Annotated in this window: 49 protein-coding genes (2 of these 49 cut by a window edge); 21 read left to right on the top strand and 28 right to left on the bottom strand. The window is 71.6% G+C overall.

The features are described from left to right. The 7 genes from ahcY to DWB77_RS23070 form a co-directional block, all read right to left on the bottom strand. Positions 1-678: the 5' end (the start) of an adenosylhomocysteinase gene (gene ahcY / locus DWB77_RS23100; RefSeq protein WP_120723066.1), read on the bottom strand. 786 nt of this gene lie to the left of the window's left edge; the window shows 678 of its 1,464 coding nt (coding positions 1-678); its start codon is at positions 676-678; its stop codon lies beyond the left edge, outside the window. 832 nt (positions 679-1,510) lie between these two features. Beyond that, positions 1,511-2,470, bottom strand: a complete 960-nt coding sequence (locus DWB77_RS23095) for a cation diffusion facilitator family transporter (RefSeq protein WP_120723065.1) — start codon at positions 2,468-2,470, stop codon at positions 1,511-1,513. A gap of 77 nt (positions 2,471-2,547) precedes the next feature. Beyond that, a complete protein-coding gene (gene manA / locus DWB77_RS23090; RefSeq protein ID WP_120723064.1) occupies positions 2,548-3,714 on the bottom strand; it encodes a mannose-6-phosphate isomerase, class I in 1,167 nt (388 codons plus the stop codon). 246 nt (positions 3,715-3,960) lie between these two features. After that, positions 3,961-5,088 carry an SIS domain-containing protein gene (locus tag DWB77_RS23085; protein WP_120723063.1) on the bottom strand — a complete coding sequence of 376 codons (1,128 nt, stop codon included), beginning with the start codon at positions 5,086-5,088 and terminating at the stop codon, positions 3,961-3,963. A gap of 64 nt (positions 5,089-5,152) precedes the next feature. Next, positions 5,153-5,335, bottom strand: a complete 183-nt coding sequence (locus tag DWB77_RS23080) for a Trm112 family protein (RefSeq protein ID WP_120723062.1) — start codon at positions 5,333-5,335, stop codon at positions 5,153-5,155. 688 nt (positions 5,336-6,023) lie between these two features. Further along, complete coding sequence (locus tag DWB77_RS23075) at positions 6,024-7,385, bottom strand: phosphomannomutase/phosphoglucomutase (protein WP_120723061.1); 1,362 nt, start codon at positions 7,383-7,385, stop codon at positions 6,024-6,026. A 180-nt stretch (positions 7,386-7,565) separates the two neighbouring features. After that, positions 7,566-7,985 carry a DUF3499 domain-containing protein gene (locus DWB77_RS23070; RefSeq protein ID WP_120723060.1) on the bottom strand — a complete coding sequence of 140 codons (420 nt, stop codon included), beginning with the start codon at positions 7,983-7,985 and terminating at the stop codon, positions 7,566-7,568. 284 nt (positions 7,986-8,269) lie between these two features. Between DWB77_RS23070 and DWB77_RS23065 the strand changes: the two genes are divergently transcribed. Then, positions 8,270-8,746, top strand: a complete 477-nt coding sequence (locus DWB77_RS23065; protein ID WP_174248723.1) for a metallopeptidase family protein — start codon at positions 8,270-8,272, stop codon at positions 8,744-8,746. A gap of 95 nt (positions 8,747-8,841) precedes the next feature. Here DWB77_RS23065 and DWB77_RS23060 read toward each other — a convergent pair whose 3' ends face one another. From DWB77_RS23060 to DWB77_RS23050, 3 genes are all read right to left on the bottom strand, one after another. Then, the gene (locus tag DWB77_RS23060; protein WP_120723058.1) at positions 8,842-10,410 is read right to left on the bottom strand and encodes a DUF5719 family protein; all 1,569 of its coding nucleotides are present in this window, start codon (positions 10,408-10,410) and stop codon (positions 8,842-8,844) included. After that, positions 10,407-14,213, bottom strand: a complete 3,807-nt coding sequence (locus DWB77_RS23055; protein WP_120723057.1) for a glycosyltransferase family 2 protein — start codon at positions 14,211-14,213, stop codon at positions 10,407-10,409. The genes DWB77_RS23060 and DWB77_RS23055 overlap by 4 nt, the downstream gene beginning before the upstream one ends. Positions 14,214-14,471: 258 nt before the next feature. Next, positions 14,472-14,735 (bottom strand): WhiB family transcriptional regulator, encoded by a 264-nt coding sequence (locus DWB77_RS23050; RefSeq protein WP_053723761.1) that lies wholly within the window; start codon positions 14,733-14,735, stop codon positions 14,472-14,474. 706 nt (positions 14,736-15,441) lie between these two features. Between DWB77_RS23050 and DWB77_RS23040 the strand changes: the two genes are divergently transcribed. From DWB77_RS23040 to DWB77_RS23030, 3 genes are read left to right on the top strand one after another with little or no spacing between them, the layout of a single operon-like run. After that, positions 15,442-15,984: a cysteine dioxygenase gene (locus DWB77_RS23040; protein ID WP_120723056.1), complete on the top strand. Its 543-nt coding sequence runs from the start codon at positions 15,442-15,444 to the stop codon at positions 15,982-15,984. Positions 15,985-16,028: 44 nt separating this feature from the next. Beyond that, a complete protein-coding gene (gene cofD, locus DWB77_RS23035; protein WP_120723055.1) occupies positions 16,029-16,985 on the top strand; it encodes a 2-phospho-L-lactate transferase in 957 nt (318 codons plus the stop codon). After that, the gene (locus DWB77_RS23030; protein WP_120723054.1) at positions 16,982-18,274 is read left to right on the top strand and encodes a coenzyme F420-0:L-glutamate ligase; all 1,293 of its coding nucleotides are present in this window, start codon (positions 16,982-16,984) and stop codon (positions 18,272-18,274) included. The genes cofD and DWB77_RS23030 overlap by 4 nt, the downstream gene beginning before the upstream one ends. A gap of 23 nt (positions 18,275-18,297) precedes the next feature. Here DWB77_RS23030 and DWB77_RS23025 read toward each other — a convergent pair whose 3' ends face one another. From DWB77_RS23025 to DWB77_RS23015, 3 genes are all read right to left on the bottom strand, one after another. Beyond that, positions 18,298-19,269, bottom strand: a complete 972-nt coding sequence (locus DWB77_RS23025) for a DNA-3-methyladenine glycosylase family protein (protein WP_120723053.1) — start codon at positions 19,267-19,269, stop codon at positions 18,298-18,300. A 475-nt stretch (positions 19,270-19,744) separates the two neighbouring features. Next, positions 19,745-20,827, bottom strand: coding sequence for a nucleotidyltransferase family protein (locus DWB77_RS23020; protein WP_120723052.1), 1,083 nt, complete (start codon positions 20,825-20,827; stop codon positions 19,745-19,747). Positions 20,828-20,936: 109 nt separating this feature from the next. Continuing rightward, a complete protein-coding gene (locus DWB77_RS23015; RefSeq protein ID WP_120728130.1) occupies positions 20,937-22,286 on the bottom strand; it encodes a peptidoglycan recognition protein family protein in 1,350 nt (449 codons plus the stop codon). A gap of 129 nt (positions 22,287-22,415) precedes the next feature. Between DWB77_RS23015 and DWB77_RS23010 the strand changes: the two genes are divergently transcribed. From DWB77_RS23010 to DWB77_RS22995, 4 genes are all read left to right on the top strand, one after another. Next, complete coding sequence (locus DWB77_RS23010; protein WP_120723051.1) at positions 22,416-23,168, top strand: TIGR03089 family protein; 753 nt, start codon at positions 22,416-22,418, stop codon at positions 23,166-23,168. Between the two features lie 196 nt (positions 23,169-23,364). Further along, on the top strand, positions 23,365-24,846 hold the full coding sequence (locus DWB77_RS23005) for an LCP family protein (protein ID WP_120728128.1): 1,482 nt from the start codon (positions 23,365-23,367) through the stop codon (positions 24,844-24,846). Between the two features lie 229 nt (positions 24,847-25,075). Beyond that, positions 25,076-26,812 (top strand): LCP family protein, encoded by a 1,737-nt coding sequence (locus tag DWB77_RS23000; protein ID WP_120723050.1) that lies wholly within the window; start codon positions 25,076-25,078, stop codon positions 26,810-26,812. 57 nt (positions 26,813-26,869) lie between these two features. Then, positions 26,870-28,675 (top strand): LCP family protein, encoded by a 1,806-nt coding sequence (locus DWB77_RS22995; RefSeq protein WP_120723049.1) that lies wholly within the window; start codon positions 26,870-26,872, stop codon positions 28,673-28,675. 133 nt (positions 28,676-28,808) lie between these two features. On the opposite strand, the gene DWB77_RS22990 is transcribed toward DWB77_RS22995, so the two are convergent. Beyond that, positions 28,809-29,840: a glycosyltransferase family 2 protein gene (locus tag DWB77_RS22990; RefSeq protein WP_120723048.1), complete on the bottom strand. Its 1,032-nt coding sequence runs from the start codon at positions 29,838-29,840 to the stop codon at positions 28,809-28,811. A gap of 201 nt (positions 29,841-30,041) precedes the next feature. Here DWB77_RS22990 and DWB77_RS22985 point away from each other — a divergent pair, with 201 nt between their 5' ends. After that, a complete protein-coding gene (locus DWB77_RS22985) occupies positions 30,042-31,448 on the top strand; it encodes an LCP family protein (protein WP_120723047.1) in 1,407 nt (468 codons plus the stop codon). Between the two features lie 29 nt (positions 31,449-31,477). On the opposite strand, the gene DWB77_RS22980 is transcribed toward DWB77_RS22985, so the two are convergent. Next, on the bottom strand, positions 31,478-32,002 hold the full coding sequence (locus DWB77_RS22980) for an acyl-CoA thioesterase (RefSeq protein WP_120723046.1): 525 nt from the start codon (positions 32,000-32,002) through the stop codon (positions 31,478-31,480). Positions 32,003-32,120: 118 nt separating this feature from the next. Between DWB77_RS22980 and DWB77_RS22975 the strand changes: the two genes are divergently transcribed. From DWB77_RS22975 to DWB77_RS22930, 9 genes are all read left to right on the top strand, one after another. Then, complete coding sequence (locus DWB77_RS22975; RefSeq protein WP_120728126.1) at positions 32,121-33,407, top strand: LCP family protein; 1,287 nt, start codon at positions 32,121-32,123, stop codon at positions 33,405-33,407. Between the two features lie 160 nt (positions 33,408-33,567). Continuing rightward, entirely contained in the window at positions 33,568-33,825 is a 258-nt protein-coding gene (locus DWB77_RS22970) for a hypothetical protein (protein WP_120728124.1), read from the top strand. After that, complete coding sequence (locus DWB77_RS22965) at positions 33,800-34,330, top strand: DUF6879 family protein (RefSeq protein WP_120723045.1); 531 nt, start codon at positions 33,800-33,802, stop codon at positions 34,328-34,330. The genes DWB77_RS22970 and DWB77_RS22965 overlap by 26 nt, the downstream gene beginning before the upstream one ends. A gap of 27 nt (positions 34,331-34,357) precedes the next feature. After that, positions 34,358-35,206: a helix-turn-helix domain-containing protein gene (locus tag DWB77_RS22960; RefSeq protein ID WP_120723044.1), complete on the top strand. Its 849-nt coding sequence runs from the start codon at positions 34,358-34,360 to the stop codon at positions 35,204-35,206. A 676-nt stretch (positions 35,207-35,882) separates the two neighbouring features. Further along, positions 35,883-36,113, top strand: coding sequence for a hypothetical protein (locus tag DWB77_RS22950; RefSeq protein WP_120723042.1), 231 nt, complete (start codon positions 35,883-35,885; stop codon positions 36,111-36,113). Beyond that, complete coding sequence (locus tag DWB77_RS22945; RefSeq protein ID WP_120723041.1) at positions 36,094-36,621, top strand: DUF6879 family protein; 528 nt, start codon at positions 36,094-36,096, stop codon at positions 36,619-36,621. The genes DWB77_RS22950 and DWB77_RS22945 overlap by 20 nt, the downstream gene beginning before the upstream one ends. A gap of 18 nt (positions 36,622-36,639) precedes the next feature. Further along, on the top strand, positions 36,640-37,479 hold the full coding sequence (locus DWB77_RS22940) for a DUF5753 domain-containing protein (RefSeq protein ID WP_120723040.1): 840 nt from the start codon (positions 36,640-36,642) through the stop codon (positions 37,477-37,479). A gap of 89 nt (positions 37,480-37,568) precedes the next feature. Continuing rightward, positions 37,569-37,805: a hypothetical protein gene (locus DWB77_RS22935; RefSeq protein ID WP_120723039.1), complete on the top strand. Its 237-nt coding sequence runs from the start codon at positions 37,569-37,571 to the stop codon at positions 37,803-37,805. Positions 37,806-37,929: 124 nt separating this feature from the next. Next, positions 37,930-39,036, top strand: coding sequence for a methyltransferase domain-containing protein (locus DWB77_RS22930; protein ID WP_120723038.1), 1,107 nt, complete (start codon positions 37,930-37,932; stop codon positions 39,034-39,036). A gap of 78 nt (positions 39,037-39,114) precedes the next feature. On the opposite strand, the gene DWB77_RS22925 is transcribed toward DWB77_RS22930, so the two are convergent. Next, a complete protein-coding gene (locus DWB77_RS22925; protein ID WP_267895393.1) occupies positions 39,115-40,290 on the bottom strand; it encodes an acyl-CoA dehydrogenase family protein in 1,176 nt (391 codons plus the stop codon). 207 nt (positions 40,291-40,497) lie between these two features. On the opposite strand from DWB77_RS22925, the gene DWB77_RS22920 reads away from it, so the two are divergent. Then, complete coding sequence (locus DWB77_RS22920; RefSeq protein WP_120723037.1) at positions 40,498-41,823, top strand: UDP-glucose dehydrogenase family protein; 1,326 nt, start codon at positions 40,498-40,500, stop codon at positions 41,821-41,823. Positions 41,824-41,884: 61 nt separating this feature from the next. On the opposite strand, the gene DWB77_RS22915 is transcribed toward DWB77_RS22920, so the two are convergent. The 4 genes from DWB77_RS22915 to DWB77_RS22900 all read right to left on the bottom strand — a co-directional run bounded on the left by DWB77_RS22915 (position 41,885) and on the right by DWB77_RS22900 (position 46,611). After that, positions 41,885-43,039, bottom strand: coding sequence for a dipeptidase (locus DWB77_RS22915; protein WP_120723036.1), 1,155 nt, complete (start codon positions 43,037-43,039; stop codon positions 41,885-41,887). A 721-nt stretch (positions 43,040-43,760) separates the two neighbouring features. Beyond that, positions 43,761-44,939: a dipeptidase gene (locus tag DWB77_RS22910; protein ID WP_120723035.1), complete on the bottom strand. Its 1,179-nt coding sequence runs from the start codon at positions 44,937-44,939 to the stop codon at positions 43,761-43,763. Positions 44,940-44,944: 5 nt separating this feature from the next. Beyond that, positions 44,945-45,484: a 5-(carboxyamino)imidazole ribonucleotide mutase gene (purE, locus tag DWB77_RS22905; RefSeq protein ID WP_120723034.1), complete on the bottom strand. Its 540-nt coding sequence runs from the start codon at positions 45,482-45,484 to the stop codon at positions 44,945-44,947. Beyond that, complete coding sequence (locus tag DWB77_RS22900) at positions 45,481-46,611, bottom strand: 5-(carboxyamino)imidazole ribonucleotide synthase (RefSeq protein WP_120723033.1); 1,131 nt, start codon at positions 46,609-46,611, stop codon at positions 45,481-45,483. The genes purE and DWB77_RS22900 overlap by 4 nt, the downstream gene beginning before the upstream one ends. A 177-nt stretch (positions 46,612-46,788) precedes the next feature. On the opposite strand from DWB77_RS22900, the gene DWB77_RS22895 reads away from it, so the two are divergent. Continuing rightward, the gene (locus tag DWB77_RS22895; protein ID WP_120723032.1) at positions 46,789-47,292 is read left to right on the top strand and encodes a GtrA family protein; all 504 of its coding nucleotides are present in this window, start codon (positions 46,789-46,791) and stop codon (positions 47,290-47,292) included. A 93-nt stretch (positions 47,293-47,385) separates the two neighbouring features. Here the strand turns inward: DWB77_RS22895 and DWB77_RS22890 are convergent, their stop codons facing one another. Then, complete coding sequence (locus DWB77_RS22890; RefSeq protein WP_120723031.1) at positions 47,386-48,657, bottom strand: ATP-binding protein; 1,272 nt, start codon at positions 48,655-48,657, stop codon at positions 47,386-47,388. Positions 48,658-48,670: 13 nt separating this feature from the next. Continuing rightward, a complete protein-coding gene (locus tag DWB77_RS22885; RefSeq protein ID WP_067159845.1) occupies positions 48,671-49,348 on the bottom strand; it encodes a response regulator transcription factor in 678 nt (225 codons plus the stop codon). A 468-nt stretch (positions 49,349-49,816) separates the two neighbouring features. Between DWB77_RS22885 and DWB77_RS22880 the strand changes: the two genes are divergently transcribed. Next, complete coding sequence (locus tag DWB77_RS22880) at positions 49,817-51,316, top strand: peptide MFS transporter (protein ID WP_120723030.1); 1,500 nt, start codon at positions 49,817-49,819, stop codon at positions 51,314-51,316. Between the two features lie 61 nt (positions 51,317-51,377). On the opposite strand, the gene DWB77_RS22875 is transcribed toward DWB77_RS22880, so the two are convergent. The 6 genes from DWB77_RS22875 to DWB77_RS22850 form a co-directional block, all read right to left on the bottom strand. Then, entirely contained in the window at positions 51,378-52,781 is a 1,404-nt protein-coding gene (locus DWB77_RS22875) for a hypothetical protein (RefSeq protein WP_120723029.1), read from the bottom strand. 41 nt (positions 52,782-52,822) lie between these two features. Further along, on the bottom strand, positions 52,823-53,998 hold the full coding sequence (locus DWB77_RS22870; RefSeq protein WP_120723028.1) for a hypothetical protein: 1,176 nt from the start codon (positions 53,996-53,998) through the stop codon (positions 52,823-52,825). Then, positions 53,995-54,951, bottom strand: a complete 957-nt coding sequence (locus DWB77_RS22865; RefSeq protein WP_120723027.1) for a hypothetical protein — start codon at positions 54,949-54,951, stop codon at positions 53,995-53,997. The genes DWB77_RS22870 and DWB77_RS22865 overlap by 4 nt, the downstream gene beginning before the upstream one ends. Before the next feature lie 58 nt (positions 54,952-55,009). Then, positions 55,010-55,708 (bottom strand): peptidase, encoded by a 699-nt coding sequence (locus DWB77_RS22860; protein WP_120723026.1) that lies wholly within the window; start codon positions 55,706-55,708, stop codon positions 55,010-55,012. Between the two features lie 939 nt (positions 55,709-56,647). Continuing rightward, positions 56,648-57,157 (bottom strand): ATP-binding protein, encoded by a 510-nt coding sequence (locus DWB77_RS22855; protein WP_120723025.1) that lies wholly within the window; start codon positions 57,155-57,157, stop codon positions 56,648-56,650. 81 nt (positions 57,158-57,238) lie between these two features. Continuing rightward, positions 57,239-57,316, bottom strand: the end of a protein-coding gene (locus DWB77_RS22850; RefSeq protein WP_120728122.1) for an STAS domain-containing protein. It continues 291 nt past the right edge of the window; 78 of the gene's 369 nt are visible here — the last part of the coding sequence; its start codon lies off the right edge, out of view; the stop codon is at positions 57,239-57,241.

The raw sequence follows: 57,316 nt of genomic DNA, 5'->3' as shown, positions 1-57,316 counted from the left end.
GACGCCGTCGCGCATCATCTCGTAGAGGCGGTGGACACCGGTGGTGGTCTCCTCCGTCACGCCGCGGATCTCGGAGGCGAGCTGGGTCCACTTCTGGGGGTTCTCACCCAGGGTGCGGTTCAGCAGGGTGAGGATGTGGGCGTACTCCTCGGAGTCCGCCGTCGAGGGGTCCGGGGCCGCGCCGGCCTTCTCGAACTCGACGCCCTTGTGCACCAGGAGGGTGGCGTCGCCGCCGTCGTCCAGGATCATGTTCGGGCCGCCGGTGGGGGTGTTCGGCCAGGTCAGCGCCTGCTCCGTGCACCACCAGTACTCCTCGAGGGTCTCGCCCTTCCAGGCGTAGACCGGGACGCCGGCGGGGGCGTCCGGGGTGCCGTTCGGGCCGACCGCGATGGCGGCGGCGGCGTGGTCCTGGGTGGAGAAGATGTTGCAGGAGGCCCAGCGGACCTCGGCGCCGAGGGCGACCAGGGTCTCGATCAGCACGGCGGTCTGCACGGTCATGTGCAGGGAGCCGGTGATGCGGGCGCCGGCCAGCGGCTGCGTGGCGGCGTACTCCTTGCGGATCGACATCAGGCCGGGCATCTCGTGCTCGGCGAGGGTGATCTCCTTGCGGCCGAAGGCGGCGAGGGAGAGGTCGGCGACCTTGAAGTCCTGGCCGGCGCCGGTGGCGACAGTCGTCATGCGGGCTGCTCCTCGTGGGTTGGTGGCGAGGGTGGGTACGGCTGGTCTGCGGGCGCGGCGATGGGCATGGGAGTGCCCGAACGCGCTCGCAGCGCAGTCCGTCGGAGGCCCTCTCTCCCTCGGCCGGGTCCCACGGGGGACCGACCGACCGCCATCAGCAGCGACGTCTGGCTCTGGTCACGAATCTACACCGATCGGCCCAGCGAGCCCCAGCGTGCCTGGCCAGAAGCGGCGGTCGAGGCGAGATGACAGCGGGTCGGGCGGCAGGGCCCGGCGGACGTTCCGGGGGGAAGCGGACCCCGGGCTCTGGTGCCAGCTGGACCCCGGGCTCTCGGGGCGGGCTGCCCGCGGGCCCTAGGGCAGGCGGGCTCCGGACGGTCTGGGGGCAAGCGGACGCCGTGCCCTAGGGCAAGCGGACCCCGGGCTCTCGGGGCGAGCTGGGACCCGGGCTCTGAGGCAAGCGGGCTCCGGACGTTCCGGGGGGCAAGCGGACCCCGGGCTCTCGGGGCGAGCTGGGACCCGGGCTCTGAGGCAAGCGGGCTCCGGACGTTCCGGGGGGCAAGCGGACCCCGGGCTCTCGGGGCGAGCTGCCCCCGGGCCTTGGGGTCAGCTGGAACCAGGGCCCTACGGCAAGCGGACCCCGGACGGTCTGGGGGCAAGCCGGCCCCGGGCCCTCGGGCGAGCCGCACCCGGGCTCTCGGGGCGAGCTGGGACCCGGGCCCTGGGGCAAGCGGACCCCGGACCCTCGGGTGAGCCGGCCCCCGGACCCCGGCGAGCTGGGCCTGGGCCCTTGGACCCCCGGCCCACCGGCGAGATGGCCCCGCGGCCTGGGTCAGCGGCCGCCTGGGGTGGCCAGGGGGTCGGGGCCCGCTGCGGCTTCTTCCGCGCTGTAGATGTCCGGCTCCAGGTAGATGACCCGGGCGATCGGGACCGCTGCGCGCACGCGGGACTCGGCCGCGTTGATCGCCGTGGCGATCTCCTGGGCCGTGTCGTCGTGCTGGACGGCGATCTTGGCGGCCACGAGGAGCTCCTCGGGACCGAGGTGGAGCGTGCGCATGTGGATGACGGAGGTCACCGTGTCACCGTCCACGATGGCGGCCTTGATCTTCTCGACCTCCTCCGTGCCCGCCGACTCGCCCAGGAGCAGCGACTTGGTCTCGGCGGCCAGGACGATGGCGATGAGGATCAGCAGGATGCCGATGCAGAGCGTGCCGATGCCGTCCCAGACTCCGTCGCCGGTGGCCAGCGCGATGCCGACGCCCGCGAGGGCCAGGACCAGGCCGACCAGGGCGCCGAAGTCCTCCAGCAGGACGACCGGCAGCTCGGGCGCCTTGGCCCGGCGGATGAACTCCTTCCAGGACAGGCTGCCCCGGGTGACGTTCGATTCCTTGATCGCGGTACGGAAGGAGTAGCCCTCGGCGATGATGGCGAACACCAGGACCCCGACCGGCCAGTACCAGGCCTCGATCGCGTGCGGGTGCTTGATCTTCTCGTAGCCCTCGTAGACCGCGAACATGCCGCCGACGGAGAACAGCACGATCGAGACGAGGAACGCGTAGACGTAACGTTCGCGGCCGTAGCCGAAGGGGTGTTGCGGGGTCGCCTCGCGCTGGGCCTTCTTGCCGCCGACCAGCAGCAGGCCCTGGTTGCCGGAGTCGGCGAGCGAGTGGACGCTCTCCGCGAGCATCGACGACGAACCGCTGAACAGGAACGCCACGAACTTCGCCACCGCGATGGCGAGGTTGGCGCTCAGTGCCGCCACGATGGCCTTGGTTCCGCCTGACGCACTCATGGAGTTGCCGTCTTCCCTTCGTCGGTTGCCCCGGCGGGGCCGGCCGGTGCCGAACCCCGCGGCGGCACATTGTTACATCAGGCAACGACCGTGGCGCGGAACACGGTTCCCGTACCGGACAGTTCGGCCCGCTCCTCGGCGGGTACGAATACGGCTTCCCCCGGAGTCAGTGTCAATCCCCCGAGCGTGGGGTTGCCCGCGGTGCAGAGCACGATCTGTGGGGTGGCCGCGGTCAGCTCGGTGGGGGACGCGCCCTCGGCCCGTACGTGACGGGAGAGGCGGAACTCGTCGATCGGGGTCTCGTACAGCTCCTCGCCCGACGCCGAGGCCTCCGGGCGCAGCACGCCGGGGTCGTTCGGCTCGAAGCGGACGACGCGCAGCAGTTCGGGGACGTCGACGTGCTTGGGGGTCAGGCCGCAGCGCAGGACGTTGTCGGAGTTGGCCATGATCTCCACGCCGAGGCCGCCGAGGTAGGCGTGCGGCACCCCGGCGCCGAGGAACAGGGCCTCGCCGGGCTGGAGTTGGACGTGGTTGAGCAGCGTCGCCGCGAGGACGCCGGGGTCGCCCGGGAAGTGGTGTGCGAGGGAGGCGTACGCCTCGTACTGCGCGCCGCCGAGGCGGGTGCAGGCGGCGGCCAGTTCGGTCACGGTCGCCGCCATCTCGTGACGGTCGGCGGTCAGTACGGCCGTGAGGACCTCGCGCAGCGCCGCCTCCACGGGGTGGGCGCGCAGCAGGTCCACGTACGGCTTCAGCGAGTCGACCTCCAGGGCGGCCAGCACCCGCGCGCTTTCCTCCGGGTCGCGGAAGCCGCACAGGCCCTCGAACGGCGTGAGTGCGCAGATGAGTTCGGGCTTGTGGTTGGCGTCCCGGTAGTTGCGGTGCGGGGCGTCGATCGGGATTCCGGCCCGCTCCTCGGCCTCGTAACCCTCCTTGGCCTGCGCGAGGTCGGGGTGGACCTGGAGGGAGAGGGGCGCCCCGGCGGCGAGGACCTTGAACAGGAAGGGCAGGCGCGGGCCGAACCTGGCGAGTGCGGCGCGGCCCAGTTCGCCCGCCGGGTCCGCCGCGATCACCTCTGACAACGATGTCGCGCCGGTCCCCCGGTCGAGCCGCGACGGCGCGCCCGGGTGTGCCCCCATCCACATCTCCGCCTGGGGCCGACCGGTCGGGTCGATGCCGAGGAGTTCCGGGATGAGGGTGGTGGAGCCCCAGGCGTAGGGGCGGATGGTGTTGGTGAGACGGTCCATGGGTGGTCCTGTGATCCCTTTCGGTACCGGAGACGTTCCTCGGTTGCCTGCCGGGGCCCGCCGCCCCCTGGCAGCTCCTGGCTCCGGGGCGCGCACGGCGCGGTCCAGGAGCGGCGGGTCTAGGCGATGAGTTTGCGTGGGGCCCGTGATCAGGTCCCGGCTTGGTCGGGTCCCGGCATGGTCAGGCGTGGGCTTGGTCGGGTGTGGCCCTGGTAAGCCGTGGCCCTGGTCGGCGTGCGGGCCTGGTCAGTTCTGGGCGATGGTGAGGTAGACCGTCGCGAAGTCGGTGATGGCGAGGAGTTCGGCGAGGCATTCGAGCTCGTTGCCCTCCTCGGGTTCGAGTTCGCTGATCGGGGTGTCGTGGGTGAGCGCGAGTTCGCGCGCGGCCGGGGCCGCCGAGAGGCCGCCGGTGGGCCGGTCGCGCAGGAGGACGATCCGGGCGTGCAGCCGCGCCGGCTCGTCGACTCGGTCGCGGAAGAAGTCGTCGGGGTCCGCGCCCGCCGCGAGCGAACCCGCCAGGAGAACACCGTGGGCGGGCAGCGCCTCGGGCAGCGCGGCGGCGAGCGCCGGGTGGCCGGACAGCTCGCTGAGCACAGCGGCGAACCGGCGCCCGGCCGGGGCCGCGCCCACGCCCTCGGTCCAGATGAGCGGCAGCGACTGGGCGAGCTCGGCGGCGAGCGTCTTGGCGGGATTGCTGTACGTGGCGATCGCCGGGCCGCAGCGTTCTGCGGTGCGGTCGAGGCGGGCGGCGATCTTCTCGATCGTCTCGGGGGGCGCGCTGAGCAGGCCGACTCGGTCGAGCAGCGCGAGCAGCGGTGTGAACAGCGACCACAGCGCTCCGGGGCTCGCGGCGGACATCTCCGGCTCGTCGGGCTCGAAGGGGCCCGACGCCATCGGGACGAGCAGACCGTGCACCCCGTCCACGGCCTCCGCGAGCGGGGAGCGCTCGGGGGCGACCGCGACGACGTTGCAGCCCCTGCGGTAGGCCTGTTCGGCGAGGAGGGCGAGGCCGGGCTCGGTGCCGTCGGGGGTGGTGATGAGCAGCAGGTCGACGGAGCCCGCCCAGCCCGGCAGGGTCCAGCGGAGCGCGCCGGCCGCGGGTGCGACGCCGGTGGACTCCAGGCGGGTGACCGGCGCGGAGGCGCCCGCGAGCGCGGTGATCAGGTCGGCCACGCCCGCCGCAGCGGTGCCGGGTCCGGCGATCAGTACGGATCGGGGGCGGCCCTCCGGCTTCAGCTCGGCGATACCGGCCTCGGTGGCGTGCCGGGCCGCGGTACGGACGCGGGCGCCCGCCTCCGCGGCGCCGCGCAGCAGCCCACGGCGGTCGGCCCTGGCGAGGGCTTCCGGTGCGTCGAGCAACGACTCGTCGAGCATGGGGGTGGGCCTCCGGCTCTGCTGGGGTGTACCGGGACTGCGCGGGCGGGACCCGCACCCTGCGTCAGGCGGGGCGGCGGGCCTCGTCCACCAGGAGGACCGGGATGCCGTCCCGCACCGGGTAGGCCAGGCCGCAGTCCTTGCCGGTGCAGATCAGCTCGGGCTCGTCCGCCGAGGTCGCGTCGCGGAGCGGGGCGTGGCAGGCCGGGCAGGCGAGGATCTCGAGGAGGCCGGCTTCGAGCGGCATGGGGTTCCCTTCGGCGGTTCTACGTTGCGTGGTTCTGCTGCCGTACGCGTACGGGGTGCGCGCGCGGGGGGTTCGGGCCAGGTCAGCCTACCGCCGGGGGCGGCGGGGTGCGTGGCCGATGAGGGCGGTGGTTCGGGGGCCGGAGGGGGTTCGGGGTGGCTGCCCGGTTTGGCTCCGGGGCCGCCTCCCGGAAACGCGCCCCGCGGGTGGGTCCCCGGGCCCGCCCGACCCCGGGGACCGCGGCGGCCCTTGGCTCTCTCGATCCTGCGGGCCGTGCGTGGCTGAGCGCGCAGTTCCCCGCGCCCCTCAACCCCCTCCACATCTGCGGGCCGCGGGTGGCTGGGCGCGCAGTTCCTCGCGCCCCTGGCAGAACCGGTGCGGGCCCGGACGGAGCAGGTCGCGCAGTTCCCCGCGCCCCCAAAAGCCCCTGTCGACCGCGGACCGTGGTCGCTTCTCGCGCAGTTCCCCGCGCCCCTAAAAGCCCCTCTACACCTGCGGACCGTGCATGGCTGGGCGCGCAGTTCCCCGCGCCCCTAAAAGCCCCTCTACACCTGCGGACCGTGCATGGCTGGGCGCGCAGTTCCCCGCGCCCCTGGCAGAACCGGCGCGGGGCCGGACGGGGCAGGGCGCGTGGTTCCCCGCGCTCCTTGCCCCCCTCCACCCTGCGGACAAACCCGCGCTCGCCGTGTCAGGCGCGGACCAGTGCCAGGACCTCGTCCCTTACCTTGGCCATCGTCGTGGCGTCGCGGGCCTCCACGTTCAGGCGGAGCAACGGCTCCGTGTTGGAGGCGCGCAGGTTGAACCACCAGTCCTGGGCGGTGACGGTCAGGCCGTCGAGTTCGTCGAGGGTGAGGCCGTCCTGGCCCTCGTAGGCGGCGCGGACCGCGGCCGCGCGGGCCTTCTGATCCTCGACCGTGGAGTTGATCTCGCCCGATCCCGCGTAGCGGTCGTACTGGGCGACGAGCGCGGACAGGGTGCCCTCCTGGCCGCCGAGCGCGGCCAGGACGTGCAGCGCGGCGAGCATGCCGGTGTCGGCGTTCCAGAAGTCGGCGAAGTAGTAGTGCGCGGAGTGCTCGCCGCCGAAGATCGCTCCGGTGGCCGCCATCTCCTGCTTGATGAAGGAGTGGCCGACCCGGGTGCGGACGGGGGTGCCGCCGTTCTCGCGGACGACCTCGGGGACGGACCAGGAGGTGATCAGGTTGTGGATCACCGTGCCACCGGGGTGACGGGCGAGTTCGCGCGCCGCGACCAGGGCGGTGATCGCGGAGGGCGAGACGGGCTCGCCCCGCTCGTCCACGACGAAGCAGCGGTCGGCGTCACCGTCGAAGGCGAGGCCCAAGTCGGCGCCTTCGGCGATGACGCGGGCCTGGAGGTCCACGATGTTCGCCGGGTCGAGCGGGTTGGCCTCGTGGTTGGGGAACGTGCCGTCGAGCTCGAAGTACATCGGCACCAGGTCGAGGGGCAGGCCGTCGAACACGGTGGGCACGGTGTGCCCGCCCATGCCGTTGCCCGCGTCGACCACGACCTTGAGGGGGCGGATGGCGGAGAGGTCGACGAGGGACTTGAGATGGGTCGCGTAGTCCGTCAACGTCTCGCGCTCGACGATCGTGCCCGCCTTCGCGGCCACGGTGGGCGCGCCCTGCTCGGACCACCGCTCGACGAGCGCGCGGATCTCGGCGAGGCCGGTGTCCTGGCCGACCGGTGCCGCGCCCTTGCGGCACATCTTGATGCCGTTGTACTGGGCCGGGTTGTGCGAGGCGGTGAACATCGCGCCCGGCAGGTTCAGGGCGCCCGAGGCGTAGTACAGCTGGTCGGTGGAGCACAGGCCGATGAGGGTGACGTCCGCGCCCAGGGCGGCCGCTCCGCGCGCGAAGGCCGCCGAGAGGCCGGGCGACGAGGGGCGCATGTCGTGGCCGACGACGATGGCGTCGGCCTGGGTCACGGTGACGAAGGCCGCGCCGAACAGCTCGGCGAGGGACTCGTCCCATTGATCCGGCACCACTCCGCGGACGTCGTACGCCTTCACGATCTGCGACAGATCAACAGCCACGGCCCAGCCTTCCCTGATGTCCTCGCCGACGCCCTCCCCGGGGTGCCGACCCGCTTCCCAAAGTACCCGGCGCCGCCTGGGAACAGGGCACAGCTTCGGTGGACCGGCCGGCGACCGCGTCAACTCGGCCGCGGCGCCCGGGGGTTCGGGGCAGGAGGCGAGAAAGGTGCGCGGCGGGGGTCAGGATTCGGGCGAGCGCAGGACGCGGAGATGGCCTCGGCGGCCGACCTCGACGGGGTCCGCCGCGCGCGCTCCGCCGGCCTCGGCGGCGCGCTCCTGGGGGCGGGCCGCCTCGCGCACGGCGTTGGCAAGCGCTTCCAGGTCGTCGCCGCTGGGGCGGGACGGAGCGGAGGCATCGGTCAGTCGGACCACCTCCCAGCCGCGGGGCGCGGTCAGCCGCTCGCTGTGCTCGGCGCACAGGTCGTAGCAGTGGGGCTCGGCGTAGGTGGCGAGCGGACCGAGAACTGCGGTCGAGTCCGCGTAGACGTACGTCAGTGTCGCGACGGCAGGGCGGCCGCACGCGGTGCGCGAACAGCGACGTACAGGGCTCACGACGTTGGACGGTACCGCACTCTTGACCGGGCCGCGACGACTCTCCACCAGCTCACTCCCCCGTGTCGCACTGTGAGCTCGGGCACAGGGCTGGTCCGGGCAACTCCGCTGACCTGCACGGGAACAGGGGGCGCCGGGTGGTTACCCGCCTTCTGGCGGGCGCCACTTGGGAATGATTCGGTCACAGCACATCAAATCGGTGCCGGCGGACGGGCTGGTAACCGCTCTCTTTCGCGGCCGAAATGGTCATCCGGCGACAGACCCCCGACTTGCGCCCTCCTGGGCCGTCACCGCGATCGCCACCGGCCCCGGAGGGCTACGCTGCATCAGTGATGGACAGCTCCAGTTCAGCCGAAGGTACTGGCTCCCGTTCGGGGCCCCGGCGCCGCGACCGGCACGGCCGTGGCATGCGCGGGCCCGTGGCACCGCCGCAGGTGCCGCTCTCGGTCAGCAGGGCCGAGACCTTCCGCGATCTCGTGCTCGACTCGGTGGAGCGCCTGGAGCGCCGCTGGCCGCAGCTCGCGGAGGTGGAGTTCCTGATCAGCGACGTGCCGTTCAAGGACGCCCCCCATGCCGACGACGACGGGGAGCCCGAGGCCTGGAGCGACGAGGCGGTGCCTCTCGGGCGCGCGGTCGCGGCCGGCAAGGACCGGCCCGCCCGGATCCTCGTCTACCGCAGGCCGGTGGAGATCCGCACCAAGAACCGGGACGAGCGGGCCCTGCTCGTCCACGAGGTCGTGGTCGAGCAGGTCGCCGAACTCCTGGGCCTGGCCCCGGAGTCGGTCGACCCCCGGTACGGGCAGGAGTGAGCATCGGCTCCCGGTACGGGCAGGAGCGACCCCGGGGCCGCCACTCCTGAGCCGTGACACTCCTGGGTCGCCACTCCTTGCGGACGCCGGGCCCGCTACTTCCCTAGGACGGACAGGTCCTGGGAGGCGGCCGGCACCGCGACCGTGCCCTTGTCGTCGGCCGGGGTCTGCACCGTGAACATCGGCACGCCGTCCTGGGTGACCGCCAGTGTGCGCGCGGCGTAGACGGGGCCGCTGCTCGGGTCGGGCTCGATGGTCAGCGCGTACGAGCCCTTGAGGCCCTGGGGGGCCTGCGGGTCGATGGCAAGGGTGGTGCCGGCCTTCACGGTGTACGTCTTGGACTGCGGCTCGCCCCCCTCGGTGCCGGCGGAGGAGGTGACCTTCACCGTGGCGTCCTTGGCGCCGGGCGCCGTCAGGGCGAGCGTCGAGGCCTTGGCGCGGTTGTCGGTGACCGTCGCGCGCGTGCCCACCGGAGCGGTCGCCGGGATGAAGGCGATCTCCTGCTTGTCGCCGGTGCCCCGGACCACGCGCAGCGCCGCGACAACCGGAGTGCCGCCGTCCGAAACTGGGCTGAGCACCAGGGAACCCGACTCACCCCTCGTGACGTTCTTGAGATCAAAGGACGCCGTCATCCCCGATTTCACATGGACGCTGTCCAGCCCCACCGGTGTGAAGCTGCTCCCCTTGCTCGCCAGCTTCACCTTGAGGTCCGCGTCGTCCGCGCCCTGGGCGTGAACGATGAGGCGTACGTCGGTGGCGTCGCCCGGGATGCCCGGAAGCACCTGGGTGGGGGCCGCGTCCGCCGAGGCGGCCAGCCAGTCCGCGCCCGCCTTCGCGTCGGTGGCCTGCACCGCCGCGCCGACCCGGCCCGCCCGGGTCGTGACATGCACCGTCAGATCGTCGGCCACCGTGCCGGTCAGAGTGGAGAGGAGCACGGGAACGCTCGACTTGGCGGGGATCGTGATGCCCTCGCCGACGTCGGCCTTGAGGGGACCGTCCTTGCCGAAGAGCTCGATGTCGGCGACGGCCGCGGTGTCGTCCGGGTTGGTGAGGTGGACGTAGTCCTGGCGGTCCTTGGCCGTGGACGCGCCGGGGAACCAGAAGTCCGCGTCCGGCGCGGAGCAGCCGAGGCCGAGCAGGGCGCGGCCGACGCCGCCGGTGATCTGGGTGGTCTGCTGGGCCGCCCAGCCCGGGGCCAGCGCTCCGTCGGCCGAGCCGGTGAGGGCGGGCGCGTCGGCGCCGGACACGGTGGCGGCGGTCGGCTTGCCGGGCTCCTTGAGGGAGATGACCGGCTTGTCGGAGGCGGTCTTCGCGGACGCCTTCTTGTCCTTGCCGTCCTTGTCCTTTCCGTCCTTGGCCTTGTCGGTGGAGGGGGTGCCGGAGTCGGCGGGCGGCGGCACCGCCGGGGTCAGCGTCGCCGTGGCCGGCTTGCCCTGCGGTGCGCCCTGCGCCGTGCCCTTGGGGGTGAACGCCGTGTACGTCGTCTGGGCGAGGTCGGAGTTGCTGGGCGCCGGGCACAGCAGGCTGGAGCGCTCGACGGGCAGTCGCGCCGGTGACGTGGCGGAGGTGTCGGCCGAGCCGGCGGGCGCGGTGAGCGAGGCGAAGCCGGTCAATGCGGCCAGCGCGACCGCCGCCGCGGCGAGGGAGAGGGTGGTGCGCTTCACTGCTGGCTCCCGTCGGGGCGGTGCGGCTGCTGCTCGGGCTGCTCGGGCGGGTACCCGTAGCCGTACGGGTCGTACGGGCCCTCCGGGGGCGGCTGTTGGGCGCCCGGCTGCTGGTAGGGGTCATAGCCCTGCGGGCGGCCGCCCTGCCCGTCGCCGTACCGCCCGTCGCCACCCTGTCCGTCGCCGTACTGTCCGTCGCCGTACTGGCTCTCCCCCAACTGCCCCTCCTCGCCCGGGACTTGGGGGTAGGAGCCGTCCGGATAGTGCTGCTCGGGGTAGGACGCCTGGGTGTACTGGCCGTCGGAGTACGGGCCTTCGGGGTACTGGCCCTCGGGGTACGGCTGGTAGCCGGGGTAGTGCTGCTGGTACGGGTCGTAGCCCTGCTGCGCCTGCTGGTCGTGCTCGGCGGTGTCGGCCGGGGAGGTGGTGGCGTACTGCGCCGTGTCCCACTCGCCGTACGCGGGCTGCTGGGGCACCTCGGCGGGACGGGCCGGCTGCTCGGAGGACGGGTCCCCGCTTTCCGGCGCGGCCTCGGCGTCGGCCTGGGCGCGGAGCCTGCGGGCGCGCCTGCCCTCACCGGTGACGGCCTGTGCCGGGACGGCGGCCGCCGGGGTCGGCTCCTGCTCGGGCAGGTCGTCGTCGATCTCCCGGCGCCGGCCCGGCAGGGCCAGCACCAGCAGGACGAGGGCGAGCGCGGCCTGGGTCCAGATCCACACCGTGTGGGTGAACGGGGCGTCGTAGGTGACGTCCAGGCGGCCCGCTCCGGCGGGCAGTTCGAAGCCCTGGGCCCACTCGTCGACGGTGGTCTTCTTGAGCGCCTTGCCGTCGAGGGTGGCGCTCCAGCCGGGGGCGGCCGTGTCGGCGATGCGCAGGACGCGGCCCGCCTCGCCCGCCGGGACGGCGGTGTGGATGTCGACCGGGTCAGCGGCGACCGGCAGGCTCTCGCCGCCCTTGGCCGGGACGATCACCGCGCGCGCGACCTGGCGGTCCACGCGCCACAGCGCGCTGCCGTCGAGCTGGCTGAGCCGGGTGAGCCCGGGTGTCGAGTCCAGGGTGCGGGCGAACGCGCGGGGCGCTCCGTCGCGGACCAGTACATAGCGCACGGCGAATCCGCTGAGCTGGCTCGACTGGTCGGCGCCGGAGCCCGCGACCAGGTTGGAGACGACCTTGCCGAGCCGGGCGGCGCCGCTGCCGGACGCGGCGAGTTCGGCGTCGCCGAGCTGCGCGCCGGAGCCCCTGACCAGGGTGTAGGCGACCTTGGCGGGCGAGGTGCCGCCGAGGACCAGGGTGCGGGCCTGGTCGCGGGTGCCGCTCTCCTCGGCGACGAACGCCGGCACCTGGACCGGGTCGCGTCGCTTCAGCGGGCCGTCGGCGCCGCCGATCATCCAGTGCGCGGCGCTGTACACCGGGCCGAGCGCGGCCGCGAGCGCGATCAGCGCGGCGACCGGCTGGCGCCAGCCGAAGCCGTGGCCGGCGACCCGGGTGCGGCCGTACTCGGCGCCGAGTACGGCGGCGGCGAGCAGCGCGAGCCCGTAGACCAAGGTGGCCGGGCCCGCCCAGGCGCTCCGGTTCGACAAGGCCGCGAAGAGGAACCCGGTCAGCGCCACGACCCAGGAGGTGCGGATGGCGAAGGCGCGCTCCTCGCGGAGCAGCGCGGCGAGCGCCGCCCCGACGATGCCGATGAGCAGCAGCCCGCCGACCGTCTTGGGTCCGCCGGGGCTCGCCCCGAGCAGATCGAGCGCGCCCGCCGAGCCGTCGCCGTACTCAAGGCCCGCCTCCTTGAGGAAGCCGGACGGCCCGGTGAGCAGGGTGAGCGACCAGGGCGCGAGCATCAGCACCGGGGTGCCGACGGCGGCCAGCAGGCGCAGTCCGTACGCCGTGATGTCGCCCCGCCGCAGCGCGAGGACACCGAGGCCGAGCAGCACCGCGAGGGGCCACACGACGGGGGTGAACGCCGTCGCGACGGTCAGGAGCAGCGCGTACGTCCAGGTGGCGCGCCAGCTGCCGCGCGCCCCGTCGCCGCGGAACCCGGCGGCGGACACCCCGGCCCGGGCGAGCGGCGGCAGCAGGATCGCGAGGACGGCGGTGCCGAGCCGGCCCGCGGCGAGCGCGCCGGTGGCGGCGGGCAGGAAGGCGTAGGCGATGGCCGCCCAGGCGCGCAGTTGGCGCGATGCCACCAGCGGCCGGGAGGCGAAGTAGGCGGTGAGCCCGGCCAGCGGGACCGAGCAGACCAGGAGCAGGGTCAGCGCTAGGCCGGTGGAGCCGAAGCAGAGCGCGGACAGCACGGCGAGGATCGCGAGGTAGGGCGGGGCGGTCTGGGTGCCGCCGGCGCCGATGGGGTGCCAGGCGTCGGCGTACCGGCTCCACAGGCTCCCGATGTGATCGGGCGCGGGCAGCAGGGCGCCGCCCATGAGGGTGCCGCCGCCGAGCAGATTGCGGCAGGCGACCAGGGAGACGACGAGGAGGAGCGCGAAGAGGACCGGCGCGGGTTTGCGGGCGATCTTCTTGAGGCGGGCGAACTGCTCGATCTCCAGGAAGTCGGCGTCGTCGCCGCCGGGTCCCGATTCGACGGCGCCGTGCCGGGAGCCGCCGGTGTCCTCGGTGCCCGCGCCGAGGCTGCCCGCCACCGATTCGACGGTGGCGCGGATGGTGGCGCCGGGCGGCGGGAACAGCGGGCGCAGTTCGCCGGCCTCGACGCCGCTCTTGCCGCGCCTCTTGCGTCCGGCGAGGATCCTGCCGGGGCGCAGCAGGGTGCCGAAGAGGCCCATGACTTCGTCGACGGCCTGGCCCGGCACCTTGCCCACGAGGTAGGCGACGGTGCGCAGGACGGTGCCGACCACGATGCGCAGAAACACGTAAGGGAGCAGCGCGGGACGGGAGTTGACGAGCATGGTGTAGACGGCGCCGGCCTTGTCGACCCGGTGCGGGTTGACGACCGAGCGGCCCGCGCAGTCGACGGTGCGCCGTTCGCGGGCGGCGGCCTCGGCGTGGCGGACCGCGGCGTCGGGGGCGACCAGGACGGTGTGTCCGGCCGCGTGGGCGCGCCAGCACAGGTCGACGTCGTCGCGCATGAGGGGCAGTCTTCGGTCGAAGCCGCCGAGTTCCTGCCACACGTCGCGGCGGATCAGCATGCCCGCGGACGACACCGAGAGGACCGGGCGGACCTGGTCGTGCTGGCCCTGGTCCTGTTCGCGCCGGTCCAGGCCGGTCCAGCGGCGCCCGCTGTGGGCGATGGAGACGCCGACTTCGAGGAGTTGCTTGCGGTCGTACCAGCCGCGGAGCTTGGGGCCGACGATCGCGGCCCGGGGGTTGGAGTCGGCGACGCGCAGCAGTTCGGCGAGCGCGTCGGGCTCGGGCGCGCAGTCGTCGTGGAGCAGCCAGAGCCACTGCACGGGCTCGCCGTGCGGGAGTTCGGGCAGGTCGTAGCTGTCGTCGCGCCAGGTGCGCGAGACGGGGTCCCAGCCGCTGGGCCGCTTGAGGTACGCCAACTCCTCGGGCCCGAGTACGGGCGCGGTGCGGGCGGCCTCCTCGACGGCGGCGCCGAATCCGGTGCGGCGGGCGAGGTGCAGGACGCGTTCGTCGCCGAGGGCCTCGGTGATCAGGCGCGCGGAGTCGTCGGCGCTGCCGGTGTCGGCGGCGTAGGCGTTCTGTACGGGGCGTTCCTGGCCGAGGAGTCCGGCCAGGACGTCGGGGAGCCAGCGTGCGCCGTCGTGCGAGACGAGGACGGCGGTGACGACATGGCGGGGGAATTCGGGAGTCGTGGCCGCCTCGTACGGGGCCGTCGACTGGCTGTGCACGGACATCGAGGTACGGGCCCCTCCGCCCCGGAAGGCTGCTGTGCTGACTGCGGTCGGCGCGGCCGGTGTCGCGAGACGGGCTCTGACGTGACCGGAGTGCCGTGGACAGCGCCCCACACTAACGGCTGCCACACAAGCGGTCCGCCGCCTGCGAGCGGGGCGCAGACGGCGGACCGTTGGTTGTGTACGGAGTTGGGCGGTTTGGGGTCCCCGGGGCGGTCGCCGGGGTGGTCGCCGGGGGTCGGACGGCGGACCTGTGGGGCCTCAGACGGCGGCCTTCTTCAGTCGCCGGCGCTCGCGCTCGGACAGGCCGCCCCAGATGCCGAACCGCTCGTCGTTGGCGAGTGCGTACTCGAGGCATTCCGAGCGGACCTCGCAGGCGAGGCAGACCTTCTTGGCCTCTCTGGTGGAGCCGCCCTTTTCGGGGAAGAAGGATTCGGGGTCGGTCTGGGCGCAGAGGGCCCGTTCCTGCCAGCCGAGCTCCTCTTCGGCCTCGTCGACCAGCAGTTCCTGAAACAGCTCGGTCATGTGCGCCCCTCGTCTGTCTTTGCTGCCCCGTGATGTTGCCGTTACCGAAACCGGCCGAACGACACGAGTGAAATTACAAGTGTGTGGATCCGGGCGAGTCAAGCCGAGATCTGCTATTGGGTCCTGTATTCACTCTGCGGAACCAAGGCCCTGCGGAAAGTGTTCAAATCAGGCAAAAGGTGACACATGCCACTGGCTCACGCCACCGCCTCTCGCGCCGGTCCGCTCGGTTCCCGTTCGATCGCGACTACAAGGGAGGACGAGACGAGTGTTGATCTTGTTGCGCCCGGTACCCCGAAAGCGGCCCGGATCACATTCGGATCACGAGATGTTGACGACGTTTGATTGCCCGTCTGCTGCGCCACATCTCCCGCCCCAGGACTGCACAAACCTTTCTCCGGCCCCAGTAACCGGATGAGGTGAAACATTGCGGCCAAATCGGTCATTGGGTTGACAACGGATCCATGAGCCGGTCTCCTGGATCGCATGTCAGCGACCACAGCGCACCGAGCGACCCACATCCGTGGGTTCCGCAGCGCTGTCCAGGCGCGCTGTTGCTGTTCCAGCTGTTGATCCCGCACCGCTTGCCCGTGCGATCCAGCTTCTCCCCCGCCTTCCCTGAGACGCCACGCGTCCGGACGGCCGCCGTCTCCACGAGACACCTCATCTGCGACACCCCAGCGCCATGCCGAGGAACCCCCGCACCATGAACAGCAGCCACAGCGACCTCCAGATCGCCGGCGACATCCTGGAGGTCCAGCACCTCCTCCAGCCCGCCCGTGAGCACCCCGCCACCGTCGCCGAGTTCGCCGGACTGGCCCGCTCCATCGCCGCCGACCGCTCCCAGTGGGCCCACCTCGTCCAGTACGACGCGGTCTCCCGCTGGTACCACCGCCTGCGCACCGTTCCCCAAGCTCTCGGCTCCGCTCGAGCAGGGGAGGCCCCAATCGGCTACGAGGTCTGGCTCCTGTCCTGGGTGCCCGGGCAGGGCAGCGGCGCCCACGACCACGGCGCGTCCTCGGGCATCCTGACCGTCCTGGACGGCGAGTTGACCGAGCACACCGAGCGCGGCGTACGGAGTCTGGCCGCCGGGTCCCAGCGGGTGTTCGCGCCGGGCTACGCCCACGACGTCGTCAACGACTCCCTGGAACCGGCCGTGAGCCTGCACGTCTACTACCCCGGCCTGACCGACATGCCGATGCACCCCGCCCAGAGCCCCCCGGCGACCCAGGACGCGGTACCGGCCTGACCACCGCCCCGCGCCCGGCGGGCCGCGCCTGACAAACTGTCCGCATGCGCATTGTGGTTCTGGCAGGCGGCATCGGTGGTGCCCGCTTCCTCCGTGGTCTCAAGTCCGCCGCCCCCGACGCGGACATCACCGTCATCGGCAACACCGGTGACGACATCCATCTGTTCGGCCTCAAGGTCTGCCCCGACCTGGACACCGTGATGTACACCCTGGGCGGTGGCATCAACGAGGAGCAGGGCTGGGGGCGTACGGACGAGTCCTTCACCGTGAAGGAGGAGCTCGCCGCGTACGGGGTGGGGCCCGAGTGGTTCGGGCTCGGCGACCGCGACTTCGCGACCCACATCGTCCGTACGCAGATGCTCGGCGCGGGCTACCCGCTGAGCGCCGTCACCGAGGCGCTGTGCGCGCGCTGGCAGCCCGGCGTCCGTCTCCTTCCGATGTCCGACGACCGCGTGGAGACCCATGTCGCCATCGACGTGGACGGCGAGCGCAGGGCCGTGCACTTCCAGGAGTACTGGGTGAAGCTGCGGGCCTCCGTCGAGGCTCAGGCCGTCGTGCCGGTCGGCGCCGAGCAGGCCAAGCCCGCGCCCGGCGTGCTCGAAGCGATCGCCGCGGCCGACGTCATCCTCTTCCCGCCGTCCAACCCGGTCGTCTCGGTCGGCACCATCCTGGCCGTGCCCGGCATCCGCGAGGCGATCGCCGAGGCGGGGGTGCCGGTGGTGGGCCTGTCCCCCATCGTCGGGGACGCACCGGTGCGCGGCATGGCCGACAAGGTGCTGGCGGCGGTCGGCGTGGAGTCCACGGCGGCGGCGGTCGCCGAGCACTACGGCTCGGGCCTGCTCGACGGCTGGCTCGTCGACACCGTGGACGCGGCCTCGACCGCCCGCGTCGAGGAGGCGGGCATCCGCTGCCGCGCGGTGCCGCTGATGATGACGGACCTGGACGCGACGGCCGCGATGGCCCGCGAGGCGCTGACCCTGGCCGAGGAGGTCCGCGCGTGAGCCCTGCTTCCTTCCGGGTGTGGGCGGTGCCCGGGCTGCCCGAGGTGGGCGCCGGCGACGACCTCGCCAAGCTGATCGCGGCGGCCGAGCCCGGTCTCGCCGACGGCGACATCCTGCTCGTCACCTCGAAGATCGTCTCCAAGGCGGAGGGCCGGATCACCGAGGCCGCCGACCGCGAGGCGGCCATCGACGCCGAGACCGTACGGGTGGTCGCGCGCCGCGGCACCCTGCGCATCGTCGAGAACCGGCAGGGCCTGATCATGGCCGCGGCAGGCGTGGACGCCTCCAACACCCCCGCCGGAACCGTCCTGTTGCTGCCCGAGGACCCGGACGCCTCGGCCGCCGCGATCCGGGCCGGGCTGCGCGACGCGCTCGGCGTCGAGGTCGGCGTGATCGTCACCGACACCTTCGGCCGGCCCTGGCGCAACGGGCTCACCGACGTGGCGATCGGCGCCAGTGGCGTACGCGTCCTGGACGATCTGCGCGGCGGCACCGACGGGCACGGCAACCCGCTGAGCGCCACGGTGATCTCGCTCGCCGACGAACTCGCGGCCGCGGGTGACCTGGTGAAGGGCAAGGCGGGCGGGCTTCCGGTCGCCGTCGTCCGCGGCCTCGGCCACCTCGCGGGCGACGGCTCGGCCCGCGAGATGGTGCGCGCCGCCGCCGACGACATGTTCCGCCTGGGCACCTCCGAAGCGGTACGGGAGGCGGTCACCCAGCGGCGTACGGTACGGGCCTTCACGGACGAGCCGGTCGACTCGGGGGCGGTGCGGCGCGCGGTGGCGGCGGCGGTGACCGCGCCGGCCCCGCACCACACCACGCCCTGGCGGTTCGTCCTGCTCGAATCGGCGGAGTCCCGCACCCGGCTGCTCGACGCGATGCGGGACGCCTGGATCGCCGACCTGCGCCGCGACGGCAAGTCCGAGGAGTCCATCGCCAAGCGCGTCGCCCGGGGCGAAGTCCTGCGCGCCGCACCGTACTTGGTGGTCCCCTGCCTGGTGACGGACGGCGCGCACCACTACGGCGACGAGCGGCGCGACGGTGCCGAGCGCGAGATGTTCGTGGTCGCCATGGGCGCCGGTGTACAGAACTTCCTGGTGGCCCTCGCGGGCGAGCGGCTCGGCTCGGCGTGGGTGTCCTCGACGATGTTCTGCCGCGATGTCGTACGGGACGTCCTCGGCCTGCCCGCCGGCTGGGACCCGATGGGCGCGGTGGCCGTCGGTCACGCGGCCGAGCCACCCCGCGAGCGCCCCGAGCGCGGGGCCTCGTCGTTCATCGAGGTGCGCTGAGCCCACCCCTTGGCCCAACTCCCTTACAGGACCGCGATGTTGTTGGGCTGGAAGCGCGGGGCCCGGCGCGGCGGGACGCGTCCGCTGAGCAGGATCAGCCGGGCGGCCCGGTGGCGCTGGCCCGCGTACGGTTCGAGCAGGGCCAGCATCTCGTCGTCGTCGGCGTTGCGGTTGCCGGCCAGGGCGTGGCCGATGATGCCCGGCAGATGGAGGTCGCCGACCGTCACCAAGTCGGCCGCGCCGATGGCCCGTTGGAGGGTTTCGGCGGCCGTCCAGGGGCCGATGCCGGGGATGAGCCGCAGGCGCGCTTCGGCGTCCTTCGGGTCCATCGCCGCGGCCTCCTCCATGCGGCGGGCCACCCGCACGGCGCGCATGACGGTGTCCGAGCGCTTGGAGTCGACGCCGGCGCGGTGCCACTCCCAGGACGGGATCAGCGCCCACTGCCTCGCGTCGGGCATTACGTACATGCCCTCGGGGGCGCCCGGGGCGGGCTCGCCGAAGCCGCGCACCAGGAGCCGCCAGGCGCGGTAGGCCTCGGTCGCGGTGACCTTCTGTTCCAGGACGGACGGAATCAGTGACTCCAGGACCAGTCCGGTACGGGTCAGGCGCAGGCCGGGGCGGTTGCGGTGGGTCTCCGCGAGGAGCCGGTGGCGGGGCTCGAAGGCCTCCGGGTCGTCCAACTCCCCCAGCATCGCCGGGAGTTGCTCCAGCATCCACTCCGCGCCCGCGCCCCACGCCTCGGCGTGCGCGGTGTCACCGGCGGCGGTCACGCGCAGGGTGGCGGGGCCGGCGGGGGTGCGGGAGGTGCGCCATACCGCGCCGTCGGGGGTGGTGCGGTAGGTGGGGTCGCCGGGGCCGCGTCTGAGGGGGCCGAGGGTGAGGGCGAGGTCGAGGGGGCCGCTGCGGGCGGCCCACGTCCGTTTCCGCCCCGGCACGCGGGCGCCTGCGGCGGGCTGGTGGGGGGTGGGGGTGCGGGGGGTGAATCGTCCTGCCACGATCGGTGTCCTCAGAGCTGGGCTACCCCCCGAGCCTACGCGCCCCGGCCCCCTGGGGCTCCGCCCCAGACCCCGACGCGTTTGCCCACCCACCCGCCCGTGCAGCGCGTTGAAGGGTTCGGCCCCTGGGGCTCCGCCCCAGACCCCGTATCGCGCCTGAACGGCGCTCGTCCTCAATCGCCGGACAGGCTGAGATGCTGGCCAGCACCGAGCAGTTAAGGGGCGCGGGGAACTGCGCGAGAAGCGGGCACGGTCCGCAGCCAAAAGACCCTGGGGCTCCGCCCCAGACCCCGTTCGCGCCTTAAGGGCGCTCGTCCTCAATCTCCCCCAAGGCCTTAAGGGCCAGGGGGGACCCCCATGACGGGCTGAGGTGCTGGCCAGCACCGAGCATTTAAGGGGCGCGGGGAACTGCGCGACCAGCCACGCACGGCCTGCGGACGAAAACGGGTTTTTGGGGGGCGCGGCCGGGTGGGGGCTACTGGTCTGAGGAGAAGCGGAGCGCGCCCGCCGGCAGGACCGCGTCGCACCATACCCGCGCCCCCGCGCAGAGCTCGTTGTCCGGCCCCACCACCGCTCCGTCCCCCACGACCGCCCCCTCCAGAACCGTACGGGCCCCGATGCGCGCGCCCACCCCGACGAGCGAGTCCGTGATCACCGCTCCGGGGGCGACGACGGCGTCGGACAGGATCGCGCTGCCGACGATGCGCGCGCCCTCGCCCACCACCGCCCCGCGGCCCACCACCGTGCCGCCCGTGAGCTTCGCGTCGGGGGCGACCCGGGCCGTCGGCAGGACCAGGCGGTCGCCGCAGCGGCCCGGGACGGCGGGGGAAGGGGCGCGGCCGAGCACCAGGTCGGCCGAGCCCCTGACGAAGGCCTGGGGGGTGCCCAGGTCGAGCCAGTACGTCGAGTCCACCATTCCCTGGAGGTGGGCCCCGCGCGCCAGCAGACCGGGGAAGGTCTCGCGTTCCACCGAGACCGGACGCCCCTGCGGGATCTCGTCGATCACCGAGCGCCGGAACACGTACGCCCCGGCGTTGATCTGGTCGGTGACGATCTCCTCCGGCGTCTGGGGTTTCTCCAGGAACGCCGTGACCCGGCCGGTCGCATCCGTGGGGACCAGGCCGAACGCCCTCGGGTCGTCGACCCGGGTGAGGTGTAGGGACACGTCCGCGCCGGACGCGTCGTGGGTGTCGACCAGCGCCCTGATGTCCAGGCCGGTCAGGATGTCGCCGTTGAAGATGAGGACCGGCTCGTCGGGCCCGGAGCGCAGCCGCGAGGCCACGTTGCGGATCGCGCCGCCGGTGCCGAGCGGCTCGTGTTCCGTGACGTATTCGAGGGAGAGGCCGAGCGCCGAGCCGTCCCCGAAGTACGGCTCGAACACCTCGGCCAGGTAGGAGGTGGCCAGAACGATGTGGTCGACGCCCGCCGCGCGGGCGCGGGCCAGCTGGTGCGTCAGGAAGGGGACGCCGGCCGCCGGAACCATCGGCTTGGGGGTGTTCACCGTGAGCGGGCGCAGCCTGGTGCCCTTGCCGCCGACAAGGAGGATCGCTTCTGTCACCTGTCGTCTCTGCTTCCTGCTGGGGCCGGCCTTCGGATTCCGTCGCATCGTTCGGCGGAACTCCCGGCCGGCCAGTGTATGCAGACCCCCCGGACGCCATTCGCCCCGGTCAGCGCCGGCCCTGGTAGTGGGCCGCGGTGACCCGGGCGGCCCCGAGCCTCCCGTACAGGCGCGCGCCCGGGCAGTCGGTGGAGAATCCGTCGCGGTGGCCGGCGATGGCGTTGAACCTGACGCTGCGGCCCTTCTTGTAGCGGTTGCCGCCGCCCGAGACGAGCGTGCTCTTGCCCGCCGGGTTCACCCCGTACAGACCGAGCTTCCAGGCCGCGAGTTGCTCAACTGCCTTGAGGGCGGCGGCCGTTGGGCTCGTCCTGGTGTAGGTGCCGAGGACCGCGATGCCCGTGCTGTTGGTGTTGAAGCCGAGCGTGTGCGCGCCGAGCACCGCCTTGCTGACGCCCCCGGCCCGGCCCTCGTAGATGTTTCCGCACTTGTCGACCGCGAAGTTGTACCCGATGTCCCGCCAGCCGCTGCTCTTGACGTGGAAGCGGTAGATGCTGCGCAGGACGGAGGCCGACTGGGCGCAGTTGTAGCCGTTGCCGGACGCGGTGTGGTGGACGAAGGCGACCTTGACGCTCTTGGTGTAGACGAAGCCGCGCTCCCGCAGCCGCTCGTCGGCGCCCCAGCCCTTGCGGGTGACGATGCGCGGTCGCGCCCCGATGTACGGCCGGGCCGGCTCCGCCGCACCGACCGCCTCCCCGGCCGCGACCACCTCCCCGGCCCCGGCCATCTCACCGGTCCTGATCATCCCGCCGGCCCCGGCCTCCTCACCGGTCCCGGCCCCGGCCTCCGCCTCCGCCTCGGTCCGGCTCTCGGCCTGGTCGAGGGCGGGCAGCACGTCGGGCTCCCGCAGGGAGCGGGCGCCGTCGTCGCTCCCGGCCGGTCCGGTGCCCGGGTCGACGAGGTCGAGGCGCAGGCCCCCGGGGAGTTCGCCCTCGGGGTCGTCGGGTCGTACGTGTGCCTCGACGGCGTCGGAGTCGCCCACCCACAGGGGCGCGGTCGAGCCGTGCAGGGGGCGCTCCGCCTCGGCGGTGCCGGGGTCGGCGGCGTGGTCGTGGTTGTGGGTCTCCAGGTCCTGCCAGGGGGACCAGGTTCCGCCCGCGCGGGAGCGGGTGCGCACCTGGACGCTGCCGTGCAGTTCGGCGTCGGCGTTGTCCCAGACCACGCCGACCAGCGAGAACGGCCGCACCTCCCGCCGGGCCAGGCCCTCTTGGGCGGCGCCGCCCGCCGCCCGGTCCGTATCGGGCAGCGGCCCCATGGGCAGCGACTGGGTGGATCCGGCGAGTTCGGCCGAGGCGGGGGACGCGACGGCGGACGCCGCCGCGACGGGGGCCGTGGACGCCAGGGGGACGGCGAGGGCCGCGACAGCGGCGACGCCGATCGAAGACGCAAGGAAGCTACGCATGGTGACGATCGTGGTCATACTTGTACAAATCTGTCCATTGCTGAACTGACGGGCCGTCGGCCAAACCGGTGTACGCGCCCGGCCCACCGGCGCCGTTGCCGCCCGGGCGCGCCGCGTAGCCTTGGCCGCGTGAACGCCAGCGACCGCACCCCTGCCGACCTGCTGCGATCCGCGCTCGCCGCGGACCCGGGCCGCCCCTTGATCACCTTCTACGACGACGCCACCGGCGAACGCGTGGAACTGTCCGTCGCCACCTTCGCCAATTGGGTGGCCAAGACCGCGAATCTGCTCCAGGGCGATCTCGCCGCCGCGCCCGGCGACCGGCTCGCGCTGCTGCTCCCCGCGCACTGGCAGAGCGCGGTGTGGCTGATGGCCTGCCACTCGGTGGGCGTGACCGTCGAGAGCGGCGGCGACCCGGCGGCGGCCGACCTCGTGGTCACCGGCCCCGACACCCTGGAGGAGGCCCGCGCCTGCACCGGCGAGAGGGTGGCGCTCGCGCTGCGCCCGCTCGGTGGGCGCTTCCCGCAGCCGCCCGCGGGCTTCGTGGACTACGCCGTCGAGGTGCCGGGCCAGGGCGACCGTTTCGTGCCGTTCTCACCGGTCGACCCGGACGCCCCCGCGCTCGCCGTGGACGGCGCGGAGCTCAGCGCCGCCGAACTCGTCACCCGGGCCCGGGCGGAGGCCGCCGCACTCGGCCTCGACGCAGGTGCGCGGCTGCTCTCGGCGCGGGCCTACGACACCTGGGCCGGCCTCGCGAGCGGCCTGTACGCCCCGCTCGCCTCGGGCGGCTCGGTCGTGCTCTGCCGCAACCTCGCCCAACTCGCCGACGGCGGGCTCGAGAAGCGGATCGAGAGCGAGCGGGTCACCCAGCGCGCGCTGTGAGCCTCCCGCCCCGGTGACGAGACGCTGATCTCCACCCCGGTGGCCCACCACGGGGCCCGGCCCCCGGCCTCCGGCGGGACCTCCGGTACATGATCGGTCGTACGCAACCATGCGCGCGATTCGGCCGTCTACCGGGGTGCCCGGCGGGGCGCCGCGCCCGCCGCCCCCGTGATGGCCCGTGAGGATGGACGCCGAAGTGACCGACAGTGCCGGCACGCACCCCGACCCCGAAGACCGGGCCGGGGCCGAGCAGCCACCGCCGGCCCCCGGCACCCCGAAGGCCGCCAACAGGTCCAACACCAACCCCGCGACCGACCCCGGCCCCGGCCCCGAGAACGAGGCCACCGCCGCAAAGGCAACCGCCCCGGGCGGGACCGACCCGGACCCCGAGAACCAGGCCTCCGCAAGCGAACCCGCCCCGGGCGGGACGGACCCCGAACCCGACACCGAAGCCGCCGCCGCAAGCGAACCCACGCCGAGCGGGACCGACCCCGGCACCCACGCCAAGCGCCGCAGGCACTGGCTGCGTTGGACCGCGCTCGGTGTCTCCGTCGTGGTGCTGGCCGCGGCCGGGACCGGATGGTGGTTCTACCGCAAGCTCGACGGCAACATCCACACCGACACCTCCGCCGCGAGCGAGCTCGACAAGTACGAGCGGGACCGGCCGGTCTCGGTCGTGCACGACGCGGAGAACCTGCTGCTCATCGGCTCGGACTCGCGCGCGGGCAGCAACTCCTCGTACGGCAGGGACGACGGCGGCAGCCAGCGCTCGGACACCACGATCCTGCTGCACCTGGCCGCCGACCGGCTCAGCGCGACCGCCGTCTCGCTGCCGCGCGACCTGATGGCGGACCTCCCGGCCTGCGGCCGCCCCGACGGCACCACGTCCAGGGCTCAATTCGCCCAGTTCAACTCGGCGTTCGAGATCGGCGGGGCCGCCTGCACGATCCGTACCGTCGAGAAGATGACCGGCGTACGGATCGACCATCACATGGTGGTCGACTTCAGCGGGTTCAAGGACATGGTCGACGCGGTGGACGGCGTGGAGGTGTGCCTGAAGGAGCCGGTCGAGGACCGCCAGGCCCACCTCAAGCTGCCCGCCGGACGCCAGACCCTCCACGGCGAGCAGGCGCTCGGCTTCGTCCGCTCCCGGCACGGTTTCGGGGACGGCAGCGACACCCAACGGATGGACCGCCAGCAGCAGTTCCTCGGCTCCCTCGTGAAGAAGGTGCAGAGCAACGGGGTGCTGCTCAACCCCACCCGGCTCTACCCCGTCCTGGACGCCGCCACCAAGTCCCTCACCACGGACCCCGGGCTCAACACCCTCAAGGACCTTTATGACCTGGTGAGCTCGATGCGCGACATTCCGACCCAGAACATCCGTTTCCTCACCGTTCCGCGTCAGCCCTACGTGTACAACGGCGACCGCGACGAACTCGTCCAGCCGGACGCGGACCGGCTCTTCCAGCAACTGCGCGACGACCAGCCGATCAAGGTGGCGCCCGCCGGGGACGTGGCGAAGCTCAAGGAGGGTGGCGGCAAGGACCGTGACGGCAAGGGAGGCGACGGCAAGGACCGTGACGGGGACGGCAAGCCCGACGATCCGGGCCCCACGCCCAGCCCCTCGGCCCCGCCCGTCTACTCGGGTACGGATGCGGCCTCGGGCATGTGCGGCTAGGCGGCGCGCGGGTGGGGGGCCTGTGAATTCCGCGTGCGGGTCATCGAATTGGGGTCAAATGCCCGGTTGTAAAGGGCGTGGAATTTGTCACGGCCGTCGCTGTCGGCCGAACTGGCCAGATAGTGTGACGCGATCCAGTGCGAGCGGCAGGCGTGCCCCGCACTACAGGAGCGAATGATTGAGCGCTTTGGGGGAAGCGACTCGGCACCGACGGAGGACAGAAGCGACCGTGGATGCGCAGAGCCGTGGCCGGGCCGATGAAGTCGACCCCGCAGACCAGTGGGTCCTCAACCCGGAGACCGGCACTTACGAATTGCGACTGAGCCCTTCCGGAACGCAGTCGAAGCCCGGCCCGAACCGCTCGTCCGCGGATCCGACCTCCACCAGAACCGCCGAGCAGTCCGGACGTTCCGGGCGCCGCGAGGTGCCGGGCCAGCGCAACCGCCGGGCCGGCAAATCCCCCGCCGGTGAGGCCCCCGACGCGCAGGGCCGCCGCAAGCGCAAGCCGAAGGCCACCCGCAAGAAGAAGGCGCTGCTGTGGACGGGCGGCGTGATGGGCTTCGTCCTCGTGGTGGGGGCGGGCGGCGCGTACTGGCTCTACCAGCATTTCAACGACAACCTCAACACCGTCGACGTCGGCGACGCCGGCAGCAAGAGCTCGGTGCCCGACGGGGCGTTCAACGTCCTGGTCATCGGCACCGACAAGCGCACCGGCAAGGGCAACGAGGGATACGGCGACGCCGGCAGCGAAGGCCACGCGGACACCAACATCCTCTTCCACGTCTCCGCGGACCGCACCAACGCCACCGCGATGTCCATCCCCCGCGACATGGTCACCGACATCCCCGCCTGCCCGACCAAGCAGCCGGACGGCACCACCAAGACCATCCCGGGCACCAAGAACGCGCGCTTCAACACGAGCCTGGGCCAGGAAGGCCGCGACCCGGGCTGCACGATGCGCACCGTCAAGCAGCTCACCGGACTCACCGTCGACCACTTCATGATGGCCGACTTCAACGCGGTCAAGGAGCTGTCCACCGCGGTCGGCGGCGTCAAGGTCTGTCTGGCCAAGCCGGTCGACGACCCGAAGTCGCATCTGAAGCTCCCGGCCGGTCAGAGCGTCGTCAAGGGCGAGCAGGCGCTGGCCTTCGTACGGACCCGGCACAGCTTCGGCAACGAGAGCGACCTCGACCGCATCAAGCAGCAGCAGCAGTTCATCGGCTCGATGATCCGGCAGATGAAGTCGGACGACACCCTGGGCAGCCCCACCAAGATGTACGGGCTCGCCGACGCCGCGACCAAGGCGCTGACGGTCGACTCGGGGATAGGGAGTATCAAGAAGCTGACCGACCTCGCCCAGGTCATCGGCAAGATCGACGCCAAGAACATCACCTTCGCCACCCTTCCGGTGATCGACAACCCGGCCGAGGGCAAGAAGCACATCACCGTCGTGCCCGACCCCACGAAGGCCGAGGCGCTCTTCGCGATGATGCGCGCCGACACCTCGCTGACCGAGGTGAAGAAGAAGGAGGCGGACGCCAAGAGCTCGGCGGCGGCCGAGGAGGCCGCGCGCCTCAACGGCCCCCGCTCCAAGGCGTCCGAGGTGCGGGTCACCGTGCTCAACGGGGGCGCGGTGGCGGGCTCCGCCGGGGACATGGTCACCTGGCTCCAGAACCAGCAGGGCGTGCTCAAGTCGTCCAACGGCTCCAACGCGCCGCAGAAGGTGCCCGCCACCGTGCTGGCCTACGCGCCGAACCAGGCCGACCAGGCCCGTAAGCTCGCGGATCTGCTCGGTCTGTCCGGGGCCGCGCTGAAGCCGGGGACCAAGGACGCCGTGGGCAAGGAGCCCATGGTGTTGACGCTCGGGCCCGACTTCAAGCAGGCGGGAACGCCCGTCGCCGCTCCGGCCAAGGCACCGGAGGGCATTCAGAAGGTCGAAGCCGACAAGTCGGTGTGCGCCAAATAACAGACTCACGGCCCGCCCGGGCCTCAGGGGGAGTCTGAACGACAGGGGGGTACAGGGGTGGGCAAGAACAGCGTGCGCGGGGAGGGGACGGCGCGGGGCCGCGTCGAGCATGCGGGCGAACTCGGCTGGGACGAGAGCCTGTACGGGAACGACGCGGCCGACGGCGCCTCGGGCGCCTCGAAGGGTGCGAAGCCCGCGGGGGCCACAGAGACCGGCGGGTCCAGGGGGTCCAAGGGGTCCGGCGGGTCCAGGGGGTCCGGGGGGTCCGCCGCGCCGGGCGGCTCCGGCACGCCCTCGGGGCCGGGTGACGGCGGCGGGTCCGCCGACTCGGCGTCCGGCAGCGGGCACCGCAGGGGCGGCTCGCGCAGACGGGGCAAACGCAAGCACCGCGTCCTGAGATGGACCGCGATCACGCTCGCGGTGCTCATACTCGGGACGGCCACCGCCGGTTACCTGTACTACCAGCACCTCAACAACAACATCCGCAAGGGCGACCGCAGCGCGGGCGGCAGCGACGCCAAGAAGGCCGCGCCCAACGCGCAGGGCCAGACCCCGCTGAACATCCTGCTCATCGGCTCCGACAGCCGTAAGTCGGACGAGAACGTCGCGCTCGGCGGCGCCAAGGACGACCGCGCCGGGGATCCGCACGCGGACGTACAGATGCTGCTCCACGTCTCCGCCGACCGCAAGAACGCCTCCGTCGTCAGCATCCCGCGCGACACCCGGGTGAACATGCCCCCGTGCAAGGACCCGGAGAAGAAGAAGGACTACCCGGCGACGAACGCCATCATCAACGAGGCGCTCGGACGCGGCGGCGCGGGCTGTGTCCTGGACACCTGGGAGAAGCTGACCGGCATCTACATCGACCACTGGATGATGGTCGACTTCGCCGGTGTGGTGGCCATCTCGGACGCGGTGGGCGGCGCCGACGTCTGTGTGAAGCAGAACATCGACGACCACTCCACCAAGCAGCAGAAGGGCGGCTCGCACCTGCACCTGACCGCGGGCAACCACACGGTCAAGGGCGAGCAGGCGTTGCAGTGGCTGCGCACCCGGCACGCCTTCGGCAGCGACATCGGCCGCTCCCAGGCCCAGCACATGTACATGAACTCGGTGATCCGCAACCTCAAGGACCAGGACGCGTTCAGCGACACCGGCCGGCTGATGGACATCGCCGAGACCGCGACCAAGTCGCTCCAGGTCTCCTCGGAGCTCGGCACCGTCAAGAAGCTGTTCGACCTGGGCATGGAGCTCAAGAACATCCCCATGGACCGCATCAACATGCTGACCATGCCGCGCCTGCCCGACCCCAAGGACCCGAACGCCCATGTGGTGCCGGACACCGCCAAGGCCGACGCGCTGTGGGCGATGCTGCGGGACGACAAGCCGCTGGACGGCAAGAACGACGGCAAGCCGGCCTCCGAGGCGCCCAAGGGCCCGGCCGCCGAGGCCGCGGGTTCGCTCGCGGTGAGCGTGGTCAACGGCACCGGCACCAACGGTCGCGTCGCGGTCAAGGGCCGGGCGAGCGAGGTGGTCTCCGCGCTCAAGGCCAAGGGCTTCACCCAGGCAGCCACGGGCTCCAGCGACCCCACCGCGACCAGCGAGGTCGACTACCCGAAGGCCGCGGGCGCCCAGGGCAAGGCGAACGCGCAGTCCGTCGCCGCCGCCCTCGGCCTGCCCGCCGGCGCGGTCAAGCCGACCGACGTCAAGACCCTGACCCTGGTGGTCGGCGGCGACTGGCGCACCGGGGCGAGCTACCCCAAGCAGGACCCCAAGGCCACCGACCCGCTCAAGGACACCGAGGCGGTCAACGGAGCCGACAAGGGCGCCTGCATGGAGGTGTACGCGCCCTACCGCTTCTAGCCGCCCGCGTACGGAAAAGGGGCGCCCGGTGCTCGAAGCACCGGGCGCCCCTTCGTGTTCGTGACCGGACGCGAGGACCGGGTGTACGTGACCGGGCGCGAGGGCCGGGTGTGCGTAAGACCGGACGCGCGCGTCAGACGGAGGCGGTCCGCACCGCCGGGCGGCGGCTCGCGATGACCTTGCGCGCCAGCGCCTTCGGGCTGGTCAGAAAGCCGAAGCCCCACGACATGTGCATGGTGGCAAGGGCCACCGGGATCTGGGCGCGGGCCTTGAGCGAGAGCCCCTTGCCGGCCGGCAGCGAGCCCGCGACGATCGCGGCCAGATAGCCGGCCGGGACCACGAAGCCCCACGGCGTGACCAGCGCGCCCACGACGACGCCCGCCGCGATCGCGCAGGCCGCGGTCGGGGGCGCCAGATAGCGCAGGTTGATGGAGCCGGCGTGGTAGCGGGCCACCACATGGCGCCACCGCCCGTAGTCCTTGTACTGCTTGGCCAGCGCCTTCACCGAGGGCCGCGGCCGGTACTGGACCTTCAGCTCGGGCGAGAACCAGATGAGGCCGCCGGCCTCCCTGATCCGGAAGTTCAGCTCCCAGTCCTGGGCGCGGATGAACTCCTCGTTGTAGCCGCCCTGTTGCTCCAGGGCCTCGCGGCGGAAGACGCCCAGGTACACGGTCTCGGCGGGCCCGGCCTCGCCTCCCGTGTGGAAGGCCGCGTTGCCAACGCCGATCTTCGAGGTCATCGCGGCGGCGACCGCGTCCTCCCAGGCGTTCTCGCCCTCGGCGTGCATGATGCCGCCGACGTTCTGGGCGCCGGTCTCCTCCAGGAGGCGTACGGCGGTGGCGATGTAGTTCTGCGAGAGCATCCCGTGGCCGTCGACGCGTACCACGATCGGGTGGCGGGAGGCCTTGATGGCGGCGTTCAGGGCCGCGGGGGTGCGCCCGGTGGGGTTGGGCACGGTGTGGACCCGGGCCCGTTCGTTGGAGGCGGTCTCGCGCACCAGCTCGGCGGCGATCTCGTCGGTGCGGTCCGTGGAGGGGCCGAGCGCGATCACCACCTCCATCTCGCCGTCGTACTCCTGCTCCAGGATGTGACGGACCGAGTTGCGCAGATGCCGCTCCTCATTGAGGACCGGCATGATCACGGAAACAGCAGGCGTGGCGTTCATCGGTGGTCACGTTACCGCGAACGGGGGACAAGGTCGCGCGGCGGCCGGGCGGTGCACGGGGTAGCTGATCGTATGGGCCTACGGTGCTCAGGATCCCCCTTGTCACCCGCGGAGGTCCCCGTGCCCACGCCGCCCCGCCCGCGCTCCGTACGACCCGGTCGGCCCCCCAGCAGACAGCAGGACGAGCGCCCCCGCTGGGGCATGCGGCTCGCGACCACCCTGTCCGTCCTGGTGCTCGGCGCGGGCGGGGTCGGACACGCGGTGGTGACCAGCCTGGACGGCGGGATCGGCCGGGTGGACCCGTTCCGGGACATGAAGAACCGGCCGCAGGGCAGCCTCGGCACCAACATCCTGCTCGTCGGCACCGACGGACGGGACAAGATCACGCCGGAGGAGAAGCAGAAGTACCGCCTCGGCGGTGCGCCCTGCCACTGCACCGACACGATCATGATCGTGCACGTCTCCGCGGACCGGGACCGGGTCAGCGTGGTGAGCCTGCCGCGCGACTCCTACGCCGAGGTGCCCGAGCACACCGACGAGGCCACCGGCCACAACCACCCCCGGCACCCGGTGAAGCTGAACGCCGCCTATGCCGAGGGCGGTCCCTCGCTGACGGTGCGCACCGTCGAGGGCATGACGGGTCTGAAGATCGACCACTATCTGGAGGTCGACTTCACCAGCTTCATGAAGACGGTCGACGTGGTCGGCGGGGTGCAGATCTGCACGGCCCGCCCCATGAAGGACAGCTACACCGGCCTCGACCTCGGCGCCGGCACCCATGAGCTGAACGGCGGGGAAGCCCTCCAGTACGTACGCTCGCGGCACGCCGACGGCTCCTCCGACCTCGGCCGCATGCAGCGCCAGCAGCGCTTCCTGGCCGCGCTCATCGAGAAGGCGACGAGCAACGGGGTGCTCCTGAACCCGGTGAAGTTCCGCGAGGTCGCCTCGTCCCTGCTCTCCTCGGTACGCGCCGACGAGGGTTTCGGGGTCGAGGAGATGCTGGGCTTCACCGCCGCGATGAAGGGCTTCACCCCCTCCTCGTCGGACTTCACGACCGTGCCGCTCGGACAGCTCGGCTTCGCCGTGAAGGGCGTCGGCTCGACGGTGAAGTGGGACGAGGTGAAGGCGAAGAAGCTCTTCCAGCTCCTCCATGACGACAAGCCGCTGGCCCCGCACGCCCCGCCGAAGCCCACACCGCAGCCGGCCACCAAGGACGCCAAGCCGCCGCGGGCCCCGGGCTCCATCGTCGAGGTCGCCCCCGAGCAGATCCGGGTGCAGGTCTACAACGGGACCCGCACCGACGGGCTCGGCCGCCGCGTGGACGACGGGCTGCGCGCCACCGGCTTCAAGACCACCGGCTCCCCCCGGGCCAGCACCAACCTCGACATGCGCCGCACCCTGATCGAGTACGACCCGCGCTGGGACCGCTCGGCCGAGTCCCTGGCGCTGGCCCTGCCGGGCAGCGAGCTGCGCCCGGTCAAGGGCCTGGGCGCCACGATGAAGGTGACGGCGGGCGCCGACTTCAAGGACGTCGTCCCCGTCCGCGCGGAGGAGCAGCCGCAGGGTGACTTCGGCACGGTGACGGGCGACCGGGTGGTCTGCCCCTGACGGGTCGGGGCTACTCGGACGGCGCGGGTCTAGTCGTCGAGGCCCTCGGCGGAGCGCTTCTCCCGCAGGTCCATGATCGCGCGGCGCCGGGCGAGCCGGTGGGTGCGGCGGATCTGGGCCTCCTGGTAGCGGCGCTCGTCGCGCTCGGTCTCCGGGATCACCGGCGGCACCGTACGCGGCTTGCCGTCGGCGTCGACGGCGGCGAAGACGAGATAGGCGGAGCCCACCTGCTGGGCCGGGGTCGACTCGTTCCAGCGCTCGGCGAGCACCCGCACACCGACCTCCATGGAGGACCGGCCGGTCCAGTTGACCTGCGCCTTCACATGCACCAGGTCCCCCACCCTGACCGGCATGAGGAACGCCATCTCGTCCATCGAGGCGGTGACGGCCGGGCCGCCCGAGTGGCGTCCGGCGACGGCGCCGGCGGCGTCGTCCACCAGTTTCATGATCACGCCGCCGTGCACGGTGCCCAGGAGGTTGGTGTCATGGGTGGTCATGATGTGGCTCAGGGTGGTTCGGGAGGCCGAGGTCGGCTTGCCCGGAAGATCAGTCATGCGTTCCACTGTAGGCGCCGTACGATTTCCGGCTCATTGCATCAGCCTTGCAACAGCCCGGCCCCGAACTCCCCCCTGCCCTGTCAGGCGCCCGGGGCGGCCGTGCATGCTGGACGGCATGAACGAATGGCCCGACGCCCGCGATGGCGACGCCCGCGGAAACGGTGACGACGGCTACGGTCGCGGCAGCTCCGCCGCGCGGCCCGAGGGCGCGCGCCGGATGCCGCACGTCCAGCGGCCCGTCCCCCAGCAGCAGCCCGCGTACGACGACGGCTACGGACAGCCCCGGTACGGGCAGGGCGGTGTGCCCGGGCAGGGTTCGTACGACAGCGGCTACAGCGAGGGCCACGTCTACGGCTCGGGGCGCGGCCCGGCCGGGCCCGGGGGCCCCGAGGGACCACGGCGCGGCGGGGCCCGGAGGCCGGGGGCGGCGCCGAACTGGCGCAGACGGATCACCATCGGCGCGCTGACCCTGGTCGGCGTGCTCCTGGTGACCTCGGTCGCCACGTACTTCTGGGCGGACGGCAAGGTGCGCCGCGAGGTGGACCTGTCCAAGGTCATCGAGCGGCCCGACGAGGGCAAGGGCACCAACTACCTGATCGTCGGCTCCGACTCCCGCGACGGCATGTCCGCGGAGGAGAAGAAGAAGCTGCACACCGGCTCGGCCGACGGCAAGCGCACGGACTCGATGATCCTGCTGCACGTCGGCGACCACGGGAACACGATGGTGTCGCTGCCGCGCGACTCCTGGGTGAAGATCCCCAGCTTCAAGGGCTCCCAGAGCGGCAAGGTCTTCCCGGCCAAGGGCAGCAACAAGCTGAACGCGGCGTTCTCCATGGACGGCCCCGAGCTCCTGGTCCGCACCATCGAGGCCAACACCGGCCTGCACATCGACCACTACGCGGAGATCGGCTTCGCCGGGTTCGCGAACATCGTGGACGCGGTCGGCGGCGTGGACATCGACATCCCGCAGGACATCAAGGACAAGGACTCCGGCGCGGACTTCAAGAAGGGCAAACAGACCCTCGACGGCCAGCAGGCCCTGGCGTTCGTCCGCAACCGGCACGGGTACGCGGCCGGTGACCTGGAGCGCACCAAGAACCAGCAGAAGTTCCTGGCTGCCCTCGCCAGCCAGACGGCGACCCCCACGACCGTCCTCAACCCGTTCAAGCTGTACCCGGTGATGGGCGCCGGTCTGGACACCCTGATCGTCGACAAGGACATGAGCCTGTTCGACCTGGGCTCCATGTTCTGGGCGATGAAGGGCATCACCGGCGGCGACGGCGTCTCGATGAACATGCCGGTCGCGGGCGACGGCCCCCAGACGTCCCTCCTGTGGGACAAGCCGAAGGTGACACAGCTGGTGAACGAGCTGAAGAACGACGACACGGTGACGGTCAAGTAACCCTGCCCGCCCGCCAGTTGGGCCCGGCCCGCCGCATTCCCCGCGGCGGGCCGGACCCTCTGCGTCCGCGCCAAGCAGGTAGCTCGCGCCCTTGACGTTCCTCCCCCGGCACGCGACGCTCGTGCAAGTTGGCGTAAGCCACTCGACGCCGGAGGCAGTCATGGCACTACGGTTCATCGGGATTGATCCAGACACCGGCCAGCAGGGTTCCCCTACCGTCTGGGTGGACGAGGAGAAGAGGGAACTCGTGCTCCAGGGCTGGAAGCCGGACGGGACGTTGGAGGCGGAGTGTGCGGCGTTCAAGGCTCCGGGCCACGCGCCGGGCATCCCCTCGCACGAGGCTGTGATCCGTATTCCGGTCCGCATGGTGCCGATGCTGAGGGAGGCGTGCGATGTCGCAGAGCGAGCCGGGCTTTGACGAGTTGCTGGCGGCGGCCGAGCATTCGGCCGTGCACCTGGAGATGCGCGATTCCTACGGCGTGGGAGACGAGGCCGAGGACTTCGAGAACTGGAAGCGCACAGGACAACGCGATGTTGACCCGGCTTCGGAGTACTGGACGCCTTGGGTTGATTTGATCCAGAGGACCGTGGCCCGAGGTGTCGTGGTCCGTCGCGCTCGCGTCGTCTCCGAACCGGTCACCGACTACATCCGGTACGAGCACGCCGGCACTGTGGTCAACCTTCTCGCCGGGGAACAAGTGCGCTGGCTTCCCAGGCGGCTGGCGTCGGACATAGCCCTGCCGGGTAATGACTGCTGGGTGTTCGACAACGGGACTGTGCTCTTCAACCACTTCTCCGGTGACGGCAACTGGTCGGAGCCGGGCTGGGAGGTCCGCTCCGAAGCGGCCGTGGTGCGGCTGGCCTCGGCCGCCTTCGAGGCCGTCTGGGAGCGTGGCACCCCGCACGAGAAGTACTCGGTCTGACCGAGCCGGATACCGAAGAGCCAGCTGGTGTCCGCATCCCCCTCGTCCGGCGCTCAGGCTGCCCGTGAGCGACTTGCCGCTCGCCTTGGAGAGCTGCGCAGGGACGCAGAGTTGACCGGCCAACAGCTGGCGCTTCGGTGTGGTTGGAGCCCTGCCAAGTCGTCACGTATCGAGCGGGCAAAGACGCCTGCCTCCGACGCCGACATCCGTTCATGGTGCAAGGCGTGTGGTGCGGACGACCAGGTCGCGGACCTCGTCGCAGCGAACCGCCAGGCCGATCAGATGTACGTCCACTGGAAGAAGCTCCACCGGCACGGGATGCGCCGGGCACAGGAGGAAGTGGTCCCGCTCTACGAGGGCACGCAGCACTTTCGCGTGTACTGCTCGAACGTCGTTCCTGGGATGCTTCAGACGGAGGCATACGCGTCAGCCCTGCTCTCCACGATCGCCGCCTTCCAAGGCACCCCGGATGACTCCTCCGAGGCCGCGGCGTCACGCGTCGAGCGTTCGCATGTCCTTCACCAAGGCAGTCACCGGTTCGCGCTGCTCCTGGAAGAGACGGTGCTGCGCTATCGCATCGGTGACGCTGACACGATGGCCGGACAGCTTGGCTATCTGCTCGCAGTGATGGCTCTGCCGAACGTGAGCCTCGGTGTCATTCCGTTCACGGCCGAGCGGCGCGTGTGGCCCCTCGAAGCGTTCTACCTGTTCGACGAGCAACAAGCGAGCGTCGAACTGCTGACAGCCGCTGTGAATGTGTCAGCTCCGAGTGAGATCAGCGTCTATGCCAAGGCATTCTCCCAACTGGCGGAGATGGCCGTATACGGCTCGGGCGCCCGTGCTCGCATTACAGAGGCGATCGCCTCGCTCCAGTAATTCGCGTGCAAGTCCATGCAAGAACGTGGCCCCGGTGGCTCCTCTCTCCCTACCGTCCTTGGCACGACAGTCCCACCAAGGAAGGGAAGCCATGGCTGCTCCGTTGAGGTACCCACGGCCGCCGGTGGAGTTGGCCGGCGCGGTGGAGGCTTACCTGTATGACTGCACCCCGGGGAAGGGGTGCGGGGCCTGTGCGGCCCTGGTACGGGAGTTGGCGGAAGCCAGGGCGGCGAAGCAGTGGAGCGCGGCCTACGACGCCGCGGCGAAGGTCAGGAACCACCCCCACGGGACGCGGGGGTTCAATCCACTGCACTCACAAGGGGATTGAGGCCACCACGGGCAAGAAGGCCGAAGACCGCTCCGGGAAGCCGGACACCTCCGACAGTGACAGCCACCGCGACAAGCCGCCGGGCCCTTCCGCATTCCCCAGCCAGCCCGGGCACGGGTTGCCGCGGACGCGGACCCTTCTCAACTCACCTTTTGACACAGCGAGTTGCGCGACGCAGACCGCTCGATTGCGTGTCAGCCGCCGCGGGATCCGGCGTGCGCGGGGCTCACGCGGAAGCCCTCCCCGCAACCCATGGATGAACCGCCCCCTTGACCAAGGGAGTTCGACCATCGAGGCTCGTGTAACAGACTGCACCGCAGTGCAACACCTCTATCGGGAGGGCGCACCATGACCTACACCTTCATCGGCAAAGACCCCGAGTCGGACGTGAACGGATGCCCGGCAGTCTGGGTGGATGACAACAGGCGGCTGCTGGTGCAGGGGCTGCGAGCCGGGGAAGACGCTCAGGCCCGTACGGCGGCCGACTCGCCCCGCGCCGAGGATGAGACGCTGATCGTCCTGGAGTCCAGGATGATCCCGCTCCTCAAGGAGGCAATCCGTGTCGCAGAGTCTGGCTGAGTTCGCCCGTCTGCTCCGCCAGTGCGAGCGTTCAGCGGTGCACCTTGAGACCCGCGACGCGTACGCCGTTCCTGGAGAGCACCCGGCGTTCGACGCCTGGCTGGCAGGAGAGCGAAAGGACTGGAACGACCTCTCCTCGTGGTGGCGCGATGACTGGCACGGCCTCATCAAAGACGTGACAGCCCAAGGCGTCGTGGTACGCCGTGCGCGGGTGGTGGGAGAACCCGTCTCGGACTACATCAAATGGGAGCACGACGTCACCTTCGGCAACGTCGCCTGTGGGGAGCAAGTTCGATGGCTCCCCCGTCGGCAAGCATCCGATTTGATGTTGCCAGGCAATGACTTCTGGCTGTTCGACGAAAAGCTGGTCCAGTTCAACGTCTTTGACGGCGACGGACGTTGGGTGCACACGGACTATACGGAGCGGGCGGACGTGGCGGCGCGATGCGTCGACATGTTCGCAGCAGTCTGGGAACGCGCTGTCCCCCACGACAAGTACACGGTCTGAAAGAACAGCGGCCAGTCCATGACCTCACCCCTGTCGACGGCTGAAGAAGCCCACAAGGCAGTTGCCGACCGGCTCGTCCGAATGATGGAGGATGCCGATCTATCAGGGGCCCGGCTGGCCGCTCTGTGCGGCTGGGACCGCTCCAAAAGCCATCGGATCATCAACCGCAAGACGATTCCCAGACCTGCCGACATCCGCGCATGGTGCACGGCGTGCGGAAAGCCAGACGAAGCAGAAGCCCTGATCGACACCACGCGGACGGCCAGGACGCTCTATGTCCAGTGGGCCCAGTATCTCCGGGGCGGCCTTGGCAAGGCGCAACGCAGCCACATCTACCAGGAGACACGAGCCTTCCGCGTGTATAGCTGCGGAGTGCTCCCGGGGATGCTTCAGACGGAAGCGTACGCCCGGGGAATTCTCCGCACGATCCGTCAATTCAGGAACCTTCCCGATGACGTCGAGGACGCTGTAAAGGCTCGCCTGGAGCGCTCGACCGCCACGCTCAAAAGCAGCCAGGTGTCCATCCTCGTGGAAGAGTCGGCCCTTTATATGCCGATGACCGAATTGCCTGACCATGCCGAGCAGCTCGAACACTTTCTGACCGTCATCGGACGCTCGAACCTGGCGTTCGGAATCATCCCTCACCTGTCACGCCGCCCGGTATGGCCGCTCGAATCGTTCTACGCATTCGATGATCGCGAGATCCAGGTGGAGACCCTGACCGCGATGGTCCGCGTGACCAACCGAGCAGAGGTCGATGCCTACCTCAATGCCTTCCATCAGATGGGGCGGGCGGCTGCTTACGGCCCCATGGCCAAGACCCTGATCCATAAAGCGCTCACTGCTCTCCAGGAGTGAAGGCGTACAACGTCGTGCAACATCGGCCCCGCCGCGCCTTCTCCCTTCCTACGGTTCTGACACGACAGTCCCACCGAGGAGGGGAAGCCATGACAACTCCGTTCACGTACCCACGGCCGCCCGTGGAGTTGGCCGGTGCGGTGGAGGCCTATCTGTATGACTGCACTCCGGCAAAGGGGTGCGGTGTCTGTGCGGCCCTGGTACGGGAGTTGGCGGAAGCCAAGGCGGCACAGAAGTGGAGTGCGGCCTATGACGCCGCGGCGGAGGTACGGAACCACCCCCACGCGAAGCCGCGCCCCAACTCGCCCCGTCCACAAGGCGAGTGAGGACGCCATGGGCAAGAAGGGCGGCGACCACTCCGGGAAGCCGGACACCTCCGACAGTGACGGCCACCGCGACAGGCCGCCGGGACCGACCAAGCCGTACGAGCCGCCGAAGAAATGAGGGCACATGGCCGGCCAGCGACATCTCGTCGAGTGCCTGGAGGGCAAGAACGCCGTGCCGCGGGAGTGGCGACACACCGTTGCCTCAGTGGATCGCGCCCTGTTCATCCCCGACGTCTTCGAGGGCGGTGACTTCGGCGCCGAGCCCGAAGCCTGGGCACAGGTGGTCTACAGCGACGTGCCGGTGGTCACGCAGGTGAACGACGGACGGGAGACCCCAAAGGGGGCGTTCCGGTTGTCCACGTCGTCATCGTCGATGCCCTCGATCATGCTCGACATGCTCGGACTGCTCGAAGTGCGCGACGGCGACACGGTGTTGGAAATCGGCACGGGCACCGGCTACAACGCGGCTTGGCTCTCGCATCGGTTGGGCGACCGCAACGTGTTCAGCGTGGAGGTGGACGCGACAGTGGCGGCGCTCGCACGACAGAACCTGGAACACGCCGGCTTCCGCCCGACGGTGCTGGTCGGCGACGGCTGCCACGGGTGCGCGGGAGGTGCTCCTTACCGGCGGATCATCTGCACATGCACCGTTCGAGAGATCCCGCGCGCTTGGCCGGCGCAGTGTCCCTCGGGACGGATCGTCACCCCGTGGGGCAGTAGCTTCTTCAGCGGTTCCTTCGCGACGCTCGACGTGGTCAACGGCGAAGCGCGGGGCGGGTTTTCCGGCCGTCCCGCCTTCATGTGGGACCGCTCGCACCGGGCCGGAGCGGGACGCATCTCGGAGCTGTACCACCAGGAGGAGGGAGCGAAGAGCACGACCGACATCGCTCCGCAGAACGTCATCCAGGACGCCCCGGCGTTCTTCACCAGCCTGACCGTCACCGATGCCTGGTACCGGTGGTGTGACGCGGGCGACGACAGCGGGGAAGCCACTCTGTGGCTCTTCTCCGACGACAGGCAGTCGTGGGCCACCGTGGAATACCTGCCCGATGCGACGACGTACGAGGTCGAGCAGTACGGCCCCCGCGCGCTGTGGGCGGAAGTGCGAACCGCGTTCCTCGGGTGGCATGAGCTGGGGAAGCCGGAGCGCTCACGGTTCGGGCTGTCGGTCGACGGCGATGGGCAACGGGTGTGGCTGGATGATCCGCACAACGTCATCGGCCGGCCGTAGAACCCGCCGGGCGAAAGAACCCCGGCCCCCGGCGTGACGCCGGAGGCCGGGGGCCGTTGTGGGTGGGGCAGGGGGCCGTTACGGCAGGTTGCGGGACATCACGATGCGCTGGACCTGGTTCGTGCCCTCGTAGATCTGGGTGATCTTCGCGTCGCGCATCATGCGCTCGACCGGGTAGTCGCGGGTGTAGCCGTAGCCGCCCAGGAGCTGGACCGCGTCCGTGGTGATCTCCATGGCGACGTCGGAGGCGAAGCACTTGGCGGCGGCGCCGAAGAACGTCAGGTCGGAGTCGAGGCGCTCGGACTTGGCGGCGGCCGAGTACGTGAGCTGGCGGGCCGCCTCCAGCTTCATGGCCATGTCGGCCAGCATGAACTGGATGCCCTGGAAGTCGGCGATCGCCTTGCCGAACTGCTTGCGCTCCTGGACGTAGCCCTTGGCGTAGTCGAGGGCGCCCTGCGCGATGCCGAGGGCCTGGGCCGCGATGGTGATGCGGGTGTGGTCCAGGGTCTTCATGGCGGTCGCGAAGCCGGTGCCCTCCTCGCCGATCATGCGGTCGGCGGGGATGCGGACGTTGTCGAGGTAGACCTCACGGGTCGGCGAGCCCTTGATGCCGAGCTTCTTCTCGGGGGCGCCGAAGGAGACGCCCTCGTCCGACTTCTCGACGACGAAGGCGCTGATGCCCTTGGAGCGCTTCTCCGGGTCGGTCACGGCCATGACCGTGTAGTACTCGGACTCGCCCGCGTTGGTGATCCAGCGCTTCACGCCGTTGAGGACCCAGAAGTCCCCGTCACGGACGGCCTTCGTCTTCATGCCCGCGGCGTCCGAGCCCGCGTCCGGCTCGGAGAGGCAGTACGAGAACATGCCCTCGCCCTTGGCCAGCGGGCCCAGGTACTTCTTCTTCAGCTCCTCGGAGCCGGAGAGGATCACCGGGAGCGAGCCGAGCTTGTTCACGGCCGGGATCAGGGAGGAGGAGGCGCAGACACGCGCGACCTCCTCGATCACGATGACGGTCGCGAGGGCGTCGGCTCCGGCGCCGCCGTACTCCTCCGGCACGTGCACGGCGTGCAGGTCGTTGGCGACCAGCGCGTCGAGCGCCTCCCGGGGGAAGCGGGCCTGCTCGTCCACCTCGGCCGCGTACGGACCGATCTTGGCCTCGGAGAGCGAGCGGATGGCGTCGCGGAGCATGTCGTGCTCCTCGGACGGGCGGTACAGGTCGAACCCTGCGTTTCCTGCGTTTCCAGCCGTTCCGGCCAAGGTCTGTCACTCCCCAAGGGACGCTAACTACCGTTAAGTAACCTAATTTTAGGGGGCAGGGGCCCCTCCGGCATACGTGAGCTTGGCGACAGCCGGAAAAGGGGGCCCGCCCGGGCCCGACTATGCTCGGGCCGCGCGTTTGTCGCCCCCACGCCCGAGCCCGCCTCCCGAGCCCGCCTCCCGAGCCCGCACTTCCAGGAGCACCGCATGGCCCTCAAGCTCACCGTGATCGGCACCGGATACCTCGGAGCCACCCATGCCGCGGCCATGGCGGAGCTGGGATTCGAGGTGCTGGGCCTTGACGTGGTCCCCGAGAAGATCGAGATGCTGGGCCAGGGACGTGTCCCGATGTACGAGCCGGGCCTGGAGGAGCTGCTGCGCAAGCACGTCGCGGGCATCGAGGGATCGAGCGGCCGGCTGCGCTTCACCACCTCCTTCGAGGAGGTCGGCGCGTTCGGCGACGTCCACTTCGTCTGCGTGAACACCCCGCAGAAGCACGGTGAGTACGCCTGCGACATGAGCTACGTCGAGTCCGCCTTCGGCTCGCTCGCCCCGCACCTGCGCGACGGCGCGCTGGTCGTGGGCAAGTCCACGGTGCCGGTCGGCTCGGCGGCCCGGCTCGCGGCCGTGCTGCCCGAGAACGTGGAGCTGGCATGGAACCCGGAGTTCCTGCGCGAGGGCTTCGCCGTCGACGACACCCTGCACCCCGACCGGATCGTGGTCGGCGTGGAGAGCGAGCGCGCCGAGAAGCTGCTTCGCGAGGTGTACGCGGGGCCCGTCGGCGAGGGCTCGCCGTTCGTGGTGACCGACTTCCCGACCGCGGAGCTGGTCAAGACCGCGGCCAACTCCTTCCTCGCCACCAAGATCTCCTTCATCAACGCCATGGCCGAGGTGTGCGAGGCCGCCGACGGCGACGTGGTCAAGCTCGCCGAGGCCATCGGCCACGACGACCGGATCGGAAAGAAGTTCCTGCGGGCCGGCATCGGCTTCGGCGGCGGCTGTCTGCCCAAGGACATCCGGGCGTTCATGGCGCGGGCCGGCGAGCTCGGTGCCGACCAGGCGCTGACCTTCCTGCGCGAGGTCGACTCCGTCAACATGCGCCGCCGCGGCCACATGGTGGAGCTGGCCCGCGAGGCGGTGGGCGGCGAGACCTTCCTCGGCAAGCGGGTCGCCGTGCTCGGCGCCACCTTCAAGCCCGACTCCGACGACGTACGGGACTCCCCCGCTCTGAACGTCGCCGGTCAGATCCACCTCCAGGGCGGCCAGGTCACGGTGTACGACCCCAAGGGCATGGACAACGCCCGCCGCCTCTTTCCGACGCTGGGGTACGCGCCGAGCGCCGTCGAGGCGGTGCGCGGCGCCGATGTCGTGCTGCACCTGACCGAGTGGCGCGAGTTCCGCGATCTCGACCCCGCCGAGCTGGCCGAGGCCGCGGCCACCCGGATCATCCTGGACGGACGCAACGCGCTGGACCCGGTCACCTGGCGGGAGGCGGGCTGGACCTACCGCGCGATGGGCCGCCCGCGCGCCTAGGGCTGTTCGGCTGTACGGGGCCGGGGCTCCGGGGCCGGGGCTCCGGGGTCCGGGCTCCGGGCTAGTCCCCCACCGGCCCGTCGAGGTCCTCGATGGTGGCGGTCGACGCGGCTCTTCGTGGGGCGGTGGCGCGGGCGCTGAACTCCACGTCCCGGACCACCCGGGTCAGGTTCTCCCAGGTCAGCGCCGCGATCTCGGATTCAGTCCAGCCCCGGCCGAGGAGTTCGGCGATCAGGGTGGGATAGCAGGAGGCGTCCTCGAGGCCGGAGGTGCGGGGGGCGCCGGTGGTCAGTCCGTACGTCCCCGAGAGCCCCACATGGGCGGCCCCGGCCACCTCGCGTACGCGCTCGACGTGGTCGGCCACCTCGCGTACGGAGACGGCCGGGCCGGTCCGTTCGATCTGGTCCGGGGCGAAGCTCACCAGGCAGACCCCGCCGTGCTCGCCGATCGCGGCGAGCAGGTCGTCGGAGGCGTTCAGGGGGTGCTTGGTGAGGGAGGCCGCCGCCGAGCGGGAGAGCAGCGCCGGGGCCTTGGACGAGTCGATGGTGCGGCGCCAGGTGGCGGGGGTGGCGCCGGAGAGGTCCAGCAGTATCCCGAGCCGGTTGGACTCGCGCACCACTTCCAGGCCGAAGCGGGACAGGCCCGGCTCGGTCCAGGGGGTGCCGGGGGTCAGCGCGAGGGCCCGTACCCCGAGGAGGTGGTACGCCCGCAGCGTGCCGAGCGAGTTGCCGAGGGCGTGCGCGGCCACGGGGCCCAGGAACGAGGCGATGCGGCCGCAGTTGCGGGCGTCCGCGAGGTCGCCCGCGGTGAGCGCCAGGCGCAGCCAGGCCGGGCAGGAGGCGATCAGGGTACGGATCCGGTCCAGGCGCTCCAGGGTGGCGCCGGCCGGGTCGGGGCATCCCGGCTCGGCGGTCAGCGCCCAGAACTGCGCGCCTACGCCGCCGGCCCTCAGCCGGGGGATGTCCGTGTCGAGGGAGCTCTCGCCGATCTCCAGATCGTGCCAGGGGGCCTGTGCGAGGGCTTTCGCCAGGGTGTTGTGCCCGTCCGCCACGGGGTGCGCGGCGAGCAGGCTGCGGGCGCGGTCGAGGCAGTCGTCGCCGGCGTCCGGGTCGGGTACGGGGTCGGGGTCGGGCGGGGCGGGAGGTGGTGCGGAGGTCGGCGGTTCGAGCTCGCCGACCGCCGAGGTGGTCTGGGGGTCGTCCTGCAAATCTGCCATGACGGGCTCCCGGGGTCGGCGGTGACGGCAGTATCGACACGGTGTCATGGCGGGGCGGGGACTTCACGGCGGACGGCGCGTTCGGGGGACCCCCTGGGCTCCGCCCAGCCCCCGGCCCCCTGGGGCTCCGCGGGTTCGCCCACCCGCCCACCCGTGACGGGGTTGGATAGCCCGGCCCCCGGGGCTCCGCCCCAGACCCCAGGCGTCTGCCCACCCACCCGCCCGTGCAGCGGGTTGAAAGGTCCAGCCCCTGGGGCTCCGCCCCAGACCCCACGGGTTCTCCCACCCACCCGCCCGTGCGGCGCGTTGAACGGGCTGAGCCCTGGGGCTCCGCCCCAGACCCCTGCGGGTTTGCCCACCCGCCCACCCGTGCGGCGGGTTGAATCGGCTGAGCCCTGGGGCTGCGCCCCAGACCCCCGCGGGGGGTCCGCCCCCTGCACCCCCGTTCGCGCCTGAAGGGCGCTCGTCCTCAATCTCCCCCAAGGCCTTAAGGGCCAGGGGGGACCCCCATGACAGGCTGAGGTGCTGACCAGCACCGAGCAGTTAAGGGGCGCGAGGAACTGCGCGAGAAGCGAGCACGGTCCGCACACGAAGGCGGGTTAGGGGCGCGGGGAACTGCGCAAAACGCGGGTGCGGTCCGCGTGTGACCGGGGGCTGGGGGCGCGGGGAACTGCGCGAAGAGGGGGCCGGGCCGCCCCCGGTGTGGGGGGTGGCCCGGGGGTTAGGCGGGGGGCAGGGTCGCGTTCGAGGGGCCTCGGAGAACGCGGAGCTCCCGCGACACGGACTCCGCGTCGCGCAGCACCCGCACCGCGTTCGACCACGTCAGCTTCGCAAGGTCCGCCGAGGACCAGCCCCGGGAGAGCAGCTCGGCCACCAGGTTCGGGTAGCCGGAGACGTCGTCCAGGCCGGACGGGGTGAACGCCGTGCCGTCGAAGTCGCCGCCGATGCCGATGTGGTCGACACCCGCCACCTCCCGCATGTGGTCCAGGTGGTCGGCGACCGTCGCGGCCGTGGCGATCGGCCGCGGGTTCGCCGCCTCGAACGCCTCGTGGAGCTTCATCGCCTCCGGCGAGGCGTCCAGGTGGTGGAGGCCGTGCGCCCGCAGGTTCTCGTCGGCGGCCTGGGTCCACGCCACCGCCGCGGGGAGGATGAACTTCGGCACGAAGGTCACCATCGCCACGCCGCCGTTGCCGGGGAGCTGGGCCAGCACGTCGTCCGGGATGTTGCGCGGGTGGTCGCAGATCGCCCGCGCGGAGGAGTGCGAGAAGATCACGGGGGCCACGGACGTGGACAGCGCGTCCCGCATCGTCGTCGCCGCGACGTGCGAGAGGTCCACCAGCATGCCGATGCGGTTCATCTCGCGGACGACCTCGTGGCCGAACGGCGAGAGCCCGCCCACGTTCGGCACGTCGGTCGCCGAGTCCGCCCACGGCAGGTTGTCGTTGTGGGTCAGGGTCATGTACCGCACGCCGAGCGCGTACAGCGCGCGCAGCGTGGCGAGGGAGTTGTTGATCGAGTGGCCGCCCTCGGCGCCCTTGAGCGAGGCGATGCGGCCCTCGGCGCGCGCCGCCTCCATGTCGTCGGCGGTGAGCGCGGGCACCAGTTCGCACGGGTAGCGCGCCAGCATCTGGTCGACGCAGTCGATCTGCTCCAGGGTGGCGCTGACCGCCTCGTCGCCCGCCAGGTCGCTGCGTACGTACACGGACCAGAACTGCGCCCCGACCCCGCCGGACCGCAGCCGGGCGAGGTCGGTGTGGGTGCGGCCGGTGAGGTCGGTCGCCAGGTCGCAGCGGTCCAGGTCGTAGCGGGTCTGCTCGCGCAGCGCCCAGGGGAGGTCGTTGTGGCCGTCGACCACGGGGTGACGGGCGAGCAGGGCGCGGGCTTCGTCGAGGTGGCTCATGGGAGTCACTTTCCGAATCCGAAGGCGCCCGAACCCTCGACCTTCGTCCGCAGCCGCTTGCCCTTCTCGGTGGCCTGGTCGTTCAGCTCCTGCTGGAACTCCCGCATGCGGGTGAGGAGTTCGGCGTCGTGGGTGGCGAGGATGCGGGCCGCGAGCAGGCCCGCGTTGCGCGCGCCGCCGACCGAGACGGTCGCGACCGGCACCCCGGCCGGCATCTGCACGATGGACAGGAGCGAGTCCATGCCGTCGAGGTACTTCAGCGGCACGGGTACGCCGATCACCGGGAGCGGGGTCACCGAGGCGAGCATGCCCGGCAGGTGGGCGGCGCCGCCCGCGCCCGCGATGACCGCCTTGAGGCCGCGGCCCGCGGCCTCCTCGCCGTACGCGATCATTTCGCGCGGCATCCGGTGCGCGGAGACGACGTCGACCTCGTAGCGGATCTCGAACTCGTCGAGCGCCTTGGCGGCGGCCTCCATGACCGGCCAGTCGGAGTCCGAACCCATGACGATGCCGACGACGGGACCGTTGACAGGAGTGGCGCTCATTCGGTGATCGTTCCTCTGAGGTAGTCGGCCGCGTGGCGGGCCCGCTCGCGGACCTCCGCGAGATCGTCGCCGTAGGTGTTGACGTGGCCCACCTTGCGGCCGGGCTTCACGTCCTTGCCATACATGTGGATCTTGAGCTGGGGGTCGCGGGCCATGCAGTGCAGGTACGCGTAGTACATGTCCGGGTAGTCGCCGCCGAGCACGTTGCACATCACGGTCCACTTCGACCGCGGGCGCGGGTCGCCCAGGGGGAGGTCGAGGACGGCACGGACGTGGTTGGCGAACTGCGAGGTGATCGCGCCGTCCTGGGTCCAGTGGCCGGAGTTGTGCGGGCGCATCGCCAGCTCGTTGACGAGGATGCCCGGCACACCGTCGGCGTCGCGGGTCTCGAACAGCTCGACCGCGAGGTGGCCGACGACGCCGAGCTCGGACGCGATGCGCAGGGCGAGCTGCTGGGCCTCGCCCGCCAGCTCGTCGTCGAGGTCGGGGGCGGGGGCGATCACCGTGTCGCACACGCCGTCGACCTGGATCGACTCCACGACGGGGTAGGCCACCGCCTGGCCGTGCGGCGAGCGGACGACGTTGGCCGCCAGCTCCCGTACGAAGTCCACCTTCTCCTCGGCGAGGACGTCGACGCCCGCCTTGAAGGCGTCGGCCGCGTCCGCCTCGGAGCGTACGAACCACACGCCCTTGCCGTCGTAGCCGCCGACGACCGTCTTGAGGATGACGGGATAGCCCTCGCCCTCGGCGGCGAACCGCGACACGTCGGCCGGGTCGGCCACGATGCGGTGGCGAGGGCAGGGGGCGTCGATCGCGCTCAGCTTGGCGCGCATCACCCCCTTGTCGTGGGCGTGCACCAACGCGTCGGGCCCCGGGCGCACGACGATGCCGTCCGCTTCCAGGGCCCGCAGGTGTTCGGTGGGCACGTGCTCGTGATCGAAGGTGATCACGTCACAGCCGCGCGCGAAGTCACGCAGCGTGTCCAGGTCGCGATAGTCGCCGACGACGACCTCGCTCACCACCTGGGCCGCCGAGTCCTGCGGGGTGTCACTGAGGAGCTTGAATCTGATGCCGAGGGGGATGCCCGCCTCGTGGGTCATGCGGGCGAGCTGACCGCCGCCGACCATGCCGACTACCGGGAACGTCACGCCTCCAGGGTATCCGCCGTCCGAGCGGACCCTCCAGGGCCCGGTCGCGGGGGCCGGATTCCCGGTGCCCAGGGGCACGGCCCGCGGGGGGTGGTTAGCATGGGCGGGTTGACCGGCACGAAAAGCACACCGAATCCGACGGGACTGGCGATCACCATGAGTGCACAGGGCGCGTCGCCGTCGCGACTGCGACTGCTGGTACAGGAGGTCGCGAAGTTCGGCGCCGTGGGCGGCCTCGGGGTGCTCGTGAACATGGGCGCCTTCAACCTGCTGCGGCACGCCACCGAGCTCCAGGTGGTGCGGGCCAGCCTGCTCGCCACCGGGATCGCGATCGCCTTCAACTACGTGGGCTTTCGCTACTTCACCTACCGTGACCGCGAGAAGAGCGGCCGGGCCCGTGAGCTGACCCTGTTCCTGCTGTTCAGCGTGGTCGGCGCGGTGATCGAGAACGGCATCCTGTACGTCGCGACGTACGGCTTCGGCTGGAACAGCCCGTGGCAGAACAACTTCTTCAAGTTCCTCGGGATCGGGCTCGGCACCCTGTTCCGCTTCTGGTCCTACCGCACCTGGGTGTTCCGGGCGCTGCCCGCCCGGGAGGCGGTACAGACGGCCGAATCGTTTCTGGACGACCCCCGGCCCGCCGTCCCCGCCAAGCGCTGACCCCGACCGCGAGCACTGAGCGGTCCCGCACCGGGGCCGGGCTCACCCATGCCGAGCGGCCCCGCGCTACCGGGGCCCGGCTCAGCGCCCGGCTCAGCGGATCGTCGTCGTACGCTCCGGGTCGCGGCGCGCGCCCGCCTCACGGCTGAGGAAGAGCGCGAACACGGCCGGCTGCTGCTGGAGCATTTCGAGCCGGCCGCCGTCGGCCTCCGCGAGGTCGCGGGCGACGGCCAGGCCGATGCCCGTGGAGTTGCGGCCGCTGATGGAGCGCTCGAAGATCCGCGCGCCGAGGTCGGGCGGCACGCCGGGGCCCTCGTCGGTGACCTCGACCACGGCCTGGTTGCCGGTGACCCGGGTGCGCACCGCGACCGTGCCGCCGCCGTGCATCAGCGAGTTCTCGATCAGCGCGGCCAGCACCTGGGCGACCGCGCCCGGGGTGCCGACCGCCTTCAGACCGGTCTTGCCGGAGCGCACGATGGCGCGGCCCGCGCTGCGATACGCCGGGCGCCACTCCTCCAGCTGCTGCTTGACGACCTCGTCGAGCGAGAAGACCACGGCCGAACCGGTGCGCGGATCACGGCTGTTGGTGAGGAGGCGCTCCACCACGTCGGTGAGCCGCTCGACCTGGGTGAGCGCGATCGTGGCCTCCTCCTTGACCGTGTCCAGGTCGTCGGTGAGGGCGATCTCCTCCAGGCGCATGGAGAGCGCGGTCAGCGGGGTGCGCAACTGGTGCGAGGCGTCCGCGGCGAGCCGGCGCTCGGCCGTGAGCATCCGGCCGATCCGGTCGGCGGAGGAGTCGAGCACATCGGCGACCCGGTCGAGCTCGGGCACCCCGTACCGCTTGTGCCGCGGGCGGGGGTCGCCGGAGCCGAGCCGTTCGGCGGTCTCGGCCAGGTCGGTCAGCGGGGAGGCCAGCTTGTTGGCCTGGCGCACCGCGAGGAGCACCGCGGAGACGATGGCGAGCAGGGCGACCGCGCCGATGATCAGCAGGGTGCGCCCGACCTCCTTGGTGACCGTGGAGCGGTCCTCCTCGACCAGGACGGACTCGCCGCGCTCGCCCGTGGCGGTGCCCTTGATGACGGTGCCCTCGGGCTTGACGCCCAGCTCCATCACCGGGCGGCCCGGGATCGCGATGCGGGCATAGCGCTTGGGGTCGATCTGTTCGTTCAGGACCTGCGTGTTGATCGTCTCGTTGGCCAGGGTGCGGCTGTCCACGACGGAGACGAGCCGCAGCGCCTCGGAGTCGACGCTCTCCTGGGCGCTGCTGCTGATGGTCCGGGTCTCGACGATGACGAGGGAGACGCCGAAGACCGCGATCACCACGAGCACGACCGCGAGTGTGGAGTTGATCAGTCGACGGCGCATGTGCTCCGGTGCTCTAGCTCTTCTCGAAGCGGAAGCCGACTCCGCGGACGGTGGCGATGTAGCGGGGGTTGGCCGCGTCGTCGCCGAGCTTCTTGCGCAGCCACGAGATGTGCATGTCGAGCGTCTTGGTCGAGGACCACCAGGTGGTGTCCCAGACCTCGCGCATCAGCTGGTCGCGGGTCACCACCCGGCCCGCGTCCCGCACCAGGACCCTGAGCAGGTCGAACTCCTTGGCGGTGAGCTGGAGTTCCTCGTCGCCCATCCAGGCGCGGTGCGACTCGACGTCGATCCGCACCCCGTGGGTGGCGGGCTGGGGCGCCGGCTCGGTGGCGCCGCGCCGCAGCAGCGCCCGGACCCGTGCGAGCAGTTCGGCGAGCCGGAAGGGCTTGGTGACGTAGTCGTCCGCGCCGGCGTCGAGGCCGACCACGGTGTCCACCTCGTCGGCACGGGCGGTGAGCACGAGGATGGGGACGGTGTGTCCCTCGGCGCGCAGCCTCCGCGCCACTTCGAGGCCGTCCATGCCGGGAAGCCCCAGGTCGAGCACGACCAGGTCGGCGCCCCCCTGTAGTCCGGCGTCGAGGGCGGTCGGGCCGTCCTCGCGGACCTCGACCTCGTAACCCTCCCTGCGCAGGGCGCGGGCCAGTGGCTCCGAGATGGACGCGTCGTCCTCGGCGAGCAGTACACGGGTCATGGAGGTGATGGTAGTCCGCGGCGGCGACAATGCGTCAGGTGATCCACCCACCCTGCGGGTCTATGAACAGATCTTGATCAACACCTTCGAATGGGGGTGAGTGGTTCCAGAGATGCCTGTGATCCATCTCTCAAGTCCTTCCATATGCCACAGTCTGGTGACGTATGGTGTCCCAACGCCTATAGCACTACTCGGGGACCTTTGGCCTGCTTGGCGCGCCAAGGGTCTCTTTTCTGCACAGGGCCGGCTTTGCCAGTCTTGAGATCAGTGAATGACCTACGGGCCGGGCCCCAGCGCGAACGAGCGCACGGGGTGTGGATCCCGGTGTGGTCTGTCCTTCCCGCCTCCCCCACGGAGCCGGACCCCAAAGGCGTTGGGGGGACAGTCGCCATGCCGGTGCCGGCCCTCCCCCACCGGGCGCGACCCAACGCTCACGAAGCGCGCGTCCCGAGCAAGCAAGGATCGACCATGGCGTCCAGCCTGACGAAGGACTCCGCCAGTACCACTGGCACCGAGAAGACCTTCCTCGGCCACCCCCGCGGCCTGGCCAACCTCTTCATGACGGAGATGTGGGAGCGCTACAGCTTCTACGGCATGCGGGCCCTGCTCGTGCTCTACCTGGTCGCCCCGGCGTCCCAGGGCGGACTCGGGTTCAACATGGCCACGGCCACCGCGATCTACTCCGTCTACAACGCGATGGTGTACCTGCTCGCCCTGCCGGGCGGCTGGCTCGCCGACCGCGCCTGGGGTGCCCGCAGGACGGTGGCCATCGGCGGCACGATCATCATGATCGGCCACTTCCTCCTGGCCGTGCCGGTGGAGATCTCGTTCTTCATCGGTCTCGCGGCCATCGCGCTCGGCTCCGGTCTCCTCAAGGCCAACATCTCCACGATGGTCGGCCACCTGTACCCGGACAAGAACGACCCGCGTCGCGACGGTGGCTTCACGGTCTTCTACATGGGCATCAACCTCGGTGCCTTCTTCGCGCCGCTGACGATCGGCACGGTCGGCCAGAAGGTCAACTGGCACTTCGGCTTCGCGCTCGCCGGTGTGGGCATGGCGCTGGGTCTGCTGTTCTTCTTCCTCGGTACCCGCCACATGTCGGCGGACAGCGACGTCGTCCCGACCCCGATGTCCGAGACCGAGCGCGCCGCGATCATCAAGAAGATCCTGATGTGGCTGGGCGTCGCGGCCGTCGCCTACGCCGCCCTCGCGGTCTCGGGTCACTTCACGGTCGACTGGGCCATCTGGCCGCTGACCATCGCCGGCCTCGTCATCCCGGCCTGGTACCTGCTGCGCATCAAGCGCGACAAGGACCTCGACCAGGTCTCGCAGTCCCGCATGTCGGCGTACGTGTGGTTCTTCGTCGCCGCGGCCGCCTTCTGGGGCATCTACGACCAGACCGGCTCGACGCTCAGCGTGTTCGCGCAGGACAACACCTCGAACAGCCTGTTCGGTCTGGACTTCCCGTCCAGCTGGTTCCAGTCCCTGAACCCGCTGTACGTGATGGCCCTGGCCCCGGTCTTCGCCTGGCTCTGGGTGTACCTGAACAAGCGCCGCCAGGAGCCGAGCACGCTGTCGAAGTTCGCCTTCGGCCTCACGCTCATCGGCCTGTCGTTCTTCGTGATGATGCTGGCCCAGGCCGCCTCCTCCGGCGGCGTCAAGGTCACCCCGCTGTGGCTGTGCATGGTCTACCTGATCCAGACCGTCGGTGAGCTGACGCTCTCCCCGGTCGGCCTCTCCCTGACCACCAAGCTGGCGCCGGAGAAGTACGCCTCGCAGATGATGGGCGTCTGGTTCCTGGCCGTCACGGCCGGCGACTCGGTCATCGCCCTGCTCCAGCTCATCGGCGCGCCGACCGACTCCTCGTACTGGTTCGCCAGCCAGGGCGGCCTCGCCGTCCTCGCCGGTGTCGCGATCTTCATGTACCGCAGGAAGGTCCAGCCCCTCATGGGCGGCGTGCACTGAGCACCGCCGCGACACGTTCAAGGGCCGCCGCACCGGAAGGTGCGGCGGCCCTTGGCCGTTTCTAGCGCGTGCCGCGCAGGCGCCTCCACGGGGTGAAGGTGAAGATCGCGCCGCCCAGCAGCAGCACCGTGCCCGCCACCAGGCCGAGGGCGCGCAGGGCGCCCGTGTCGCTCGCGCCGGTCTGGGCCAGGCCGCCGGAGGAGGAGGTGGCCGCCGCGCCGGACGTGCCCGAGGTGGTGGCCGCGCCCGAGGAGCCGCTGCCGCCGGCCGCGCCGCCGGGCTGGGCCGCCGTGTCCAGTTCCAGGGAGACCGGCGCCGAGCCGGACACCTTGCAGGGGATGTGGATGGGCGAGCCGCCCAGGGTGACGTCGATGGACAGGTCGCCCGGGCTCAGCGTGGACTTGCCGGAGGCGCCCGGCTTGTAGGTGCCGGTCATGTCGGTGAGGCTCACCGGGGCGCCCGACTTGATCGGGTCGGGGTTGGCGGGGCCCGTGACGGCCACCGTGCCCTTGTCGGCGCCGCCGACGGCGACCTGCATGGACGGCTTGAGCGCGCCCGCCGGAAGGTCCGCGGGGCTGTTCATGACGCCTTTGGCCGTCTTGACGGTGAGGGCGTAACTCCCGCCGTTCTTCTTGGCGTTGATGGTCACCTTGGACTGGATGCTCGCCGGTCCGGGCGGCGTGCAGGCGAAGTTCACGGCGACTTCCTTGCCGGGGAAGTCGCTCTGGCCCCCGCTGCCGCCGGTGCTGCTCCCACCGGTGCTGCCTGCGCTCGTGGTGCCGCCGCTCGTGGTGCCGCCGGAGGTCGTGGTGCCGCCCGAGGTGCTCGTCCCGCCGGAGGAGGACGTGGAGCCGCCGGAGGTCGTGGTGCCGCCAGAGGAGGTGGTGCCACCGGACGTGGTGCCGCCCGACGTGGTCGTACCGCCCGTCGTACCCCCCGCGTCCGTCACCTTGATCGTGGCCCCGGGTGAGACCGTCGCCTTCGGCGTGCACTTGGTGTCGGTCGACATGATCTGGTTGACGTTGATGTTGTACGCGTCCGGCGTCAGGGTGACGTCGCCCGCCTTGGTCAGTTTGAGTTTGGCCGTCATGTCCGAGAGGACCATCGGGCTGTTCTTGGGGATCGCCGGGTTCTTCCGCGGGCCCTTCATGGCGATGTCGGCGCTCTGGGCGCCCGCCGCCTTGAGGGTGCCGGTCGGCTGGACGACGTCCTTGTTGAGGTCGAGGACGCCCGGATTGTTCGAGGCCGCCTGGGTGAACTTCCAGACGATGTCGACCTCGTCGCCCACCTTGGCCGTGGCAGGGGCGGTGATCTGCACCTTCGTCGTGCCCTCGACCGGCGGCAGACCGGAGATGGACGGCGGTATGCACTCGGTGGCGTACGAGACTTCGGCTGCTTGTGCGGGAGCTGCGGCCAGCACGATCCCCGCGCCGCCGAGCATCAGCGCGAGACCGGCCGCGCTCATCCTCCGTTGCGTGGTCACGGATTTCCCTTCGTCGTGGAACGTTACGGACGGTTGGGGTGGTTCTCGGACGGTGCGGAGTCGGGGGCGAACCACGGCAGCGCGGCCGTGGTCCTGGTCGGGGCGTCGCCCCGGTCGGGTCCGGGCGGCCCGGGCGGGGCGTCGCCCTGGTCGGGTCCGGGCGCGGGGGCCGGCGCGGCGCGCTCGTGCGGGGTCCGGCGCCGCCCGGGCAGGCGCAAGGTCACCTCCGGCAGACGTACGCCGCGGTGCCGGGCCGGGCCGGTGGGCCCCGGCTCGCCCGGCCGCCGGGGTGTGCGCGGGCGCAGCCGGTCGACGACGGCCATGCCGATGCGGAAGACGGCGGCCGGCACCACCAGGCAGAGCAGGATCCAGAAGAGGGTGACGCCCCAGGGCCGGTCCACCCCCCACGGCTCGGTCGCCAGCAGCTTCTTCGCGTACCGCAAGGAGATCTGGTAGTCGCCGTGGGCGCCCGGGGACAGCTCGAAGTCGAGCTTGATCTCGGCCTTCCCGCCGGGGGCGATGGTGCCCTTCCACTGGCGTTCCTCCCACTGCGGGGCGAACACGCCGTGGGCGGTGCCGAGTTCGAAGACGGGGTCCTTGACGGGGGCCGCGCCCAGGTTGCCCACGGTGAAGACCAGGGTGCGGGCGGGCGGCGCGCCGAACCACGTCAGCAGGGAGCCGCTGCCGTCCAGGCGCGGCTCGGCGAGGACGGCGAGCTTGCCCTCGCCCGCTTCGGAGGGCAGCGGCGCCACCGGGTGTCCCGTGATCGTCAACTCGCTGTCCACCAGGGCCTGTTCGCCCTGAACGGTGGCCACATGGACGACACAGGGGCAGGGCTTGGGCGGCGGCGCGGCCGAGAGGACCTTGCTGAAGGATCCCGTGGCGTCGGTGGTGACGGCCTGACCGTCCGCGTTGGCGCAGGAGTTGGTGCCGCCGATGACGCCGAGCTCGGGGTCTGACTGGCCGCACACGAGCAGCATGAGCAGCGCGCCCGGCCGCCAGCCCTGACCGGTGACCGTGACGTCGGCGCCCTTGGCCGCCTCCGTCGTGGAGAGCGTGACGGAGGGCTTGGCCTTGTTCTCGTCGGCGTGCGCGCGTGCGGGTGTCAGCGGCGCGAGCAGGGCCGTCATCGGCACGAGCAGGGCCAGGAGGGCGATCAACGGCAGGGCGAGGGCCGCGCCCCTCGGACGTGACTTCACTGACGGGCTCCTGTCTGCGCCAACTCGCGTTCCGCTACGTCCACTTCGGCCGGCCCGGCCGACCCGGCCGACCCGGCAGGGCGTCGGCGGCGGCGGACCAGCCGCAGGGCGGTGGCCGCGCCCCCCAGAAGCACGCACCCCGCCCCGGCCACCGCACCCCATGGCACGAACGCCGCGCTCGCCTTCGCGGTGGAGCGGGCGCCGCCGTCCGCGTCGACATCGAGGCGGACGGTGACACGGTCGAGGGCGGGCGGATGCGGCCAGGGCTCGGTCAGTTCGACGCGCTGACCCGGCAGGAGCTCGACGGGCAACTGCCGGGCGGGACGCGCGAGCACCCGGCCGAACACTCCCTCGGCACGCACCGCGAGGCGCGGCATCAACGCGGTGTTGCCCCGGTTCACCAGGGCGTACCGGATGAGCCCGAGGTCCTTGTCGACGCGTACGGACTCGACGGTCAGGGCGCTCAACGTCGGCCCCGGCACCCGCAGTTGGAGGCGGACCCCGACCACGCGGCCGTTCGCCGAGACGACGAGCGCCGCCGGGTGGTCGCCGGGCTGGGCCCCCGGGGGCACGGTGACCGCGAACGGCACGTCGGCGCGGGTGTGCGGCGGGATCCGCACCTCGGGCGCGGCGAGCGCGATCCAGGGGTCGGGCGCCTCGCGCACGGCGAAGTCCCCGTGGGCGGTGTTGTACGCGGCGGCGCCGCGCAGTCCGAGGGTGAGGGGGGCGTCGGAGGGGTTGCTCAACGAGACCGTGTCCTCCAGGACCGTGCCGGGCGCGCCCTCCAGATAGAAGGAGGGTCTCCCGTCGGCGCCGGCCGCGCGGGTTCCGCCGCCGGATGCGGGCGCGGCGGTCCACTCCCCGCTCGCCGGCGGTGCGGCCCGCGCGGCCGGCGCCGCCAGCGCGCACAGCAGCAGGGCCGTGGCCGGCAGGGCCAGGCGGATCGGACGCATCGGCGGCTCCTCGGGTGCGAGGGGGTCTTTCTTGCGGGCGGCGTACGGGAGGGGGGGGTCAGGCCCGCTGATGGCGTCGGGTCAGCCAGAGCACTCCGGCCGCGCCGACCAGGACGACGGTCCCGCCGAGGGTGCCGAGCGCCACGACCGAGTCGAGGGGGCCCGTCTTGGGCAGCGCCGCCGGCTCTCCCCCACCCGTACCGCCCGACCCACCCGTACTGCCCGACCCACTGGCACCACCCGATCCGCCCGCCCCCGTGACGTTCAGCTCCAGGGAGGGGCCGGGGTTGTTGCCCGCGGTGCAGGTCGTGGTGGTGCCGAGCGCCTTGATGGTGAGGACACCCGCGGTGAAGGTGACCTTGCCGTCGCCCTTGGGTACGTAGGTCCCCGACAAGTCGCTGATTTTGATAGGGGTGTTGGCGGGTATCTCCGCGGTGTTGGCGGGACCCTTGACCGCGAGGACGCCCTTGTCGGCGCCGCCCAGGTTGATCACGGCACTGGGGCTCATCGCACCCGCGCCGAGCGCGACCGGGCTGGAGGAGACGCCCTTCTGGAAGGTCATGGTCACGTGGTAGGAACTGCCGCTCTTGACCGCCTTGATGTCGATGGGCGAGACGGCACTCTTCGCGCCGATCGGCGTCTGGCAGTTGTAGTTGACGTCCACGACGGACGCCTGGGCCGCGGGCGCGGTGATCAGCACCACCGAGCCCGCCACCGCCGTCGCCAGCGCGAGAGCTGTCCTCTTCTGGTACGACACCTCGAGTTCCCCCTATGCCGGTGGAGCCGGAGGCCGTCAATTTGCTGACGGCACATCAGATTGGGCGCTCAAGGTACGCCGGGGAGGGTGACGAGGGAAGACACGTGGCAGGGTCGGGGGTGGGGGGCCCGCATCCGCCCCGCCCGCCAAACGCGGCCCCACGCCCGCGCCCCAGCCCCCGGTCACGCGCGGCCCGCGGTCGCGCCTTGCGCAGTTCCCCGCGCCCCTGAACCCGCCTTCGTGTGCGGACCGTGCTCGCTTCTCGCGCAGTTCCCCGCGCCCCTAAACCGTCTCGACCCTGCGGACCGTGGGTGGCTGGTCGCGCAGTTCCCCGCGCCCCCGAAACCCGCTGTCGACTGCGGGCTGTGGTCGCTTCTCGCGCAGTTCCTCGCGCCCCCAAAAACCCCGGTCGTGTGCGGGCCGTGGTCGCTTCTCGCGCAGTTCCCCGCGCCCCTAACTACTCGGTGCGGGGGCACCTACAGCCTGTCCGGCGATTGAGGACGAGCGCCGTTCAGGCGCGAACGGGGGTGCAGGGGGCGGAGCCCCCGCGGGGGTCTGGGGCGGAGCCCCAGGGCTCAGCCCGTTCAACCCGCCGCACGGGTGGGCGGGTGGGCAAACCCGCAGGGGTCTGGGGCGGAGCCCCAGGGCTCAGCCCGTTCAATTCGCCGCACGGGCGGGTGGGTGGGAGAACCCGTGGGGTCTGGGGCGAAGCCCCAGGGGCTGGACCTTTTAACCCGCTGCACGGGCGGGTGGGTGGGCAGACGCCTGGGGTCTGGGGCGGAGCCCCAGGGGGCGGAACCCACCAACCCGCTGCACGGGTGGGTGGGTGGGTGGGAGAACCCGGGGGCTGGGGCGGAGCCATAGGGCTCGGCCGGGTCAGCCCGGCGCACGGGTGGTGGGTGGGAAAACGCCGGGGGGCTGGGGCGGAGCCCCAGGGGGTTAGGCCGGGGCCGCGAGTTCGGCCCAGACCGTTTTGCCGACCGCCCCCGGCGCCCGAACCACACCCCAGTCAAGACAGAGCCGCTGCACGATAAACATGCCGTGCCCCCCGGGCCGCCCAGCCCGATGCGGAGTGCGGGGCGCAGGCTGCCCCGCCCCCAGGTCGCTCACCTCAAGACGCAGGACCTTCGCCGTACGCGAGACCCGCAGCCCCTCGGGCCCCTCGGCGTGCAGACACGCATTGGTGACCAGCTCGGAGACGACGAGCAGCACGTCCTCGCAGGCGGCCCGCCCCTCCGCGGTGGTCGCCGGCATCCAGCCCCAGTCGTAGAGGGCCTGCCTGGTGAAGTCGCGGGCCATCGGTACGATGCCGGTCTCCCCGCTCAGCGCGAGAACGCGGGCGGACACGACAGAGTTCGCGCCGTCGGAATCCGACGGCACGGCGCCAGGCCCTGCGCCGTGGGACTCGGGCCCACGGTCGCCCGGAGCCTGTTCCCGGGTGGTGCTCATCAGCGCTTCACCTCACCGATTCGCCAACGTCTTCAGTCTGCTCCTGCCCGGACGAATCGGGGTCAGTCACACAGATCGGGGTCAGTCACACAGAGCCGTGTCGAGCGAGTCATGCAGGGTGAAGACCGCTTCAGCCCCGGTGATCTCGAACACGCGTGC

The sequence above is a fragment of the Streptomyces hundungensis genome, assembly GCF_003627815.1.
Taxonomy (GTDB): Bacteria; Actinomycetota; Actinomycetes; order Streptomycetales; family Streptomycetaceae; genus Streptomyces; species Streptomyces hundungensis_A.
The sequence above is the reverse complement of the archived record's forward strand: the minus strand, read 5'-3'. Positions and strand labels throughout refer to the sequence as shown.

What these genes read in the sequence shown, in the direction of transcription:
- DWB77_RS22930 (WP_120723038.1), top strand. Translation starts at nt 37,930, where the DNA reads ATGGCCGGCCAGCGACATCTCGTCGAGTGCCTGGAGGGCAAGAACGCC.
- DWB77_RS23085 (WP_120723063.1), bottom strand. Translation starts at nt 5,088, where the DNA reads ATGCTCGACGAGTCGTTGCTCGACGCACCGGAAGCCCTCGCCAGGGCC.
- DWB77_RS23055 (WP_120723057.1), bottom strand. Translation starts at nt 14,213, where the DNA reads ATGTCCGTGCACAGCCAGTCGACGGCCCCGTACGAGGCGGCCACGACT.
- DWB77_RS22965 (WP_120723045.1), top strand. Translation starts at nt 33,800, where the DNA reads ATGTCGCAGAGCGAGCCGGGCTTTGACGAGTTGCTGGCGGCGGCCGAG.
- DWB77_RS22970 (WP_120728124.1), top strand. Translation starts at nt 33,568, where the DNA reads ATGGCACTACGGTTCATCGGGATTGATCCAGACACCGGCCAGCAGGGT.
- DWB77_RS22975 (WP_120728126.1), top strand. Translation starts at nt 32,121, where the DNA reads ATGAACGAATGGCCCGACGCCCGCGATGGCGACGCCCGCGGAAACGGT.
- DWB77_RS22890 (WP_120723031.1), bottom strand. Translation starts at nt 48,657, where the DNA reads ATGCGCCGTCGACTGATCAACTCCACACTCGCGGTCGTGCTCGTGGTG.
- DWB77_RS22895 (WP_120723032.1), top strand. Translation starts at nt 46,789, where the DNA reads ATGAGTGCACAGGGCGCGTCGCCGTCGCGACTGCGACTGCTGGTACAG.
- cofD (WP_120723055.1), top strand. Translation starts at nt 16,029, where the DNA reads ATGCGCATTGTGGTTCTGGCAGGCGGCATCGGTGGTGCCCGCTTCCTC.
- DWB77_RS22855 (WP_120723025.1), bottom strand. Translation starts at nt 57,157, where the DNA reads ATGAGCACCACCCGGGAACAGGCTCCGGGCGACCGTGGGCCCGAGTCC.
- DWB77_RS22920 (WP_120723037.1), top strand. Translation starts at nt 40,498, where the DNA reads ATGGCCCTCAAGCTCACCGTGATCGGCACCGGATACCTCGGAGCCACC.
- DWB77_RS22935 (WP_120723039.1), top strand. Translation starts at nt 37,569, where the DNA reads ATGACAACTCCGTTCACGTACCCACGGCCGCCCGTGGAGTTGGCCGGT.
- manA (WP_120723064.1), bottom strand. Translation starts at nt 3,714, where the DNA reads ATGGACCGTCTCACCAACACCATCCGCCCCTACGCCTGGGGCTCCACC.
- DWB77_RS22950 (WP_120723042.1), top strand. Translation starts at nt 35,883, where the DNA reads ATGACCTACACCTTCATCGGCAAAGACCCCGAGTCGGACGTGAACGGA.
- DWB77_RS22980 (WP_120723046.1), bottom strand. Translation starts at nt 32,002, where the DNA reads ATGACTGATCTTCCGGGCAAGCCGACCTCGGCCTCCCGAACCACCCTG.
- DWB77_RS23040 (WP_120723056.1), top strand. Translation starts at nt 15,442, where the DNA reads ATGAACAGCAGCCACAGCGACCTCCAGATCGCCGGCGACATCCTGGAG.
- DWB77_RS22985 (WP_120723047.1), top strand. Translation starts at nt 30,042, where the DNA reads ATGCGGCTCGCGACCACCCTGTCCGTCCTGGTGCTCGGCGCGGGCGGG.
- DWB77_RS23095 (WP_120723065.1), bottom strand. Translation starts at nt 2,470, where the DNA reads ATGAGTGCGTCAGGCGGAACCAAGGCCATCGTGGCGGCACTGAGCGCC.
- DWB77_RS22880 (WP_120723030.1), top strand. Translation starts at nt 49,817, where the DNA reads ATGGCGTCCAGCCTGACGAAGGACTCCGCCAGTACCACTGGCACCGAG.
- DWB77_RS22915 (WP_120723036.1), bottom strand. Translation starts at nt 43,039, where the DNA reads ATGGCAGATTTGCAGGACGACCCCCAGACCACCTCGGCGGTCGGCGAG.
- DWB77_RS23065 (WP_174248723.1), top strand. Translation starts at nt 8,270, where the DNA reads ATGGACAGCTCCAGTTCAGCCGAAGGTACTGGCTCCCGTTCGGGGCCC.
- DWB77_RS22940 (WP_120723040.1), top strand. Translation starts at nt 36,640, where the DNA reads ATGACCTCACCCCTGTCGACGGCTGAAGAAGCCCACAAGGCAGTTGCC.
- DWB77_RS22910 (WP_120723035.1), bottom strand. Translation starts at nt 44,939, where the DNA reads ATGAGCCACCTCGACGAAGCCCGCGCCCTGCTCGCCCGTCACCCCGTG.
- DWB77_RS22865 (WP_120723027.1), bottom strand. Translation starts at nt 54,951, where the DNA reads ATGCGTCCGATCCGCCTGGCCCTGCCGGCCACGGCCCTGCTGCTGTGC.
- DWB77_RS22990 (WP_120723048.1), bottom strand. Translation starts at nt 29,840, where the DNA reads ATGAACGCCACGCCTGCTGTTTCCGTGATCATGCCGGTCCTCAATGAG.
- purE (WP_120723034.1), bottom strand. Translation starts at nt 45,484, where the DNA reads ATGAGCGCCACTCCTGTCAACGGTCCCGTCGTCGGCATCGTCATGGGT.
- DWB77_RS22885 (WP_067159845.1), bottom strand. Translation starts at nt 49,348, where the DNA reads ATGACCCGTGTACTGCTCGCCGAGGACGACGCGTCCATCTCGGAGCCA.
- DWB77_RS22875 (WP_120723029.1), bottom strand. Translation starts at nt 52,781, where the DNA reads ATGAGCGCGGCCGGTCTCGCGCTGATGCTCGGCGGCGCGGGGATCGTG.
- DWB77_RS22900 (WP_120723033.1), bottom strand. Translation starts at nt 46,611, where the DNA reads ATGGTCGGCGGCGGTCAGCTCGCCCGCATGACCCACGAGGCGGGCATC.
- DWB77_RS23015 (WP_120728130.1), bottom strand. Translation starts at nt 22,286, where the DNA reads ATGCGTAGCTTCCTTGCGTCTTCGATCGGCGTCGCCGCTGTCGCGGCC.
- DWB77_RS23080 (WP_120723062.1), bottom strand. Translation starts at nt 5,335, where the DNA reads ATGCCGCTCGAAGCCGGCCTCCTCGAGATCCTCGCCTGCCCGGCCTGC.
- DWB77_RS23050 (WP_053723761.1), bottom strand. Translation starts at nt 14,735, where the DNA reads ATGACCGAGCTGTTTCAGGAACTGCTGGTCGACGAGGCCGAAGAGGAG.